Source organism: Methylobacterium terricola, from assembly GCF_006151805.1.
Classification (GTDB): domain Bacteria; phylum Pseudomonadota; class Alphaproteobacteria; order Rhizobiales; family Beijerinckiaceae; genus Methylobacterium; species Methylobacterium terricola.
On sequence record NZ_VDDA01000003.1, the window covers coordinates 563,666 to 621,194 of the forward strand.

A 57,529-nucleotide genomic window follows, 5' to 3' on the forward strand; every position below is an offset into this window, starting at 1 on the left:
ATCATATGTTTATTTGTAGTGCCTCGAAAAACTGTGACTGTTCATTCATGATATGGCTGAGAAATGATTTTATGAGATTTTCGAAACATTTTTTGCTTAACATAAGATGCTTGAACATCTGTGATCTGTGGCGTACCTTACGTCATGGTAGGGAAATTTTAAATTTTGTGATGTAATTGGTAGGAAATATTCCATATATTGGAGGTCAAACCAAATGTATAGCAATGGCTCATCTGGTTTTATAAATAAAATGCGGCTTTTGTTGTATATATTAGGTTGTTGTTTTTTTCTATCTCCCGCACAGGCCCAAATCAATTTGGCGTCCGGTTCAGGATCAGGCCCGCTCATCGTGTCGCATTCCGGCATGTGCGTGGCGGTGCCGGGAGCAACGACCACCCCTGCGGTGCAGCTCGTGCAGCAGCCCTGCACCGGCAGCCCGGCCCAGACGTGGCAGGCCAAGCCGTTCGGCAATGGCTTCACCCTGGTCAACCAAGCAACCGGGCAATGCATGGATTCGCAGATCTCCAATAACTGGGGATCAGGGGTCATCCAGTTCACCTGCAACAGCAGTGCCCAGCAGACCTGGTCCGCGCAATCCCAGAATGGCGGATACCGTCTCATCACTGCATATTCCAGCCTTTGCCTCGATGTCTACAATGCCAACACCACGAGCGGCACGAATCTGATTCAGTGGAATTGCAGTGGTTCGGCCAACCAGACGTTCAGCGGCACCGGCTTCAACACGTTCGACTTCAACGCGCGCAGCGGATCGGGGCCCATCGTCGCGTCGCATTCCGGCCTGTGCGTGACGGTGCCGGGCGGAACGACGAGCCCCGCGGCGCAGCTGCAGCAGCAGTCCTGCACCGGCAGCCCGGCCCAGATCTGGCAGGTCAAGCCGTTCGGCAATGGCTTCACCCTGGTCAACCAGGCGACCGGGCAGTGCATGGATTCCCAGCTCTCGAACAACCAGGGATCCGGGATCATCCAGTTCACCTGCAACAACAGTGCCCAGCAGACCTGGTCCGCTCAATCGCAGAACGGCGGCTCTCGCTTTACGTCTGCCTATTCCAATCTCTGCCTCGACGTCTACAATGCCAACAAGACGGGCGGCACGAACCTGATCCAGTGGACTTGCAGCGGCGCGGCCAACCAGACGTTCAATGCCGCTGGGGCGGGGAGCGGCACGGCCGGCGGTGGGACTGGCGGCTCCTCGGCGGCCGGCGGGACCGGCGGAAGCTCCGGGGGACCCACGCCGCCCGGCGAATTGCCGCCCGCGGCGAGCGGGTTGATCGTCGCCCAGCACTCCGCGATGTGCGTCGAGGTCCCGAACGCCCAGATGGCGGCGGGCGTGAAGATCGACCAGTGGCCCTGCGACGGCGGCGTCCACATGGAATGGAGCTTCGTTCCGTCCGAAGCCGGCTACCAGCTGCGCAACATCAAGACCAATCTCTGCCTGACCGTTGACAGCGCGTCCACGACGAACGGCGCCGGCATCGTCCAGCAGCCCTGCGGCACGGCAGGCGGTCTCTGGCGCATGCGCAAGGTCGGCGCCGTCTACGAACTCGTCGCGGTGCATTCGGGGCGCTGCCTCAACGTCAACAATGCGTCGTTCGACCAGGGCGGGGCGGTGCTCCAGTGGGATTGCCAGGCGGCGAGCAACGGCCTGTTCGCGCTGGTGCCCCCGGCCGCGCCCTCGGCCTGGACGCCCGTGACCACCCTCGGCCTCGTGCCGGTATCCGCCGCGCTGACACCCTCCGGCAAGGTCCTGATGTGGGCGGCCGAGCAGAAGACCAGCTTTGGCTCCGGCAACGGGACCTGGCTGACGACCTTCGACCCGAAAACCGGCGCTTCCAACGATACCTACGTCGCGAACACGAACCACGACATGTTCTGCCCGGGCACGAACCTCCTCTCCGACGGGCGGATGCTGATCACCGGCGGCATCACCGCGGGTGGGACCTCGATCTACGATCCGTCGACGAACCAATGGAGTTCCGGCCCGACCCTGAAGATCCCGCGCGGCTACAACGCCAACGTCACGCTCTCGACCGGTGAGGCGATGACCTATGGCGGCTCGTGGTCGGGCAATATCGGAGGCAAGAACGCCGAGGTCTGGTCGCCGGCCTCCGGCAGCTGGCGCGTGCTGTCGAACGTGTCGGGTGATGCCGCTGCCGAGCCGGGGGTCGACATGTACCGCGCCGACAATCACTTCTGGATGTTCGGCGTGTCGAACGGTTCCGTGTTCCATGCCGGGCCGAGCCGGCAGATGCACTGGATCGGCACGGGCGGGAACGGTACCCTGACGAGTGCCGGCAACCGCGGCGACGACGCCTTCGCCATCAACGGCACCGCGACGATGGTCGACGTCAACCGGATCTACAAGGCCGGCGGGGCGCCGCAATACCAGAACGTGCCGGCCAGCGTCGCGAGCTACACGATCGACATCGGCGGCGGGCCCGGATCGACCCCGACGGTCGCCGCCACGGCACCGTTGAACTTCGCCCGCGCCTTCCACAACAGCGTGGTGCTGCCGACCGGCGACGTCGTCACCATCGGCGGTCAGAGCTTCCCGATCCCGTTCACGGACACGACCCCGGTCTACTTCCCGGAACTGTGGTCGCCGAGCCGCAACACGGTCGTCCGCCTCGCACCGATGGCCGTTCCGCGGACCTATCACAGCGTCGCGATCCTGCTTCCCGACGCGCGGGTGCTGTCGGCCGGCGGCGGCCTGTGCGGCGGGTGCGACACCAACCATCCCAACCTGCAGATCCTGACGCCGCCCTACCTCTATGGGGCGAACGGCCAGCTCGCGAGCCGCCCGGCGATCACCAATGCGCCGACCTCGGCGGCCCTCGGCAGCACGATCACGGCGACCACCGACCGCGCCGTCGTGAGCTTCGCCCTGATACGGCTGAGTAGCACCACCCACACGGTGAACAACGATCAGCGCCGCATTCCCGTGAGGATCTCCGGAACGTTCGGCACGCAGTACCAGCTGGCGCTGCCGTCCGATCCGGGAATCCTGACGCCCGGATCCTGGATGCTGTTCGCGATGGATGCCACCGGCGTTCCCAGCGTCGCCGCGATGATCCGCATCCGCTGAGGACGCCCTGCTCGTCCCCTTGCGCCGGGCCGGACGGCCCGGCGCAGGACCGGACCCCGTTTCCTTCGAGGCCTGCGAGCCTCAACCAAGGACAGAAGCGATGCCGCAGACACCTTACCGAGCCGCGCAGGCACTCGCGGTCGCCCTCCTTGCCACCCTCGGCGCATCCCAGGCCGTGGGGCCGGCCCACGCGCAGGCGACCACCCCGTCCGGGTCGGGCACGGCCCCGTCCGCGGGCGCCGGATCCTGCACGATGACGCCCCGGGGCAGCCAGAAGCCGTTCTGCATGAACCGCGTCTCGCAGGCGGCCTGTGACGCCTACGCTCGGGAGCAGCGCGTCACCTACGCCTGGAAAGCCGGTACGGAATGCCCCTGACACGGGGCCTCCGGTGAGGCCGGGAATGGCGCGACGGACGTGAGCATGGCGGTCGCGCCGTCGGCGCCTCCGCCCCGGCATTCCCTCGCCCGGTGCGTCCGGGCGGGTCCTTGCCTCCCGCGCACCGACATCGATCCCGTTCCCGACTGCTTGCCCCGACTGCTTGCCCGGCAGTGATGATCTCCGGCTCTGATCATCGCTCCCGCTGCGACAACCGCCGGATTTAGGCATTCATTCACCATCCTGAGTTCAGGTGATACCGGCAAAGCCCGTATCCGCCCGGGCCTCCGCCGTTGGTCCTCCGAATTCCAGCCAGGCCCGCCATGGTTCTGCATCGTCCGGCGCTTGCCGCCTTCCTCGTCGGCCTCACCTGCGTCGGGCCGTCCGTCCGCGCCCAGGACACGGTCGGCCGGGAGGCGGGGGCCCAAGCCCCCACGGTTCAGGCCTCGACCGCCCAGGCGGCCCCGCCCGCGGGGCCGCCCGGCGGCGGCAGCCTGCTCGCCGGCCATTTCCGCCTCACCGCCCCGGACGGCACCCCGGTCGATACCGACGATCTCGCGGGCAAGCCCTACGCGCTGTTCTTCGGCTTCACCCACTGCCCGGATATCTGCCCGACGACCCTCGCCGAGTTGTCGCTGGCGCTCTCGCACCTCCCGGCACGCGCACTGCCGGTCTTCTTCGTCTCGGTCGATCCCGAGCGCGACACGCCCGAGGTGCTCGGACGCTACATGCAGAGCTTCGACCCGGGCATCGTCGGCCTCTCGGGGCCGCGCCGCGCCATCGACGAGGCGATCCGCGGCTTCGGCATCGTCGCGCGACGCACCGAGCTGACCGGCGGCGGCTACGCCTACGGTCACACAGCCACCCTCTTCCTCATCGACGGCGACGGCCTGATCGTCGACCGGCTCAGCCCCGGCATCGGCCCGGACGTGCTCGCGGCGCGGCTCGCCGCCCTCGCCGGGTCGCCGGTCGTGCCGGGCCGGTGAGCGCGGCACGGCCGACCGGTACCGCGGGCTTCTCGCTCGTCGAGATGCTCGTCGTGCTCGCCGTGCTGGCCCTGGCGGCGACGCTGGGCGGTCCGACCCTGCATCGGGTTCTGCCCGGGCAGCGGCTCGACGCGGCCGTCGACGCGGTCGCGACGGAACTCGCACTCCTGCGAGCCGAGGCCGTGCGCACCGGCCGGACCACTCGCCTCGTCTACGATCCCGAGGCCAGCACATTCCTGTCCTCGCGCCGCGCCGCCCGCCCGATCGTCGTGGCGCCCCTGCGCGCCGGCATCGACATCCCCCCGGAGGCGCGATCGGCCCCAGGCGAGATCCGCTTCCTGCCGAGCGGCGCGACGACGGGGGCCCGGATCGTGCTCGCGGGCGAGGCCGGCGCCCGGGCCATGACCGTGAGCCGGGTCACCGGGGCCGTGCGGCGCGAGGAGGCGGGACGGTGACGCGGACGTCGTCCGGAGCGCGTGACCGGGAGGCGGGCTTCACGCTCGTCGAGATCCTGGTCGCCTTCGCCGTCGTGTCGCTGATGAGCCTGATGGTGATCCGGCTCTCGGGCGAGATGACCTGGGGCGGGCGCCGGATCGCAGCGGCCGAGCTGCGGCTCGACGAAGCCGAGGGGATCGTGCTCCTGCGGGCGGCCGCCGGCACCCTGCGGGCGGGAACCGAGCGGGGCCGCTTCAGCGACGGGCAGGCCTGGACGCTCTGCGTCGTCGATGCCGGGCCAGTCCTCGGCTGGCGCGACCTGCCGCCGCTCTGGCGCGTACGCCTGACCCTGGACGGGCCGGACGGCAGCCTCATCTATGCGACCCTCGTCGCCGGAGGGCTCGGTGGCAGCTGAGGCGCAGGCCGGCGCACCGGTCGGGGCGGGAGATCCGGAGGCGGGCTTCTCGCTGATCGAGGTCCTGGTCTCGCTCGCGCTCTGCGCCCTCGTCGCGCTTCTGCTGGTGCAGACCCTCCAGGCGACCGGGCTCACCAGCCGCACCGCCCGCCGGCTCGCCGCACAGGAGGAGGTGCAGCTCGTGCGCGATCACCTGCGCCGGGCTCTCGCCGACCGCGCCGGACGGCGTGCGGACGGACGCTACGCGCCCTTCCTCGGCCTGTCGGACCGTCTCGTGGTCACGGTGCAGGCGAACCGGGACATCGCCCGCGGCTCCGAGCAGCGGCTCGCCCTCGCGACGGAGCCGGCCGGCGGTGGTCTCGCTCTGGTGGAGACGAGCGGTCCCGCCGCGGCGCCGGGCCGGCCGGACCGGCTTCTCGACCGCGTGGCGAGCCTGAGCCTACGCTATTTCGGGTCGCAGGGCGCAGATCCGAGGCCCGGCTGGGCCTCGACCTGGACGCGCCGCGACCGCCCGCCCGCGCTCGTCGAGGTCACGGTCGCCTTCCCGCCCGCGGATCCCCGGGTCTGGCCGCCCCTCGTCCTGCCGCTCGGGAGCGGCTCGTGAGCAGGCAGCCTGCTGCGATGCGGGAAAGCGGCGAGGCCGGCTTCGTCCTGCCCTCCGTGCTGGCGATCCTGCTCGTGGTCGCGGCCGTGGCGGCGACGGCGGTCAAGGCGGTGCAGACCCACGGCATGGCGACGGCCAGTCGCGCAGCGAGCCTGCGGCTGCAAGGTCTCGCCGACGGTGCGGTGCGCCTCGTAGCGGTGTCGCTCGTCGTGCAACACATCCGCCGCATGCCCGGTCTCGGCTTGCCGGAGAACGGTGCGCCTGTCGCCTGCCCGCTGCCGGGCGGTGGCACCCTCTCCGTCGCGGTGCAGGACCAGGCCGGCCTCGTCGATCTCAACGCGGCCCCGCGGGACCTGCTGGATGACGCTTTCCGGGCCCTCGGGATCCCCGGCCGGGACGCTGCGGCCATCGCCGCCGAGGTCGTGGATGCCCGCGACCCCGACGATGTCCCTGAGCCGAACGGGGCCGAGGCGGCGCAATACCGGGCGCGCGGGATCCCCACGGGCCCGCGCAACGCCCCCTTCGCCACCGTCGACGAGATCGAGGACCTGCCGTCGATGACCGAGGCCTACGCGGCGCTGCTGCGCCCGGCCGTCACGGTGCACAATCTCGGCGGCGGGATCGATGTCTCGGTCTCCCCCGGACGGGCCTTCGCCCGCGGCGTTCTGGCCCAAAGCCTCCAGCACCACGCGGCCACCTCCCCGCACAGGGCCTACGCGGTCACCGTGATCGCCTCGGACCCAAGCGGGGCGCAGGCCGGGCGCAGCGCCATCCTGTCGGTCAATGCCCCGGGAATTGGTACTGGCCTGGTCGCGTGGCGGTTCGCGACGGAGACGATGCCCGCAGCGACACCTCATCCGGCCTGTGACGCGATGTTGGCGACGCTCGCTCCTGAATGAGCAGGGTTGGGGTCAAACCCCAATCGGCCTGACTGCAAGGCAGGGCTGTGGAGGGCCGGGAGCGGCGGTTCAGCACCGACCCAGGGCAACGGATCGTACCCCCCCGTGGTGGTGACAGGGAGCGGGGGCGCCGACCGAGGCGAAGACCGCCGCGAGGTCGCTCCCGCCGTAGTCTGCGCACGGCGCCGGTAGATGCCACGGACGCACTCCCTTGCACCTGCGTCACAGGCGACACGAAAATGCGCCGACTATCGCACCATCCCTCGCGGATCGAACAATCATCACATCCGATCTGACCCTGATACCGCCGCGCCGTCGAACGGATCCGTTCGACGGCGCTGGCTAAGCCCGAACGGGCGTCGGCGCCGATGCGCCGGACGCCTTAGCATCGCCGTGTCGATGCCAAGGCGCGAGGGTATGACTGGCAACGACTTGGCGGCTGGCGAGAATGGCTTTGGCCTCGGCCGACATATCCGCTGCTTGGTCGGCGGCAAGCCGATGACTGTTCCGAGGCAACGGGTCGGCATCACGCTCAACGGCGTCGATCCCACAGAGCCTCGTTCACGAGGTGGGCGGGCTTGCGGCCGTCAAGGACGTCGACCACCTGCGATGCAATCTCGACGGCCGTGCGCGACAGCGCCTCCCTCGTCGCTCCGCCCGTATGAGGCGACAGGACGATACCGGGACAGCGCGTGTAGGGATGGTCGGCGGGGAGCGGCTCGGGGTCGAACACGTCCATGGCGGCGCCGAGCAGGTGGCCGGTCTCCACGGCTTCGATCAGCGCATCCGCGTCCACCAGAGCGCCGCGTGCCGTGTTGACCAGGATGGCGCCTTGCCTGAGCCGGCCCAATCGCTCGCGATCGAATTGATGGTGGGTGTCCGGGGTGAGCCGCTGATGGAGGGACAGCACGTCGACCCGGTCCAGCAGCGCGTCGAGGGTATCGGTGGGCTCGAATCCGGCCGCGATGATGTGCTCCCGCGGCACGCTCGGACTGTGGACCAGCACCGTCATGCCAAATCCGAGCTTTGCGATCTCGGCGACCCGGCGGCCGATACGGCCGAACCCCACGATCCCGAGCGTCTTGCCGTTTATCTCGACGAAGTCGCCCACGTACCGATAGGCGAAACGCCCCTCCCGCACAGCGGCGTCACCGTCCCGCACGCGCTTTGCTACGCCGAGGATTTGGGCGATCGCATGCTCGGCGACCGATTGCACGTTCGCACCGGGAGTGTTGACGATCGGAAGGCCGATCGCATCGGCGTGCCGGACGTCGACGCGATCGTACCCGGTGCCGTGGATGCCCACCACCTTCAAGCCGCGCGCGGCGTCCATGGCGGCCCGGTCAAGGCCCGCATTGCGGGTGATGACCGCCGACGCATCGCCGATCTCGGCTGACACGACGGCCATATCGGACGATGACGCCACGCGCACGTCCAGGCCGGCAGACCGAAGGATGTCGATACCGTCCTGATGAATCGGTTGGATCAGGAAGCACTGCACGGGAAGTATTGCCTTTCGAGATTCGCATGCCCGAATTCGGCGATGCGGTGCTGACGATCTTGGGGTCGATCAGACCGTCTGATCTTTCACGAACCCTGCGCTGGCAAGCTCGCTCGCGGGCCGAAGCCAGGGACAGCCCAGGATCCACGCCGGATACGGACCGGGGCGAGCGATGCAGGTCCCTCCAGCGTTCCGCTCATCCTCGGCGATCATGCGGAGGACCCGTACGGATGACGGGACCTCCGGCGACCACCGATAGACATCGTTCAGGCTGCGCGGGTCGTCTCGATCCGGGCGCGCGACCGCTCCCGTCGCGGCGCGGCGTCGTGATCGCGCTCGGCGATCAGGTGCGCGACCACCGTGGCTGCGTCGCAGAGATCCTCGAGGCGCATGTCTTCCTGCGGGTTGTGGCTGCCATTCTGGTTTCGGACGAACACCATCGTGCTCGGAACGCCACGGTTCGCCAGAACGGCCGTATCGTGTCCGGCTCCGCTGATCATGGTGCGGTGGCGGATGCCGAGGCGATCGGCATGCGACGCCAGATCCTCGTTGAGGAGCCGGCTCATGACGGCGGGGGTGCTGCCGGTCCGCTCACCCAGGCAGAAGCGAACGCCGCGGGCCGCCTCGATCCGGGTGACGAGCCGAGCCAGTTCCACTTCGACGGCCGCCAGAACGTCGGCCTCGACGCTTCGTACGTCGATGCAGAAGCGGACCTCGCCCGGCACTTTGGCGAAGGCGTGCATCGCCGGGTCCGTCGAGACTTCGCCGAAGGTGATGGTCGCCTGTCGACCATCCGCGTCCAGCATGCCCCAGAAGGCATCGAGCCCGCCGATCAGGTCCGCCAGAGCAAAGACGGCATCGGCTCTGTCGGATCGTCCCACCGCTCCCGAATGGGCGTAGCTCCCGAAGCAGGCCGCGCTTCTGTACCGGAAGCTCCCGCTGATGCCGGTGACGAAGCCGACGGGGATCTCCGCCCGGTCCAGCAACGGACCCTGCTCGATGTGCATCTCCACGAAGCCGTGGAGCGATGCTTCGCGCAACAACGACTCGCCGCGCTCGACCCTGCCCGGCTCGAGCCCGCACCTCGTCATGTGCTCGCGCAGGCTCACCCCGTCATCGGACCGGGGCATGTCGAGCACCTCCGGGGGGAGGAGGCCGAAAGCGGCCCTGCTGCCGATGTACGAGGCCGGAAACCAGGTACTCTCCTCAGCCCGGAAGGCCGCCACCACGACCGACCGCCGAGGCGTGAGGCCGACCCGCCTCAGGCCCGCGACGGCCGCCAGCCCACCGATCACGCCGGCGGCACCATCGAAGTTGCCGCCATGCGGAACCGTGTCGACGTGCGATCCGATCATCCAGGCCGGCAAGTGCGGGTCCAGCCCCGCCAAGGTCAGGAAAAGATTGCCGGCCGCATCCTGTTGCGACGACAGGCCGAGCGCCAAGCCGGTCTCGCGCATGAGCGCATGCGCCTTCTGCTCCCCTTCGCCGTAGGCCGCCCGGGTCACCCCCGGATCGTCACGGCTGAACATCAGCAGCTGCGAGAACAGGTGTTCGCACAGCCGCCGATCCGCTCGAAGGACGCTATCGTCGCTCACTCTGAAATGATCCTCGTATGGGGGCCACCGGGACCGAACGGGAGGTATGTCACCGATCGTCAGTCCCGAGCCGAGATCCTGAAGCTGTCCTTCCGTTGCGCAGCGCCTTGCGGAAACGACACGGCCTAGGACCAGCAGACTGTGCGGAATACAGGCATTTGCCGCCTGATCGTGCATGCGAGCAAAAAAATGCCGCTTGAACTCCACTGGTATACCAGGGTACGGAGGTCTCGCGCCAGTGGCTCGCGGCAAAAAAACCTGCCTCCGGTCTGGCCGCCAGCGAAGCGCCGCCCGCACAGGACCACTGCGACGGTCGCCAGATGAGATCAATGCAGCAGCCGGAAGCTCGCTGTCGTTCGAGCGGGAGAGGATCGTGACGCAGGCCGCACATTGCGACACCGGCGCATCTGCTCAGCCGATGCTCTCGGTCAACGGGCTGAGAAAAAGCTACGGACAGCTCGAGGTACTGAAGGGGATCTCGCTGAGTGTTCGCGAGGGCGAGGTCATCTCCGTCATCGGCGCGAGCGGCTCGGGCAAGAGCACGTTCCTGCGCTGTCTCAACCTGATGGAGACACCGAGCGCCGGCCATCTCGAGTTCGAGAACTTCTCGCTCGATTTCGAGTCCGGGGCGCGTCGCCAGCCGACATCGCGCCAGCTTTGCGAACTTCGCACCCGGATCGGGATGGTCTTCCAGAGCTACAATCTCTGGCCGCACAAGACCGTCCTGGAGAATGTCATCGAGGCGCCGATCCACGTGCGCAAGATGAGCCGCAGAGAGGCGATCGAGCAGGCGGAAGGGCTGCTCGGCCGCATCGGTCTCTACGAGAAGCGGGGCTCCTACCCGTCGAAGCTGTCGGGCGGCCAGCAGCAACGCGTGGCGATCGCGCGGGCCCTCGCGATGTCGCCCAAGGTGATGCTGTTCGACGAGGTGACCTCCGCGCTCGATCCGGAGCTCGTCGGTGAGGTGCTCTCGCTCATGAGCTCGCTCGCGGCCGAGGGCATGACGATGCTGATCGTGACGCACGAGATGGCCTTCGCGCGCGATGTCGGCACACGGACCTTGTTCTTCGACCAGGGCGTGGTGGCCGAGGACGGCCCTCCGGCCGAGATCATCGGCAACCCTCGCAGCGACAGGCTGCGGCAATTCCTGAGACGCGTCGTCCACGACCCTGCGCAGCTCGGGCCATCAGCCTGACCGCATAGGCATTCATCTCAGGGAAGACGCGGCGAGCACGGCGATGTTTGTGAATTTTTGGGAAGATGTTGTCGAATACGGACCTGGGTTCCTGGCTGCGACCGTGGTCGTATTGGGTGTCACCATCGCCAGCATCCTCGTGAGCTGGGTCTGCGGTTTGCTGGGTGCGCTGGGAAAGCAGTCCCGCTTCGCGCCGATCCGCGGCGTCGCCAGCTTCTACGTCTGGTTCATCCGGGGCACGCCGACGCTGGTCCAGGTCTTCATCGTCTATTTCGGCATGCCGCAGATCGGCATCAAGCTCTCGCCCGTCGTGGCCGGCATCATCGCCCTCGGGGTGAGCAGCGGCGCCTACGTGGCGGAGACGATCCGGGCCGGATTGAGCGCGATCCCGAAGGGCCAGTTCGAATCCTCGCTCGCCCTCGGCATGACCCGCCAAGGCATGATGATCCGGATCATTCTGCCTCAGGTTCTCCGCATCATCCTGCCGTCGCTGACGAACGAGGCGATCTCGGCCGTCAAGAACACCTCGCTCCTGTCGACGATCACGGTCGTCGAGCTGACGCTGTTCGCACAGCTCATGATCGCCACGACTTTCAGGCCGTTCGATTTCTATATCGCAGCTGCCTTGATATACCTCGTCATTACATCCGTTCTGTCGCAGCTTTCGGCCTTCTTCGAGCGTCGATACGCCCGATTCTCATAAGTCGGGCCGCCCTCTCGTCCCGGACCGGGCCGTGAGGATGGACGATGTCCCCCGGTTATCCATCATGGAGGTGAACATGGAACGCAGACAGTTTCTCCTCGGGACGCTCTCGGCGGTCGCCGCGGCGTCCCCCTTCGTGGCGAAGGCGGCCTCTCTCGAACTCCTGCAGCCGGGCAAGCTGCTCGTCGCCACGGAGGGAACGTTCGCACCCTTCAGCATGCGCACGCCCAGCGGTCAATTGGACGGATTGGAGATGCGGGTGGCGGGCGAGATCGCGCGCCGGCTCGGGCTCCAATACGAGCCGGTGATCGTCAAGTTCGATTCTCTGCTGATCGGGCTGATGGCCGATCAGTACGACATGACGAGCGCGTCCATGGACATCACGGAGGCACGCCAGAAGCAGGTCGCGTTCGCGGACGGCTGGCTCGAATCCGGCGCCCGCGTCATCACGCGCAAGGATACCGGCATCGCGACCCCGGCCGATCTGAAGGGCCGCAACGTGGGCGCGGTCGCCGCCTCCTCCTTCGGCAAGCTCGCCGAGGAGCACGGGGGCAACCTGAAGAGCTACAAGGCCGCGGCCGACGCGATGCAGGATCTGGCCGGCGGCAATCTCGACGCCGTGATCAACGATGCCGTGGCCGGCAACTACGCGATCCGCACGCGCAAGCTGCCGTTCGTGATGCTCGACGCGCCCCTGAGCGTCATCCAGAAGGGCATGGCGATCAAGAAGGGCAAGCCGAACCTGCACGCCGCGGTCAACAAGGCGCTGGGGGACATGATCGCGGATGGGACCTACGAGAAGCTCCTCACGCCTTTGATCGGCTACTCGCCCGCTCCGAAGAATCCGATCCGCACCTCGGCCGTCTGATGTGAAATCCGGACGACTCCTTCCGGATTTCACATCGCAAGCCCGCGCGGCGCTTGAGCGAAGCCGATTGCCGCACCGCGAAGCGATCGACCGGAAATCGTATGAGCCGATGAGGGAGGGCGGCATCGGCCGCCGACCTCGCTGACCGTGCGACGCCAGGCTGGTCGGGACGTGGGTCCCGATCGAGCGCGCCTTGCCGGTTCCAGAGCCCTGCCGCCATCGGCCGAGAGGCCGTGCGGCGGAGCCGACGGAGTGGCACAACCGTACCGTTCGTCTCCCGACCGGAAGCTCGACCATGCGACACCTGGACGATTGGCTGTCTGAGCACCTCCCCGACCTGGTCGCGATCCGCCAGGACCTCCACGCGCATCCCGAGCTCGGGCTGGAGGAGGTCAGGACCTCCCGGCTGGTCGCCGATCGGCTTCGGGGCTGGGGCGTCGAGGTCTGCGACGGCATCGGCGGGACGGGCGTGGTCGGCACGATCCGGGGGCGGCGGCCCGGGCGCGGCGCGATCGGGCTGCGCGCCGACATGGATGCCCTGGCGATCCACGAGCAGACGGGACTGCCCTATGCCTCACGCCATCCGGGCCTCATGCATGCCTGCGGTCACGACGGGCATACGACCATGCTGCTGGGTGCGGCGCGCTACCTGGCGGCCGTCCCCGAGTTCGAGGGCACGGTCCACCTCATCTTCCAGCCCGCGGAGGAGGGACGCCGCGGGGCTCTCGCGATGGTCCGCGACGGGCTCTTCGAGCGCTTCCCCTGCGATGCGATCTACGGCCTCCACAACACGCCGGGCATGGGAGTCGGCGTCTTCGGCACCCAGGCCGGCCCGATCATGGCCGCGTCGGACATGTTCACCGTGGTCTTTCGTGGGGTCGGCGGACATGGAGGGATCGGCCCGCATATGTCCACCGACATCACCTACGCGCAGGCCCACTTCATCCTCGGCTTGCAGGGCATCGTCGGACGCAACGTCGCGCCGATCGACACGGCCGTCCTGAGCGTCGGCTCCATTCACGCCGGGTCGCCGGACGCGCCGAACGTGATCCCGGCGGAACTGACCATCCGTGGAACGGCGCGCTCCTACACGGAGGGCGTCAGGGATCTGCTCGAGGCGCGCATCGGCGAGCTCGCCCGGTGGACGGCGCGCAGCTGGGGCTGTCGGGCCGAGACGACCTACGACCGCGGGCCCGGCGCCGTCGTGAACGCGACCGGACCGACCGCGGCGGCGCTCACGGCCGCCGAGGCCGTCGTGGGCGCGCGGAACGTTCTTCGTTCGATCGAGCCGACCACCGGCGGGGAGGACTTCGCGGACATGATGGCCGTCCGTCCCGGCTCGTTCATGCGGATCGGCAACGGCGTCGCGGACGACGGCAGCTTCGCGGGCCTGCATACGCCCGTCTACGATTTCAACGACGCCGTGATCCCCCTCGGGATCAAGTACTGGGTGTCGGTCGTCGGGGCGGAGCTCGGGCGCCCGGCCTGAACCGCGTGCGACGTCCCGGTGCTCGCGCCGGCCACGGCGCCTGCACGGACAAGCCTGTCTTGCTGCCTCTCGGGTGTGCCGGTATGCCAATGATCTACCAGAGGTGTCGCCCCACCGGCTGCGACCCCGCGGTCGGGCAGGCGTCGAAGATCGCCACGATGAACGAAACTCCGCTCCAGCCGGTCCTCGCGACATCCGACAGCCGCTTGGCGCAGCACGCGTACGAGCAGGTGTTGGGCCTCATCATGTCCCGGCAGATCGCGCCCGGCACGCTCCTGCAGGAGCGGCGCCTGGCCGAGTATCTCAAGATGTCGCGGACGCCCCTCCGCGACGCCTTGCTCATGCTCGAAGCGGAGGGTCTGCTGGTGCGCCAGGGCTCCCGCGGCCTTCAGGTGAAGGCCATGAACATCGGCGACTTCATCGACAACCTGTCCATCCGCATCCTCCTCGAACCCGAGGCCACGCGGGCCGCAACGCCGCACGTGAGCAAGGACGTCTGCGCAGAGGTGACGGCGCGCCTCGAGACGCTGGTCTCGCGCGCGTGCCAGGGCGAGGTTCCCGATCGCGCGGAGGTGCGCGAGATCGACGAGCGGCTGCACTCGATGATCCTCGACGCGGCCGCCAACAGCCAAATGACGGCGATCATCCGGACCTTGAGGCGCCAAACTCAGATCTTCGATCTGCGCAGCCTGCCTGAACGGTTCGAAAGCACCTGTCGCGAGCATCTGGCGATCACGGCGGCGATCGGCGGCGGTCAGGCGGACGAGGCGGCGAGTGCCATGCGGCGCCATCTCGAGAGCGTCAAGCAGAGCATCGTCACCCGGCTCGGATAGGGCAGGGCTGCCCGGGTCGGCGGTCTTCCCAGGTCGGCGGTCTTCCCAGGTCGCCTGCGTTTCGCCCACCGAACCAACCGGAGGAACAATGAGAATCGACCTCAACGCCGATCTGGGCGAGGGCTTCGGTCCTTGGACGATGGGTGACGACGCGGCGATGATGGACATCATCACGACGGCGAACGTCGCCTGCGGCTTTCACGCCGGCGACCCCGTGATCATGCGCAACACCGTCGGCGTCGCGCGGGAGAAGGGCGTTCGTGTCGGGGCCCATCCCGGCTTCTCCGACCTGGCGGGCTTCGGCCGGCGCCGCATTTCCGGCATCAGCGTGAACGAACTGGAAGCGATCGTCGCGTACCAGATCGGCGCGATGCAATCGGTCGCGACCCTGGCGGGACATCCCATCACGCACGTCAAGACGCATGGGGCCCTCGGGAACATGTGCGCCGACGACGATGCGTGGGCCTTGGGCGTCGCCCGGGCGATCAAGGCGGCGGATCCGACCTTGCTGTTCATGATCATGCCCGGCACGGCGACGGAGCGCGCAGCCGACAGAACAGGCCTCGCGAGCCTGCGCGAGATCTACGCGGATCGCACCTACGATGACAGCTTCAACCTGACCGATCGCTCGAAACCCGGCGCGGTGATCCACGACGCCGCGCTCGCGACGGAGCATGTCCTGCGCATGCTCAACGAGGGCGCGATCATCTCCACGTCCGGCAAACGGCTCGATGTCGGGATCGACTCGATCTGCGTGCACGGCGACAATCCCGCGGCTGTCGTGATGGCCAGGACATTGCGGTCGAGCTTGGAGAGCCAGGGAGTGACCGTCGCCGCCTACGAGCCGTCCTGAGGCGCGCGTGCCAGGGTGAGCCGACCCCGCCGTCATCGCTGCGACGCGCTCTCGTGAGCGGCGGCACGGGTGCGCGGCCCAGCCTGGCGAGGCTCGCGACATCGCCGCCGCGTCGAGGCCGGCGCAGTGAGCGAAGCGGGTGACCGGGAGGTGTGACGGATGCTTGATCGTGCGCATCGGCCCGTCACCTCAGCGATCGGCCTCCGTGAGGGCCTGTTGAAAGCGGTCGACGAGCGCCTTGGCGGGCCCGGCCCTGCTCAAGAGGCCGATCGTTCTCCTGAAGCGGCCCTGCCCGACCGGGGTGATCTGCAAGCCGCCGATGTTGAGCGTCGCAATTCCCCAATCGGGCAGGAGCGTCACACCCAGCCCGCGGGAGACGAGGATCACGATGGCTTCAGGTGCATCGAGTTCGAAAAGCTCGCTGACGAGAATGTTTCGGCTGGACAGGAACGACTCGACGATCTGGCCTGTCCACGCTTTACGGTCCATGCGTATGAATGGCGCGTCTTCCAGGATCGTCTTCACATCGGTGCTGGCAGTCGTGGCTCGCGTCACCAGTGCGAGCGGCTCATCTCGCACATGCCGCCAATCCAGGCTCTTGGGCAGCTGGAAAGGCGGCTGAACCACGAGGGCGCAATCGATCTCGTTGTTCTCCAGCAGCCGGAAGAGACCTGCCGAGGTGCCCGGAATGACCGTCAGATCGATGTCCGGGAAGCTTCTTGCCAAGGTCTGGAGAGCGGCCGGGATCACGGTCGTGAGAGCCGTGGAGATGGACCCGACGCGCAGCCGGCCGGCCGGACGCCCGCCTTGCGCCAGGTGACGCATCTCGTCGGCCTGCGACACGATCCGCCGGGCCGTCTCCAGGATCGCTTGACCCGCGCTCGTCAGAACGATGCGCTGGCCCCGCCTTTCGACGAGCTTGGCGGACAGATCGGCCTCGAGGGATCTGATCTGCTCGGCGATCGAGGTATGGGCCAGCCCGAGCTCGCGGGCCGCTGCCGCGATGGAGCCATGCTCGGACACCAGGCAGAGGGCTCTCAGGTAGCGCGTATTCATCCCTGCCTCGTACGCGATTCTGCGGCATGCAGGAATCTCCTTCGTCCGAAGTCGATAACTCCTGAATTTCCTTTCGGTCGCGAGGGCCCTATCCCGGCCCGGCGATCCAGGAGGTGAGGCGATGAAACTCGAAGCCAGCGCGTCAGGCGTCTATCCCATTGCCCCCACGCCCTTCCACGCGGACGGCCGCGTCGACGTCCAGTCGATCGATCGCCTCTGCGACTTCTACGTCGAGAGCGGATGCACCGGGATGACGGTGCTCGGGGTGCTGGGTGAAGCACCCAAGCTCGACGCCCAGGAGGCGCTCGACGTCGCGTTCCGCTTCATCAAGCGTGCTCCTTCCCTGCCGACGATCGTCGGCGTCTCCGCGCCCGGCTTCGCGGCCATGCGCTCCCTGGCGCGCGCGGCGATGGATGCCGGTGCCGCGGGCGTGATGATCGCGCCTCCGAACACGTTGCGGACCGACGACCAGATCGTCAGCTATTACAGTCAGGCCGCGGACGCCATCGGAGCCGACGTTCCGTTCTGCATCCAGGACTACCCACTGAATTTTTCCGTCGTGATGACGCCGCTCGTGCTGAAGCGCATCATCACCGACAACCCGTCCTGCGTGATGCTGAAGCACGAGGATTGGCCTGGCCTCGAGAAGATCTCGACGCTTCGCAAGTGGCAAGCCGCGGGAGAGCTGCGCCACGTCTCGATCCTGTGCGGCAACAACGGTCTCTTCCTCGACTTCGAGATGGAGCGCGGGGCGGACGGCGCCATGACGGGCTACGCCTTCGCCGACATGCTCGTCGATACGGTGCGCCTGTCGAAAGCCGGCCGCCGCGACGAGGCCCACGACCTGTTCGACGCCCACCTCCCGCTGCTGCGCTACGAACAGCAGCCCGGCCTCGGCTTGAATGCCCGCAAGTACATCCTGATGCGTCGCGGCCTCTTGTCGTCCCACGCCCTCCGGGCGCCCGGCGGCAGCCTGTCGGCGGCGGCCGTCGAGGAAATCGAGTACCTGCTGGCGCGCGTGGCACGGTTCGACAAGCGTGCCGCCTGCCCGCCGCTGGCGGACAAGGCGCGATCCGCTTGATCGGTCCGTCCGAAGCGCCCCGAAACCTCGACAGGGTGACCATCTTCGTATGAGCCCACGACCCACGACGAGCCCGCGATTCCTGGATGCCGGCGAGGCGGCCCTCGTCGTCGAGTTCGGGTCGGTGGTCGACCCCGCGGTGAGCGACCGGGTGCTCTGCCTCGACGAGATCCTGGCCGCGTCGCAGATCAACGGCATACGCGAACTGGTTCCGACCTATCGCTCGCTGATGATCCACTACGACCCGCTGAGGATCAGGCGCGAGGCGTTGGTCGCGGCGGTCGAGGACACATTGACGGCCGCGCCGGCGCACCGGCGCGCGTCGACGCATTGGATCGTCCCCTGCTGCTACGAGGAGCCGCACGGGGAGGATCTGGCGGAGCTGGCAGCGATCGCCGGGTTGCCGCCGGCCGATGTGGCGGCGCTGCATTCGGGGGCGACCTACCGCGTCTACATGTACGGGTTCGCACCGGGCTTCACCTATCTCGGCGGCCTGCCGGAGGCGATCGCCGTCTCGCGCCGCAGCACGCCCCGCCCGCCGCACGAGCCGAAGGCCGTGACCGTGGGGGGAGGGCTCAGCGCCATCGGCACCTTCTCCATGCCGACGGGCTGGTATGTCGTCGGGCGGACGCCCGAGAAGTTCTACGCTCCCGAGCGGTCGCGAGCGTTCCTGCTCGAACCCGGCGACACCCTCCGTTTCGAGCCGATCGACAGCACGACGTTCGAGGGCCTGCACGCCCGGGCCGAAGCGGGCGAGGTGGTGGCGAGGACGGAGGAGCCGTGACGCCCAAGCTCAAGATCCTCGCGGCCGGTCCCGGTTGCACCGTGCAGGACGAGGGCCGGCATGGGCTGCTGCGGTACGGCGTGACGGGCGCGGGCCCCATGGACCCGTTCGCGCACGCCGTCGCGAACCGCGCCCTCGGCAATCCGAGGGGGGCGGCCGCGATCGAGGTGTCGCTCGGCGGCCTCGAACTCACCGCGGAGAACGATCCGATCACGGTCGCGCTGGCCGGAGGGGCGTTCGCGATCTCCCTCGACGGCCAGGATCTCCCGCCGGCCGTCGTCGTGACCGTCCAGCCGGAATCGACGCTCAAGATCCGCGGAGGGCCGGGGGGAGCCTGGTGCTACCTGGCCGTTCCCGGCGGCCTCGATGTCCCGCTGATGCTCGGTTCGGCCTCGACCCATACCCGGACCGGCATCGGTGGCATCGACGGACGTGCCCTGCGGGCCGGAGACCGGATCGCGGCGCCTGCCTCCGGCCGGCCCGTGGTGGCGGCAGGGCGGATCGACGTCCCGGCCCTCGACCGGCCCGCTGACACCATCCGGGTGATCATGGGGCCCCAGGCGGACTCCTTCTCGGCCGACCAGATCGAACGCTTCCTGGCAGGACCTTGGACCGTGTCGACCCGTGGCGACCGCATGGCCTGCTTCCTCCAGGGGCCGACGCTGACGCATGCCCGCGGCTACAACATCGTGTCCGACGGCATCGCCATGGGGGCGATCCAGGTGCCCGGCGAGGGGCAGCCGATCGTGCTGATGGCCGACCGTCAGTCGACCGGCGGCTATCCGAAGATCGCGACGATCATCGGCGCCGATCTGGGTCGATTGGCGCAGGCGCGTCCCGGAACGTCATTCCGGTTCCGCCGCGTCGAACACGCCGAGGCCGTCGACGCCCGGCAGGCGGAGCACGATCTCCTCGCCGGTCCGATCGCCGTCGAGCCCGTCATCCGGACGACCTTCCCGTCCGAGTTCCTGCTGGGCCTCAACCTGATCGACGGCTGCGTCGACGGCCTGGCAGACGCCTGATCAACACGAAGGAGATGACATGGATCTCGGGATTTCCGGCAGGACCGCGCTGGTGCTCGGCGGCGGCGGCGGGCTCGGCAGCGCCATCGCGCTCGGCTTGGCCCGCGAAGGCGTCAAGGTCGCGGTCGCGGACATCGATCAAGCGGCGCTCGACCGCGCGTGCGATGCGGTGAAGGCCGCCGGCAGCGAGACCCTGGCGATTCAGTGGGACCTGGCGGATCTCTCCGTCATCGAGGCCAACGTCGCCCGCATCGAGGCGAGCCTCGGCCCCGTCGACATCCTGGTCAACAACACCGGCGGTCCGCCGCCCACCCCCGCCTCCGGCCAGTCGTCCGACCTCTGGGCGAAGCATTTCCAGGCCATGGTCCTGTCGGTGATCGCGCTCACCGATCGCGTCCTGCCCGGCATGCGCGAGCGCAAGTGGGGCCGCATCATCACGAGCACCTCGTCCGGCGTCGTGTCCCCGATCCCGAATCTCGGCATCTCGAACGCCCTGCGACTGTCGCTCGTGGGCTGGTCGAAGACGCTGGCGCGCGAGGTCGGCAGCCACGGCATCACCTCGAACATCATCCTTCCCGGCCGCATCGCCACCGACCGGATCCGGTTCCTGGACGAGCAGAAGGCCAAGCGCGAGGGCCGCAGCGTCGACGCCGTCACCCAGGAAAGCACGGGCTCCATCCCGCTCGGCCGCTACGGTCGCCCGGACGAATATGCCGATGCCGTCGCGTTCCTCGCGAGCGAGCGGGCCGCCTATCTCACCGGAAGCGTCATTCGCGTCGATGGCGGATTGATCGCCAGCATCTGATGTGAGGGCCGGTTGCCGTGAGGGCACGGCCCCTCGGCGAGCGACCGAACGTCCGCCCACGGGACGGCGCAACGCCTCTCCAGCACGTAGCTCTGCGCCCCATCCGCAACCGCAGGATGGGCGACGGCCGGCGGCACCTTGCAGGCCGCCGGCCTAGTTTTTGTGCACCGAGCCTCGAGCCAAGAGCTGAAGACCCCGCGGGTTCGGATCGAAGGCAATCACGCGAAAGCGTCGCGGCAGATGCAGGATATCCTGCGGGGATGCGTGCGTCCGATCGTGCATCGCGTCAGCGGCTTCACAACTGCTCCGCGATCGTCAGTTTGAGTTGATCGATGAAGGCTCGGACCAGCCGTTTCGGAGCACGCGCCTTCTGGTAGATCGCGTAGGCGTCGACGCTCACGCTGGGTCGCAACGGCCGGACGTCGATCTTGTACCGGCTGCCATGGATGCTCGTGAACGAGTCGACGAAGGCGACTCCAAGCCCGGCTTCAGCGAGCAGGCACGCCGTGTACGAGTATTGAACTTCGATAGAGCCCGCCGAGGGAGGCTCGTTGAAGAATTCCCGACGAAGTAGAGAGCCAAATCTGGTGTCCGGCTCATAGCAGATGAGCGGATATGGCTTGGTCGTATCCTCGGAAACTTCGTGATTTGCTCCGATAGGGTGCCCGGGCTGGAAGGCGCAGACCATCTGTCCGGTCCCGATGAGCTCGAATTCCAGGCCGGGTCGGACGTAGGGCTCGAGTGAAACCCCGAGATCGGCGCGTCCACTCTCGACACCGTCGATCACGCCCTCGGTTCGATGGACATCGAACGAGATGTTGACGTCCGGGCGCGTGCTCTTGAAGCTTTTGAGCGCAGACGGGACGACGGCGTTCGCGATCGGGGGCGTCGCCAGCAGGCGCAAGGATCCGACGCGGGTATCGCGGACATTTGCCAGTCTCTTCGAGAAAGACAGCATCATCTTGAAGATCGGCTCGCTGTCCCTGTAGATCTCCATCGCTTCCTGTGTCGGGACCAGTCGATTGCCGCTGCGCTCGAACAGCGTGAATCCGAGCTGGCTCTCCATGTGCTTGATGGCATTGCTGATCGTTGGCTGGGACAGTCCAAGACTTTGCGCGACAGATACTGTGGTTTGACAGCGTATCAACTCGCGAAAAATTTGGAGCTGCCGTAGGTTGAGCATTTTTTCCGCACATGCCTGAAATTTAGCCGACTATAGCCGGGGGCTATAGAAACGCAAGTTTCTTTATAGTGGGGTGGTTGCGCGAACTCGGATCGCGGCTCAATCCTCGTCAGAGACATCACGGAGAGTTGCGATGAGAAGCATGCTGGCGGCCGCCGGATTCATGATGCTGGCCGCACACGCTGCGGTGGCCCAGGCCCCTTTGAGAACCGCCGTCGACGGGACCTTCGCGCCGCATGCGATGCCCAAGCTGTCGGGCGGGATCGAAGGGTTCAACGTCGATCTGGCGGATGCCCTGGGCAAGAAGCTGGGACGGCCGGTCACGGTCGATACGGCGCAGTTTTCCGGCCTCATCCCGGCCCTTCAGGCCGGCACGTACGACTTCCTCGTCGCGCCCGTCACGGTGAACAAGGATCGTGCCGAGAACCTCCTGTTCACCGAGGGCTACCTGAACACCGACTTCCAGTTTGTGACGAAGAAGGGCGCTCCTCCCATCGCGAAGCTCGAGGATCTTCGCGGCAAGACCATCTCGGTGAACAAGGGCTCTGCGTATGACAGCTGGGCCCGCGAGATGGCGGACAAGATCGGCTGGAAGGTCGAGTCGTACGGGACCCAGACCGACGCCGTCCAGGCCGTGCTCGCGAACCGGGCCTTCGCCAACGTCGCCGGCAACACCGTCGTGCAATGGGCGGCGAAGAACAACCCTCAGATCCAGCTGTCGCTGCTGCATCCGACCGGCCTCGTCTGGGCGATCGCCCTGCGGAAGGACTCGGTCGAGCTGCGCAAGGATCTCGACCAGGCGATCGAGTGCCTGAAGTCGGACGGCACCATCGCGGCGCTTCACGAGAAGTGGTTCGGCGTCAAGCCGTCGGCCGGCGCCGTGGCCGTCACGGTCGACCCCGGTTACGGCGTTCCCGGCATGCCGAACTACGATCCGGCTCCCCACGCCGCCGCGTGCCGAGGCTGAGATGCAGAGCGCCGCGTCGTTCCTCCCGAGCCGCGCTCCGGGTGCCGCAGCCGAGATTCAGAGCGTCGAGCCCCTCCTGCGAATTCGCGACGTGTCCAAGAAATTTGGCAGTCTCGAAGTCCTGAAGAGCATCAATGTCGACGTTTCTCCCGGAGAACTCGTCTTCCTGATCGGGCCGTCCGGATCAGGCAAGAGCACGCTGCTGCGTTGCTGCAACCGCTTGGAAGAGGCGACGAGCGGCTCGATCCGGTTCGACGGATCGGAAGTGCTGGACCCCAAGCTCGACGTCAACGCCCTGAGACGGCGCATCGGGATGGTGTTCCAGTCCTTCAATCTCTACCCGCACATGACGGCGCTGTCGAACGTGACGCTCGCCTTGCGCAAGGTGCTGGGAAAGTCGGGACCGGAATCGAAGACGATCGCGATGGCGGCGCTCGAGCGTGTGGGTCTGGCGCACAAGGCGTCCGCCTATCCCGCCGAGCTCTCCGGAGGGCAGCAGCAGCGCGTCGCGATCGCGCGCGGGTTGGCGCTGGAGCCGAAGATGATGCTCTTCGACGAGCCGACCTCCGCGCTCGATCCGGAGCTGGTGGGCAGCGTGCTGGCGACGATGCGCAGCATGCGGGAAGCCGGGATGACCATGCTGGTCGTGAGCCACGAGATGCGGTTTGCCCGCGAAGCGGCCGACCGGGTGGTCTTCATGGAGGGAGGGGTCGTCGTCGAGCAGGGGCCTCCGGCGCAGATCTTTGGACCGGACGCCCAGCCTCGGACGCGCGCGTTCGTCTCGAACGAAGATCGCTGAAGGACCGCCGATGAATCATTTCATCGATACCTTCTTCAACGCCCAGCAGATCCTCGCGACGTGGCCTGCCATCCTCAAGGGCGTGGTGGTCACGCTGGAGATCGCGGCGCTCGTCGTCGTCACGGGGATCACGGCGGGGATCGGTCTCGCCGTCCTTCGATGGCTCTTCGGCCGGTGGATCAAATGGCCGCTGCTGGTCTTCGTCGACGTCGCCCGCGCGGTCCCGCCGCTCGTCCTCGTGCTGCTCGCCTATTTCGGGCTGCCGAGCCTCGGCGTCGATATCTCGGGGTTCGCCGTCATATGGCTCGTGCTGTCGGCCGTGCTGACCGCCTTCGTCGAGGAGATCGTCTGGGCCGGGCTCATCTCCGTCAAGAAGGGGCAACGCGAGGCTGCGCGATCGACCGGCCTCACCGAGGTTCAGGCTCTGCTGTACGTCGTGCTTCCTCAGGCGCTGCGGCTCGCCGTTCCGCCGCTGACGAACAGGACCATCGCGATCACCAAGAACACGGCCCTGGGGACGGTCATCGGCGTTCCCGAGATCATCAACCAGGCCACCACGGCCGTGTCGTTCTCGGGCAATGCGACCCCGCTCATGATGGGAGCGTTCGCCTATCTCGTCCTCTTCATCCCGATCATCGGCTTCGGCCGGTGGGTCGAGGGGCGGTTTGCCTGGAGGCGTCACTGATGGACATCCTCTTCCAGCAATTCTTCAACCTCGACATCATGTCGAAGGCCCTGCCCCTGATCCTGGAGGGCCTCAAGACCACGCTGTTGATTTGCCTGGTGGTCATCCCCCTCGGCATTCTCGGCGGGATCCTGGTGGCGGTCGGCAGCATGGCCAAGAGTGCCGTCGCGCGCCGTGCGCTGGCGCTCGCGGTCGACCTCATGCGCGCTCTTCCGCCTCTCGTCCTCCTGATCCTGATCTATTCCGGCTTGCCGTTCCTCGGGCTCCGGTTGTCGCCGCTCGCCGCCGTCTCGATCGCGTTCTTCCTCAACAACGCGGCGTATTACGGTGAGGTCATCCGGGCCGGGATCGAGAGCGTCCCCAACGGGCAGTGGGAGGCCGCGAGATCGACCGGACTCCGCGCCGATCAGACCTTCGTCTGGGTCGTCCTTCCGCAGGCGTTGCGAAATGTCCTGCCGGACCTGATCTCCAACACGGTCGAGGTCGTCAAGCTGACATCTCTCGCGAGCGTCGTCTCGTTGCAGGAAATGCTGTACTCGGCCGATATGGCGAGGTCCCTGACGTTCAACAATTCGCCCGTCGTCCTCGCGGCCATCATCTACTTCGTCATGCTCTGGCCCGTCGTGCGGATCGTGAGCCGCCTGGAAAATGCGTCGGCGAAATGACCGTCACGGTCCCATGCGGCGCGCCGGGTCGACGAGGCGCAAACGGGAGCAGCCGATGAAGGGAGGCCGGTAGGCGGCGTTCCTCGCCCGCGCCCGGTCAAGCGAGGACCGTCCCCGCGTCGCCAACCTTCGTCCGCGCGGTGACGACGGGACATGTCGACACCGCGCCGTTCGCAACGACGGGTCGGAGCGCTCCGGCCGCTACCTGGAACTCATGATGTCATCCACTCGATCATCGATCCCCCGGGCGGCTCCCGCCGAGTCGGACCTCGTCGCCGCCATCCAGGCGCAGCGAGGGCTTGTCGAGGATTTCTTCAACACCCTCGCCCTGGCCACCAAGGGAAACCCCGGCATCACGCGCGACACCTACGGTCCCGGTGAGGCCTTCGCCCATCGCCTGTTGGCCGAGCACGGTGTGGCACGCGGCCTCCTGGTGGAGCAGGACCTGGCGGCGAACACCTACGTCACGTTGCCGGGTCGCGATCGGACGGCGCCGCGCCTGATCATCGGCTCGCATCTCGACAGCGTCCCTCACGGCGGGAACTACGACGGGGCCGCCGGGGTGGTGGCGGGCCTCGTCGCCATCGAGGCCTTGTGCCGACTGGGCGTCACGCCGTGCTGCGACGTCACCGTGATGGGCATCCGGGCGGAGGAGAGCGTCTGGTTCCAGGTCTCCTACATCGGAAGCCGCTCGGCGCTCGGCACCCTTCCGGCCGCGGCACTCGAGGCGCGGCGGATCGACGGCGACCGGACGCTCGCCGGTCACATCGCGGATGCGGGCGGCGATCCCGACGCGATCCGACGCGGTGCCCGCCATCTCGATCCGGCCACCATCCGGGCATTCCTCGAGGTTCACATCGAGCAGGCCGCCACCCTCGTCGAATCCGGTGTTCCCGTCGCCGTCTGCACCGGTGTGCCGGGCAACTTCCGCTACCCCGACGCGCGCGTCGCGGGCCGGCACGATCACGTCGGCACGCCGCGCCGCTTCAGGCGCGATGCCTCGATGGCCGCGGTCGAGCTCGCCGCTTGGCTCGACGCGATGTGGGAGCGCGAGGAGGCCGCCGGCATCCCCATGGCCGTCACCTTCGGTCGTTTTCACACCGATCCGACGATGCACGGGCTCACCACCGTGCCCGGCAGCTTCTGCTTCAGCCTCGATGTGCGCGCATACGATCCCGACGTGCTTGCGCGGCTCGAGACGGCCATGCTGGCCCGGATCGGCGAGATCGAGGCGCGCCGGAACGTGCGCTTCGCGTTGGGTACGCGGGCGAGCGCGGCCGTCGGGCCGGTCGATCCCGCCATCTCGTCCGCCTTCACGGCTGGTGCCGGGCGCCTCGGGATCCGCACGATCCCGCTCGGCAGCCCGGCGTCGCACGACGCCGCGGCCTTCGCGGCGGCCGGCGTGCCGATCGCGATGCTGTTCGTCCGCAACGAGCACGGCAGCCACAATCCGGACGAGGCGATGGAGACCGACGACTTCCTGGCGGCCTGCACGATCCTCGCGGACTGGATCTGCCGCGAGGTCGGCTGACCGCGCGCCGCGTCCATCCGCGAACCCGCTCCAATCGAAGAGAGTTACGATGCCCCGTCGTCGCAGGATCCTGGTGATCAATCCGAACTCCAACGCGGTCGTCACCGAGGGTCTCCGCCAAGCCCTGCTGCCGCTGTCCTTCGCGGAGGGGCCGGAGATCGTGTGCGAGAGCCTCCCCGACGGCCCCCCTGGAATCGAGACGCAGGCTCACGTCGACGGCGTCGCCCTTCCGCTGCGCCGCCGGATCGAGGCCGCCGACGACGCCGATGCGTTCGTGATCGCGTGCTACTCGGATCCCGGATTGCACGTGGCGCGCGAGGGAACGGCCAAGCCCGTGTTCGGCATCGCCGAATGCGGCGTGCTGACCGCGCTGACCCGCGCCGACCGGTTCGGCGTGATCGCGATCAAGTCCGCCTCGATCCCGCGCCACATCCGGTATCTGCGCCAGATGGGTCTGCTCGAGCGCCTCGCCGGGGAACGCCCGCTCGAGATGTCGGTCGCGGAGAGCGCGTCCGGCGAGGGGACGTTGGCCCGGATGATCGAGGTCGGCACCCAGCTCAAGGAGCGGGACGGCGCCGGTGTCATCGTGATGGGCTGCGCCGGCATGGCCCGCCACCGCCGTCTCCTGGAGGACGCGCTCGGCGTGCCGGTGATCGACCCCACTCAAGCCGCCGTCGCCATGGCCGTCGGCACCGTTTCGGTCGCCTGACGAGGAGGGAATGACGATGTCCAACTACGATCTTGTGATTCGCGGCGGGACCGTCGGGACCGCGACCGCCGCCTTCCCGGCCGACGTGGCCGTCAAGGACGGGCGGATCGCGGCGGTCGGCCTCGGGTTGCCGGCTGGTGCGCGCGAGATCGACGCCACCGGCAAGTTCGTCCTGCCCGGCGGCATCGACACGCATGCCCATGTCGAGCAGGTCTCCGCCAACGGCCTGACGAATGCCGACACCTTCGAGAGCGCCACGACCTCGGCCGCCTTCGGCGGCAATACCACGCTGATCGCGTTCGCCGCGCAGCACCGGGGGCTCGATCTCCGCAAGGTCGTCGACGACTACGCAGCACTGGGTCGGCGCGGCGCTCTGATCGACTATGCGTTCCACCTGATCGTCGCCAATCCCGACCGCAAGACCATCGAGACCGATCTGCCGGCCCTGATTCGCGAGGGGCACGCGTCGATCAAGGTCTTCATGACCTACGACCTCATCAAGGTCGACGACGAGCCGCTGCTCGACCTGCTTCTCACCGCGCGGCAGAACCGTGCCCTGGTCTGCGTCCACGCCGAGAACCACGGCATGATCTCCTGGATGGGGAAACGGCTGGTCGAGAAGGGGTATACGGCACCGAAGTACCACGCGATCAGCCATCCGCGCGGATCGGAGGCGGAAGCCATCAACCGGCTGATCGCGGCGGCCGAGCTGCTCGATCAGCCGATCATGGTCTTTCACGTCTCGACTGCGGAGGGAGCCGCCGTCGTCCGCAAGGCCCGCGGGCGCGGGTTGAAGGTCTTCGCCGAGACCTGCCCGCAATACCTGTTCATGACGAAGGCCGATCTCGACCGGCCGGGCGTGGAAGGGGCGAAGTGGATGTGCTCCCCCCCGACGCGCGAGGTGGCCGACCAGGACGCGCTCTGGCAGGCGCTGGCGCTCGGAGACCTTCAGACCGTCACCTCCGACCATGCCCCCTACCGTCTCGACGAGACCGGAAAGCTCGCGGCCGGTCCCAATCCGAACTTCAAGCAGATCGCGAACGGCATGCCCGGGCTCGAGACGCGCCTGCCGCTCCTCTTCGACGCGCTCGTGTCGCGCGGTCGGCCGGAATTCAACGGGCGGGGCATCGAGAGCTTCGTCCAGCTGACCGCCACGGCGCCGGCGGCCATCTACAACCTGCCGGGAAAGGGCGCTCTGCTGCCGGGCTACGACGCCGACATCGCGATCTGGGATCCGGCTCGGACCGTCACGATCAGCGACGACATCATGCATGATCGCACCGGGTTCACCCCCTTCGCCGGCACGGTCGTTCGAGGCTGGCCGGAGCGGGTCCTTCGTCGCGGCGAGGACGTCGTCGCCGACGGAATGTGCAAGGCTGCCCCGGGATCCGGCCGGTGGCTCGGCCGCACGGGCGGCTGGGCGGCAGAGCCGACCGGCAAGCTCGTCGCCGACATGGACCCCCGCAGAAACTTCGGTGCCGAGCTGTTGTGAGAGCCTCCGCCGATCGCGAGGCCGAGAGCACCTCACGATCGCGCCGCAATCGCGAATCCCTCCAGGTTGCCGATGTCGCCGCATCGTCTGCGGCGAACCGGTATCCACGTCGTCGGAGCGATGCTCTGGTCGCTGGCCCGGGATGATTTGGCGAGATTGATCTTGATCGAGATCAGTCTCGCGCGACGAGTAGATCGCCGCCTCGTCAAACGTAAGATTTGTATGGCGCGGCAATGATTGCGCACGGGGGTGGCCGACGCCGAATCGGATGCGTCGTCCTGTGTCTGTCGTTGCGGCCCTGATTTCAAGGGAGACAATCTGTGGGCGATTTGATCGCGATGCTCGTCGACATCGTCGGCGAGCGGAATGTCCTTCTCGGGGAGGAGCAGGCTCCGTTTCTGACCGATTGGCTCGGCAAGTACCGGGGTAGCGCCCTCGCCGTGGTGCGGCCGGGATCCGTCGACGAGGTTTCCGCCGTCATGGCCCTCTGCGCCGAGCGGGATGTCCCGGTCGTTCCGCAAGGGGGCAACACCAGCCTCTCGGGCGGCGCGACCCCGGACCGGACGGGCGAGGCCGTGCTGCTGTCCCTGGCTCGGATGAACCGCGTGAGGGCCGTCGACACCATCGGCAACACCATCACGGTCGATTCCGGCGTGGTCCTGGCCCGCGTTCACGAGGCCGCCAGCGCCGCCGACCGCTTCTTTCCGCTCAGTCTTGGCGCGGAGGGGAGTTGCACGATCGGCGGCAACCTGGCTGCCAATGCGGGGGGCGTCGCCGTCCTGCGCTACGGGACGATGCGCGAGCTGACGCTCGGGCTGGAAGTCGTGCTGTCCGACGGGCGGGTGTGGGACGGATTGACGGCTCTCCGGAAGGACAACACCGGCTATGCCTTGCGCGACCTGTTCATCGGGTCGGAAGGCACCCTCGGCGTCATCACCGGCGCCGTGTTGAAGCTGTTCCCGGCGCCCCGTGCACGTGCGACCGCCTTCGTCGCGGTCCAGGACGTCGATGCCGCTCTCGCCCTCCTTTCGACCGTGAGAGCGAGATGCGGCGACCGCCTGACGGCGTTCGAGTACATGACGGGAGACACTCTCGCCCTGATCCTCAAGCACGTGTCGGGCGCGCGTCTTCCGCTTGCCTCCCTGCCGCCCGCAGCCGTGCTGATGGAGCTGTCCGACACGGACGACGAGGCGGCGTTGATCGGGCGCCTGGAAGACGTCCTGGCCAGCACGATCGAGTCGGGCCTCGTGCTGGACGGTGCCATCGCGCAGGACGGCACGCAATCCAAGGCCTTCTGGCGGATCCGGGAAGGTGTCTCCGAGGCACTCGTCCGGGAGGGGATGGCCGCGAAACACGACGTTTCGGTGCCGACCGCTGCCTTGAGCGAGTTCGTGGCCCTGGCCGATGCCGGGGTGAAGGCTGCACTGCCGGGAGTGCGCCCGATCGTGTTCGGGCATCTCGGAGACGGCAACCTCCATTACAACCTGCTGCCTCCCGTCGGCCTCGATCAGGGGCAGTGGACGGCTGAGATGCCGGCCCTGACCCGGCTGGTCCATGACGAAACGCGCCGCCAGCGCGGCTCGATCAGCGCCGAGCACGGCATCGGCCAACTTCGCGTCTCCGAGATGGGACGCTGCAAGTCCCCGATCGAACTCGACCTCATGGCTTCGATCAAGGCCTTGCTCGATCCGCGCGGACGACTGAATCCCGGCAAATTATTGCCGGACACAATTGCAAGAGGAGCAAACTGATGTCGCTTTTGACCGAGGACGCCAAGGGCGTCTACGTGATCGCGGTGACGCCGTTCAAGGATAACGGCGAGCTGGATCTGCCCAGCACCGACCGCATGGTGGATTTCTACCTCGAGAAGGGGGCGTCCGGGCTGACCATCCTCGGCATGATGGGAGAGGCGCCGAAGCTGACGGCGGACGAATCGCGCACCTTCGTCCGCCGGGTCCTGGCGCGCGTCGCCGGCCGCGTGCCGACCGTCGTCGGGGTCTCCGCCCCGGGGTTTGCCGCGATGGGAGAGCTGAGCGCGAGCGTCATGGGCGACGGAGCGTCCGGTGTGATGGTGGCGCCACCGTCGACGGTACGGACGGACGATCAGATCATCTCTTACTACCGCATGGTCGCAGACACGCTCGGGCCGAACACCCCGTTCGTCCTGCAAGATTTCCCTCTCTCGACCACGGTGCAGATTTCACCCCAGGTCATCCTGAAGATCGTAGAAAATCAGTCCACGTGCGTGATGCTGAAGCACGAGGATTGGCCGGGTCTCGCGAAGATCACAGCCCTGCGCAAGGCGAGCGGAGCCGGATCCCGCCGCATCTCGATCCTGGCCGGGAATGGCGGTCTCTTCCTGCCGGAAGAGCTCGGGCGAGGCGCCGACGGCGCGATGACCGGGTTCGGCTATCCCGAGATGATGGTCGACGTCTGCAAGACTTTCGCGGCCGGCGATGCAGAAAGGGCGCGGGACATCTTCGATGCGTATCTGCCTCTGGCGCGCTATGAGCAGCAGCCAGGCCACGGGTTGGCGATCAGGAAGCATATTTTGGCCAAGCGGGGCGCGATCGCATCGGCTGCCGCACGGAAGCCGGCATCCGCATTGTCAAACGCCGACATCGCTGAGATCGAATCGCTGATCTCACGCCAGGAGCGCCGCCTGAAAGAAATCAATTAGAATTTAGATATCACTATGAGTTAGTCAGACGGCTGGCTCAAGACGATATTTCTGCTGAACAGGATGTGTGCGGGCGAGTCTGGTCGCAAGCGCAAGCCCCTGGTCGTGCCAAGATGAGGCAGGATCAGGGGCTGATTGATTTGCCGGGGTCGCCGAACTGCCTCGTCCGGCGAAATTGCCCACGACTATCGTTCGGCACGCGCGTTTTCCATCCTCCCTGCACTTGGGAGCAGGGCTTTGATCGGGCGGTGATGGTGGCGGGCCGGGCGGCGTAGGAGGTGTCCTTGGTTCGGGGTGCCGCGGGCGCGACGACGGGGCGAAGGTCCGCCTCGCCCTGTGCCGCCCCCATCGCCCGATCGCCGTTGGTCACCTCGCACTGGACCCCTGCCGGCGGCAGGACGCGCGCGCAGGCGCGGTTGGATGCGTGCATCGTGCCCGGGAAGGCCGCGAAGGTCAGGATGTGGTCGCGGGCCCGGCGCATCCGGGCTTGGAGCGCCTGGGCCGGATCGCAGGTCGATGCACCACCGCGTCCTCGCAGCGGACCGCCCCAAGGGTGCTGTCGGCGCCCTCGGCGCGCCGCAGCAGGTTCATGAGCCCGCCCGGGCTCAGCCTCGGCCCGAGCAGGTCCGACTGCCTGCAACCGTTCGTAGGACAGGGCGTGGAAGGTCGTCAGATCCGTCGCCGCCGCGTGCCGCCGCGGCCCGAACGGCGTCGTCCCCGCCACCGCCGGAAGCGGAGCGGCGACCGGGCCCGGCGGGTCGCAGCGCCGCTCTCCCCGAGCAGGCCGTCCAGGACCGCGCTGGCCGAGCGGATCACGCCCCGCGCAGCCAATAGCGGCCGGATCTGATCCTTGGCGTCCCATGGGCCGGTCAGCCAGAAATCGAGCCTCGCTTCAAGCGCAGCCGTCGGCATGGCAACCTCCTCTCTTTCGCTGTTCGACAGAGGCCAGAACTTGCGACTGCAACGCGAGAGGGACACAGGACGTGCAAATAAATTGCCTTGGGGAACTAAAATGCCGATAAATTATCCGATATTTTGGAATTTCGATGTCGCAACGCGAGAAATATCATGGGCATCGACCGAGTCGCGGATGACGTCGCCGGCTCCCACAGACATACTGCGCCCATCGTTATCAGAACCTTTTGTCGAAATAGAAGCGGGACTCGTTGTTCCGCTCAGCGATTTGGCAACCCAGGCATCTCAGCAGGGCGCGTTCGTCTCCGGACGAATTGCATCGTGGACCGACGGTTCAGAGTGGATGGACTGCGAGATCTATGGGTATGCCATCGATGGCGAACATGTCTCAGGCGCCATCTTCCGTCATCCGCAGGCAAGGCGTGAACGATCCGCGGATCTGACACAAGTCCTCATCGAAGGAATCGAAGCCCTTCCCGAGGCGTTCGTGCTTTACGACCAGGAAGACCGGCTTGTCATCTGCAACGAGCAATATCGCAGGTTGTATCCGGGCGTCGCCGACATGATGCGGCCCGGAACGTATTTCCCGGAACTGGTTCGCGAAAGCCTGGCCAGGGGCGTGTTTCAGATCGAAGAAAGACAGCAGGTTTGGGAAGAGCGACGACTGTCCTTCCATCGGACCGGCATCGGCTTCTTCGAGCAGCATCTCGCCGACGGGCGCTGGATCCAGGTCAGCGAGCGGCGCACGGCCTCCGGAGGCACCACCAGCATCCGGGCCGACATCACGGTGCTCAAGGAGCGCGAGCGGGAGTTGCGGGCGGCCCGCGCCGCGGCAGAGGCCGAGACCGCGTCGCGGACCGCCTTCATCGCGAAGGTCGGCCACGAGCTGCGCAATCCGCTCAACGTCGTGTTCGGCATCGCGCAACTGCTCGCCGGGCAGGCCTTGCCGAAGCCGCATGCCGCGATGATCGGCAGCCTCGTCGGCGCGGCGCGGGTCATGCGGGATGTGCTCGACGACATCCTGGACATCGCGACCGTCGAGGCCGGGGCCGTCACCATCCGCCGGGAGACCACGGCCTGCCGGCCGTTCCTGCAGGAGATGGTCGAGATCGCCCGGACGACGGTGGCCCAGAGCGGGCTGACCCTGCGCGCGCGCATCGCCGGCAACCTCCCTGATGACTTCGTCACCGATCCGCGGCGCCTGCGGCAGATCCTCCTCAATCTCCTGAGCAACGCCGTCAAGTACACCGAGCGGGGAAGCATCGCGATCAGCGCCTCGGTTCGCGCCACCTCGCAGGCGGACGCCGTCCTCCGTATCGCCGTGACCGATTCGGGGTCCGGCATCCCGGCGGAGATCCGGGACCGGCTGTTCGCGCCCTATGCGCGGCAGCGCGAGCACGTGGCCTCCGGCATCGAGGGCTTCGGCCTCGGCCTCTCGATCAGCGCGGAATTGGCCCGGGCGATCGGCGCGCGCCTCGGCGTCGAGCCGGGCCCCCGGGGCGGGACGCGGGCCTGGGTCGAGGTCCCGCTGCGGCACGATCAGGGCGCTCCGCACCCGCGCGGCACCGACCGGATGACCGCCGCGAAGGCCCCGGTCCTCGACGTCCTGGTCGTCGATGACGAGCCCACGAACCTGCTCGTCGCGGAAGCCCTGCTGCGGCGCCTGGGGCACCGGGTGACGACCGCCCTCGGCGGTGCGGCGTGTCTGCGCGCGCTGTCGGAGAAGCGTTTCGACGTCGCGCTCCTCGACATCGCCATGGGCGAGATGTCGGGCCTCGACGTCGCGCGCTGGATCGCGGCCCGGGACGGGACGGGCATCGCCCTCGTCGCCATGACCGGCAACGTCATGCCGGCGGACGTCAAGTCCTACCTGGCCGCCGGCTTCGCCGGCTTCGTCGAGAAGCCGGTGGATCTCAAGGAGCTGAGCGAGGTTCTCGCCACCCTGATGGTCGATCGCGGCGGCGGGCGCATCCTCCGGCCGGAGGAGCGGGTCCGGTTTCCCCGCGCGGAGGCGGTCAGCGCCTTCGACCGGACCTCCCTCGACCGGATGGTGGCCGATATCGGCCACGCGAGCGTGGCGGCGATCGTCGCGGCGGGCATCGCCACGTTCCGGCAGACCGCCGACGCCCTGGCCTCCGGCGCGGATGGGGATCTCGCGGGTCTCTTCCACAAGGTCCGGGCGATCGCGGGGCTGTTCGGCCTCGACGACCTCGCCGCCGGGACGGCGCAGCGCGACGAGGCGGGCTCGCTGCCCCCGACCCCGCGCCAGCGCAAGGCCCTGCGCGGCAGCCTGTCCCGGGCGATCGCCCAGATGGAGCGCTATGCCCTCGACCTCGAGGTCACGACACGCCCGCCGGGCTGAGCCGGGGATTTCACGGAGACGAGCTTGTAGCCGGAGCCGTGCACGGTCCTCAGGAGCGCAGCGTCCAGACCGAGCTGCGTCAGCTTGCGGCGCAGCCGCGAGATCCGGATGTCGACCGCCCGTTCGGATTCGGGCGCCTCGCCGCCGGCGCAGGCATCGATCATCTGGGCCCGGGTCAGCACGCAATCCGGGTTGCGCGCCATGAGCTTCAGCAGGGAGAATTCGTTCGCGCTGAGGTCCAGGCACGCCCCGGACGGGGCGATCAGCCGATGGCCCGCCACGTCGAGCTCGCCGCCTGCGCAGGCGAGCCGCATGCCGCCCGCCCTTCCGTACCGCGCCCGGTGACGCAGAATGTTGTTGAGGCGCAGCACCAGCTCGCGCGGCTCGAACGGCTTCGTCACGAAGTCGTCCGCCCCGATCTCGAGCGCCGCGAGCTTGTCCTCGTGCCCGTGACGGCCGGTGGCGACGATGATCGGGATCGCCGAGCGGGCGCGCAGCATCCGCGTGAGGGCGATCCCGTCCTCGTCGGGCAGGTTGAGGTCGAGGATGATCGCATCGAAGCCCCCTCGCTCCAGGCTGCGCAATCCCGCCTGGGCCGAGCCGGCCCGCTCGGTCGCGTAGCCCGCAGTGCCGAGATAGGCGGCGAGCAGGAGGGCGAAGGCATCCTCGTCCTCGATCAGCAGAACCTTCGCCATCCTGGTCCCCCGTCCCCGCCTTCGCCCCGGCGGGAGCCGGAGAGTGAAACATCCATGAAACAACTGCAACACAACGATGAAGCGAACGCCGCTTAACGTAGGGTCCCGTAGCCGGACCGAGGCCAGCGCCTGCCCGGACCCGCCGACCGCGTGGAGACCAAGCCTTGACAGATCGCAATGCATCGCTCGCGCGACGTGGCTTCCTCGCGGGGGCGTCAGCCCTCGGGCTCGCCTCCCTCCTGCCCGCGAGCGCCCGGGCGCAGGGCGGCGACCTCGTCGTCTCGAACTGGGGCGGCGACTGGAACGACCGCATCGTCAAAGGCTTCGAGGCTCCGGCCTTCGCCGGGTCTCCCCTGCGCATCGTCCACGACCTCGCGCCGGTGCCCGAGCGCAAGACGAAGCTCCTGGCCGAGCGGCGCCTGCCCCGCGGCAGCATCGACGTGACCTGGCTCAGCGACGCCGATGCCTACGAGATGAACGCCCAGGGCGTGCTCGATACCCTCGACATGGCGCGCATCCCCAACGCCGCGCACATCGTCGAGAAGTTCCGTCTGCCGTATCTCGTGCCCTGCATCTATGGCGGGGTCGTCATCCTCTACAATCCGGCCAAGATTCCCGAACCCCCGACCAGCTTCGCCGACCTCTGGAACCCGAAATACGCCGGTCGGGTCGGCGTGATGGACCAGCTGCACTTCAACTACATCTACGCCGCCGCGCTCTCGCACGGCGGGACGATGAGCGACGTCGGCAAGGCGTTCCCGGCCCTGCTCGATCTCAAGAAGGCGGTGAAGCCGCGCCTGTACCCGTCGCATCAGGCGCTCGCGGCGGCGTTCCAGTCGGAGGAGATCTGGATCTCCGCCAATTACAGCGCCCGCGCCGTGCAGTGGCAGAAGGAGGGGCTGCCGGTCCGCTGGTCCTACCCCAAGGAAGGGGCGGTCTTCATCTCGTTCGGCGCCGGCATCCCGAAGCGGGCGCGCAACGTCGAGGGCGCCTACGCCTACCTCAACGCCATGCTCGAACCCAAGCCGATGGGGGCGATCTCGCTCGCGACCTCCTACTCGGTCGTGACCGACGACGCCGAGATGGCGCCGCAGGACCGCCGCCTTCTCGAGTTCACACCCGAGCAGGTCGCGGCGCTCAACTTCGTCGACTACGCCTACGCGGCCAAGAACGACCCGAAATGGGTCGAGTGGTGGAACAAGGAGTTCAAGGCGTGAGCCGGGTCTCCGCCGCTCCCGCGCAGCCCCCTGCGGGCGGGCGGACGCGGGCCGGCTGGCTCCTCCTGCCGAGCCTCGCCCTGGTCCTCGTCGGGCTCCTCCTGCCGCTGGTGCTCCTCGCCCGCTACAGCGTCGCCCAGTTCGAGCCTGCCGAGACCGCGATCAGCGGTCTCACCCTGGAGAACTACGCGCGCTTCTTCGGTGACCCGTTCTACCTCTGGATCCTCGCCCGCACCCTGACGGTGGCGCTGAGCTGCACCGCGATCTGCCTGCTGCTCGGGCTCCCGGCGGCCTACGTCATCAGCCGGGTCACGCGGCCCGGCCTCAAGACGGTCCTGATCCTGGCGACCGTGATCCCGCTCCTGATGGGCAACGCGGTGCGCGCGGCCGGCTGGATGATGCTGCTGGCCGACCGCGGCCTCGTGAACTCGGTTCTGGTCTTCGGCGGCATCCTGAGCGACCCGGTGCGGATCCTCTACACCGGAACGGCGGTGGTGATCGGCCTCATCGCGGTGCTGCTGCCGTTCATGATCATCTCGCTCCAGAGCGTCTTCGACGGCATCGGCGAGGTCTACGAGGAGGCGGCGCTCAGCATGGGCGCCAATCCCTGGGTGACGTTCTTCCGGGTGACCGTGCCGCTGGCGATGCCGGGCATCTTCTCCGGCTGCCTGCTCTGCTTCGTGCTCGCCGTCAACGCCTACGCCACCCCGGTCCTGATCGGCGGGCCTTCGTTCCAGATGATGGGACCGAAAGTCTACGAGCAGGCGATCAAGGTCTACAACTGGCCGTTCGCGGCGAGCCTGGCCTTCATCCTCATGGGCGTCACCCTGGTGCTGACCCTGCTGTCCAGCCTGACGCTGCAGAAGCGCTACGGAGCGTTGTGACCATGCGCCCCGCCTTCCTGTCCCCGCAGCGCTCGTTCAAGCCGGCGATGACCGCAGGCTGCGCCGCGGCCTTCGCCATGGTGCTCGCCCCCCTGGTGGCGATCATCTGGGTGAGCTTCTTCGACAACAAGATCATCAGCTTCCCGCCGAAGGGCTACACCCTGGCCTGGTATGCCGCGGCCTGGGACATGCCGCGGTTCCGCGACGGGTTCGTGACCAGCCTGGAGCTCGGCGCCGTCGCCACCCTGGTGAGCCTCCTCGTCGGGGTGCCGGCCTCGCTGGTGCTGGCCCGGGGCCGGTTCAGGGGCCGCGAGGTCGTCCAGTCGCTGCTCATGGCGCCGCTGATCGTGCCCGGCATCGTGGCGGGCGCGGCCTTCTACATGCTGCTGATCGAGTTCGAGGTCCTCACCGGCATCCAGATCGCCACGACCTTCACGGGCCTCGCCATCGCCCACAGCCTGATCGCGCTGCCCTGGACGATCCGGCTGGTCACCGCCTCGCTGCTCGGCGTCGACTCTCAGCTCGCGGAGGCGGCGCTGACGATGGGGGCCCGCCCCCTCACGGTGTTCCGGCGCGTCACCTGGCCGGTGATCCGGCCGGGGGTGGTGGCGGGGGCCCTGTTCTCGTTCGTGATCTCGTTCGTCGATCTCGAGAAGTCGCTGTTCCTGGTCGGTCCCGGCACCACCACGCTGCCGATCGTGATCGTGAACTACCTGGAATGGAGCGTCGATCCGACCATCGCCGCGGTCGCGACCGTGCAGATCCTCCTGATCGCAGCCGGCCTCGTCGTCACCAACCGCTATTTCAGGCTCACCCGCGCCTTCTGAGGGACCGTCGATGTCGCAGATCACCCTCTCCCACGTCAGCAAGCGCTACGGCGCGCTGACCTCCGTCGACGACGTGTCCCTGGAGATCCGGCAGGGCGAGTTCGCGGCCTTCCTGGGTCCGTCGGGCTGCGGCAAGACCACGACCTTGCGCATGATCGCGGGGCTGACCCTCGCGAGCGAGGGCACGATCCGGTTCGGCAGCCGCGACGTCACCCACCTGCCGCCGTTCCTGCGCAATGCCGGCCTCGTCTTCCAGGGCTACGCCTTGTTCCCGCACATGAGCGTCGCGCAGAACGTCGCGTTCGGGCTCGAGATGCGCAAGGTCGAGCGCGCGCAGGCGCAGGCCCGGGTGATGCAGGCCCTCGCCCTGGTCAAGCTCGACCACCTCGCCGACCGGCTGCCGCGCCAGCTCTCCGGCGGCCAGCAGCAGCGGGTCGCGCTGGCGCGGGCGATCGTCTACGAGCCGGAGGTGCTGCTCCTCGACGAGCCGCTCTCGGCGCTCGACGCCAAGCTGCGCAACGAGGTCCGGAACGACCTCCGGCGTCTCCAGTCGACGCTCGGCCTCACGACCATCTTCGTCACGCACGACCAGGACGAGGCGCTCAGTGTCGCCGACCGCATCGTGGTGATGTCCGCCGGCAAGGTCGAGCAGATCGGGACGCCGCGCGAGATCTACCAGCGGCCTGCCACGCGCTTCGTCGCGGAGTTCATCGGGTCGACCAACCTGTTCCCGGGCCGGATCGAGGCGGGGGGGCGTTTCGTGACCGCCGGCGGCGAGAGCTTCGCCATGCCGCGCGAGGGCCGGCGCGACGGCGCCTCGACCTTCGCCGTCCGGCCCGAGCAGATCCGCCTGACGAAGGGGGCGACGGGGGAGGGGGACGGCTTCGGCGTGCCGGCGACGGTGAGCGGCATCGTCTATCGCGGGGCCCTCACCGAGATCGTCGTCCAGACCGCCTCCGGCGCACCCCTCGTGGCCCACCTGCAGAATGACGGCCGCGACGGCGAGGTCCGGCTCGAGCCCGGCGACGTCGTGGTCGCCTCCTGGCCGGCGGGCGCCGCGATGCTGTTCTGACCCCCCGGGATCGGAGAGGACCCGCCCGCCGCAGGCGATCGGGGCACCGTCCCCCCTCCACCTCGGCAGGGATGTCCGGGGAGGATGCCGGTACGGGTTTCCTCCTCAAGCCGCAGGCTACCGCCTGTCCGTATGTGTTCACGCTGGGTTTTGACCGCGACTCAGCCTTCTGCGCTCCTGCGGGGCGAGGGGTGAAAGCCAGTCAGCTCCAGCCGCCAGGACGGGGCCAGCTGCCGAGACCGATGCGCATCACATGGGTCAAGGCCGCAGCCCCGCGGGCGCGGAGAGGGCTTCATCCCCCTCGTCGGGGATGAAGCCGGCGCAGGCGAGAGCCGGAGCGAGGGGGAGGCGCAGCAGGCTCCTCCGGAGATACGACCTCGACCGTGCCTGACGGGCTTCCCGATCACCCGACAGGGGGGAGGGGGCTTGTTCCGATTCCAAAGGCCTCGCCCCGCCCACGGGGAGGAGGGGGAACCTGCGCCGGTCCCGTCGGACGAGGGTCCACCGGCAACTCTCCGGTGGGCTGGAAGGGGGATCCCGCGGTTGAACGGACGGCGATTCGCTCCGGGCGGACGCGCACTCCGCAGGGCGGGGCTCGACACGGTCGTCGGCCCTTTGCGCCCGCGAGACGAGCGCGGAGCGCACGAGGCGTGAGCGATCCGGGCCGCGGGCCCACCGAAGACAGCGATGCGCGCATGCGGAAGCCGGCCTTGCGGGCACAGCCCCGATCGGCGCGCCCAGGAGGAGAACGCGGATCATGACGGAACGGCATCCCGGCTACTGCACGCTGTGCCGCTCGCGCTGCGGCTCGGTCACGCTGGTCGAGAACGGCCGCATGGTCGGCGTCGAGCCGCGCCCCGGCCACCCGACCGGCGGCGCCCTCTGCGCCAAGGGCCGCGCCGCGCCGGAACTCGTCCACAGCCCCCGGCGGCTGACCCGTCCCTTGCGCCGCGTCGGCCCGAAGGACGGGGACGCGCCGCGATGGCGCGAGATCGGCTGGGACGAGGCCCTCGACGAGATCGCCGGCCGGCTGCTGGAGATCCGGGCGGAATCCGGCGCCGAGGCGGTCGCCTTCGCGCTGACGACGTTCAGCGGCACGCCGATCGTCGACAGCTACGACTGGGTCGAGCGGTTCGTCCGCGGCTTCGGCAGCCCGAACCTGATCTACGCCGTCGAGGTCTGCGGCTGGCACAAGGACTACGCCCACGCCCTGACCTTCGGCCGCGGCCTCGGCGTGCCCGAATACGACAAGGCCGACCTGATCGTCCTGTGGGGCCACAACCCGGCCCGAACCTGGCTGGCGCAGGCGAGCCGCATCGCCGAGGCCCGCCGCCGCGGCGCCAGGGTCGTGGTCATCGATCCGAAGCCCGACGGCTCGGGCCAGCAGGCCGACCTGTGGCTCGGCCTGCGGCCCGGCTCCGACGCCGCCCTGGCCATGGGGGCGATCCACCATCTGATCACGGCGAAGCGCTACGACGACGCCTTCGTGCGCGGCTGGACCGACGCCCCGATCCTGGTGGACGAGGCGACCGGGGCTCCGCTCCGGGAGAGCGATCTCGTCCCCGGCGGCGATCCGGACAGCTACCTCGTCCAGCACGCCGACGGCACTCTCCGGCCCTACGACACGCGGCGGCCCCTCGCCGACCCGGCGAGCCTGCGCCTCGACGCCCGCACGGCCCTGGCCCGACCGGACGGAAGCGCCGTCGCCGCCGCCACCGTCTTCGCCCTTCTGGCGGAGCGGGCACGGCCTTATTCCGTCGAGCGGGTCGCGGCCCTGACCTGGCTCGACCCCGCGGCGATCGCGGCCTTCTACCGGATGCTCGAAGGCGGGCCGCGGCTCGCCTACTACACCTGGACGGGGGTCGGGCAGCACACCAACGCGACGATGACCGAGCGGGCGATCGCCTGCCTCGCGGCCCTCGTCGGCTCCTGCGACGACGAGGGCGGCAACATCTGGACGGTGCCGCCGCCCGCGAACGCGATCAACGACCTGTCGCTGCTGCCGGAGGGCCAGAAGGAGAAGGCCCTGGGCCTGGCCGAGCTGCCCCTCGGCCCCCCGGCGCGGGGCTGGATCACCATGCGCGACTTCGCCCGGGCGGTGCAGGAGCGCGAGCCCTACCCGGTTCGGGCGCTGATGAGCTTCGGCACCAACCTCGCGGTGTCGCAGATCGACACGCCGCGCAACCTCGCCGCCCTGCGCGCCCTCGAGTTCCACGTCCATGCCGACATGTTCATGAACCCGACCGCGGAATGCGCCGACATCGTCCTGCCGGTGAGCATGCCGTGGGAGCGGGACGCGCTGCGGATCGGGTTCGAGATCACCCAGGCGGCGGCCGAGACGATCGAGTTCCGGCGCCGGATGCTGCCCCCGCACGGGGAGTGCCGGGCCGACTACGACATCGTGACGGCGCTCGCGACCCGGATGGGAATGGGCGACATGTTCTTCGGCGGCGACGTCGAGGCGGGCTGGAACCACCAGCTCGCGCCGCTCGGCATCACGGTCGACGACTTGCGGGCGCGTCCCCACGGGCTGCGCGTTCCGCAAGCCTTCGCGTACCGGAAATACGCCGCCCCGGCGGTGGACGGCACGGTGGCGGGGTTCGCGACGCCGAGCCGGCGGGTCGAGCTCCGCTCCGAGAGCCTGCGCGCCCACGGCCACGACCCGCTGCCCGACTTCGTCGAGCCGGCGGACGGGCCGGCGATGCCCGGCAGCCTGCCGCTGGTGCTCACCACCGCCAAGAGCGGCTGGTACGTCCACACCTCCCACCGGCACGTCGCCTCGCTGCGCCGCAAGGCCCCCGATCCGGTGGTCGAGATCAGCCCGGCCCTCGCCGCCGCCCGGGGCCTCACCCCCGGGGACTGGGCCCGGATCCGCACGGCGACCGGGACGGTGCGGCTGCGGGTGCGCCTGAACCCGGCGCTCGACGCCCGCGCGGTGATCGCCGAGTTCGGCTGGTGGGAGGCCTGCGAGCCCCTCGGGCGCGACGGCGCGCCGGCCACCGGTCCCGGGACGTCGAACATCAACGCCGTCCTGTCCGATGCCCGGCGCGACCCGGTCTCGGGGTCGGTGCCGCTGCGGGCGGTGACCTGTGACATCGAGCCGGAGGAGGGTGGGCCGAGCCGGACCTGGGCGGGCACCCGGCCGTTCCGCGTCACCGCGATCCGGCCTGAGGGGGCCGACACCGTGGCGCTGTCCCTGGCGGCGGCGGACGGCGCCGCCCTCCCGGACTTCCTGCCCGGCCAGCACGTCGTCCTGCGCCTGCCTGGGCACGAGGCGGCCCGGGCCTACTCGCTCACCGGGACCGCCCGGGATCCGCGCGACTTGTCCATCGCCGTGCGCTGGGACGCAGGCCTGCCGCGCGGGAGCGCCGCATCGCTGTCGCGACGGATCCAGGAGCTGCGCCCCGGCGACGCCGTGCTGCTGGAGGCGCCCTCGGGCCTCTTCACCATCCCGGTCCGCAGCACCCGCCCGATCCTCCTCCTGGCGAACGGGATCGGGATCACGCCGTTCGCCGGCTACCTCGAGAGCGTGGCGGCGGCCCAGCCCCGGCCATCGCACCCGATCCACCTGCTGCATGGCTGCCGCAGCGGCCGGGAGCACCCCCTGGCCGGGCGGCTCGACGCCCTCGCCCTCGCGCTACCGACGCTCACCCGCCTCACCGCCTATTCGCGGCCGAGCGAGGAGGACCGGCGCGCCGGGCGCTTCCAGCAGGAAGGACGGCTCGACCTCGCCGCCATCGCCGAGCTGATCCCGCACCGGCCCCTGGCCTATCTCTGCGGCTCGCCGGCCTTTACCGCCGCGATGACGGCGGCGCTCGTCGGCCTCGGCGTGCCGCGCTTCGACATTTTCGCCGAGTCGTTCTCCGCCGCGACGACGATCCCGGAGGACCTGGCGCCCCGCACCGTCACGGTGGCCGGGGCCGCACGCTCCTTCGTCTGGACGCCGGCCGCCGGATCCCTCCTCGATGCCGCGCTGGCGGCCGGGATCGCGCTGCCGAGCGGATGCCGGGTCGGGCAATGCGAGAGCTGCGTCGTCCGGGTGGTCGAGGGCCGCTGCGCCCATCTCGTGCCGTTCGAGGACGAGGCGGACCAGTGTCTCACCTGCCAGGCGGTGCCCGTCACCGACCTCGTCCTGGCACCCTGACGCCCGTCCCGGTGAGGAGCCTCGCCGCCGACATGCCCGTCAGCGTCGGCGACCGCCTGCGGTCGCCGCGCCGATGCCCGCCATCACGAAGCGCAGGAGCCACGGAGCCAGGCGCGACCAGCGCATCGTCAGGGGCCGGTCGGACCGAGACGATCGCCCGGTCCCTTGCGCCCGAGGCCCGGCATCGGCACCGGCACGACGGGAGCGGGGCTGAGGCCACACGCCGTCGCCTGCGGCCCGCCGGGCTCGACGCGGACGACCTGAACTCCATCCCGGACAGGCTCGTGGGCGGTGGGCACGCCGACGATGCCCGCGCCGATGACGGCCGCGTGACGGGGCATGGAAGCGCTCGGAACGTGTGCGGCCGAGCCGGATTCCCCGAGATCTCCCGTGGCCGCGGTTCGCGCGCCAGACCGTCGGGACGGCGGCGATGCGTCGAGCGGGCACCGGGACTCCGCGGGCGACGACGGGGGTGGCGTACGGTTTCCGATTGATCGCCTCGTGATGCGGAACCCGGCCTCGCTCGGGCGCCGGACGCCCGTGCGGGCCTGCCTTCGCCGTCGAACGGATCCGTTCGAAGGCGCGGCGGTATCAGACCGCCGCTTTGTGGAAATGGCTGAGGAAGGCCTTCGTGGCCGCCTGCTGCGGATCCTCGATCACCTGCCGTGCCGGCCCTTCCTCGACGACGAAGCCGTCGCGCATGAACACGCACGTATCGGCGACGTCGCGCGCGAACGCGATTTCGTGCGTCACCAGGACCATCGTCATGCCCTCCGACGCCAGTTGCCGGACGACCTGCAGGACTTCCCCGACGAGTTCGGGATCGAGCGCCGAGGTCGCCTCGTCGAACAGCATGACCTCCGGCTTCATGGCCAGCGCCCGGGCGATGGCGACCCGCTGCTTCTGGCCGCCGGACAGCCGGTCCGGGTAGGCGTCGGCCTTCTCCCTCAGGCCGACCTTGTCCAGGAGCTGGAGCGCCAGGTCCCGTGTCTCCTCCTTGCCCCGGCCGAGCACCGTGACCGGCCCCTCCATGACGTTCCGGACGACGGACATGTGGGGGAACAGGTTGAAGTTCTGGAAGACCATGCCGACCTTCGACCGGAAGGCGGCGAGATCCCTGTCCTTCGGCATCTTGTGAGCCTTGTCGAAGCGCATCTCATGCGTCCCGATCCGGATCGTTCCTTCGCTCGGGATGGTGAGGAGGTTGAGACAGCGCAGAAGGGTCGACTTGCCGGATCCGCTCGGGCCGATCAGCGACACGACCCCGCCTCGGGGGACTCTCATGGAGATGTCCTTGAGCACGGACAAATCTCCGAACGATTTCTTGACGTGCTCGACCTCGATCATCGCGATCTCCGAAGCGTCTCGTGCGGCGGGTGTTCCATGGTGTCTTGCCCCGGCACTCACCGCGCGAGCCTCCTCTCGAGGCCATGGGCCAAGGTCGTCAGAGGGAACAGGATGATGAAATAGATGACCGCAATCATCGTGTAGACTTCGAGGGGCTTGTACGTCGCCGAGGTGATCAGCTGTCCCTGATAGAGAAGATCGGGGACGGCGAGCACGGACAGGAGCGAGGTGTTTTTCAGCTGCAGGACGACCTGGTTGACGAGGGGCGGGATCATCCGCTTGAGCGCCTGCGGCAGGACGATGCGCTTGAGCAGCGCGCCCTGACGCATGCCCAGGGCTCGTGCGGCATCCCACTGGCCGATATCAATGGATGCGATGCCGCCGCGGATGATCTCCGCAAAGAACGACGCGCCGTAGAGCGTCAGGGCGATGAACGCCGCGGTCGCCGGCTTGAGCTCGACGCCGATCAGGATCGGAAGCGCGTAGTAGATCCAGACCAGCTGCACGAGCACGGGCGTGCACCGGAAGATCTCGATGAAGGCCATGAGCGGGATGGTGACCGCCTTCGCATTCGCCAGGCGCGCGATGGCGATCAGCCCGCCGACGGCCAGACCGGAAATCGCCGTGAGGATGGTGAAACCGATCGTATACAAGGCGCCGATGGCAATCAGACTCTTGTATTGATATAAAAACGAAAAATCCCACTCGTAAGCCATCATCTCCTCCGGCCCGCTGCGCTAGTATCTCGTTTGCAAAAGGCCCGTGTAAAACCAGCGGCCCAAGGTAATGATATCGAAGACGGGAATGTCGAACCGATCGGCGACGGCCTTCGAGAATGGCGGAAGGTTGGTGCATTCCATCAGGATGGCACCGATATCCCCCCGCGCCGTCAGGCGGCCGGCAGCCTCCAGGACGTCGCGCGCCAGGGCCTCCGCATCGTAAGCCGCGCCCCGTTCGATCAGGCCGCGCAAGGCCCCGCTCTCCGGCAGGCCCACGACCGGCGTGGACGGATCGGCCCCCACCTCGACGAAATGCGCCGGCGTGAGCGCCTCGGCGTCGTAGGTCACGACGCCGGTCCGCTTGCCGTCCGGAAGGCAGCGGTCGATCAGGGGAAGCTGCATCAGGCTTGACGTGGCCAGGGGCAGCGGCATCCGGGCAGCCAGGGAGCGCTGTCGCGCCGCCAGGAAGCCGCACGACGTGATGATGCCGACGGCTCCGCGAGCCCGCAAGGCTTGTCCAGCCTGGACGAAAGCGTCGCCCAAGTCGGAATCCTGCCCCCCGACGACCCGCCGCGCGGTGGCGCCGCGCACGATCTCGAACAGGACCGGGAAAGGCCAGCTCGACGCATGCCCGACGTCACCGGGCGGTCGCTCGAACGTGGTGTCGAGCATGATGATGCCCAACGGTGAGGCCAAGGGTCGGGCGGGGTCGGGGGGCATGCGTCGTGTCCTCGGGTCGAGCCCCGCGGGCCCGGCCCGGACGGAGGGTCCCGGACCGCGGCGATGATCGGCTGACCGCGGCCGCTCTCGCCGCGGCGTTTTCGTCAGAAGGTAATCTCGGCCGGGATCTCGTCGGATTTGACTCCCACCAGCTCCAGGCTGGACGTGATCCAGCCCTTCATCGAGCCGAGCCCACGGTTGTATTCGAGCCAGTTGTCGACGAAGGTCCGGAACCGCGGATCAGACTCGGCCCGCACGCCGGCACAGGTCGGCTGCGCGCTCGACGGCGTCGGGACGATGATCTTGCCCACCTTCGGGTTCTTCTTCACCGTCACCAGCGACAGCATCGCGACCTGGATGACGCAATCGGCCCGGTTGGACTGGACGGACAGCATGGCGTCGTCCGGGGTCTTCAGCGCCAGCAGCGTGGCGTTCGGGATCGTGCGCCGGGCGAAGAGGTCGTGGGTCGACCCGATGTCGACGGCGACGCGGATATCGGGCTTGTTGAGGTCGGCCCAGGTCTTCGGCTCGAAGCCCGGCTTGGCGATGATGGTGAAGGTGTTCAGCATGATCGGCCGCGTGAACTCGACCGTGAGCGCGCGCGAGGGGGTCGGCGACAGGCCGAACATGATGTCGATCTTGTTGGCCTGGAGATCGAGCACCGAATTGCCCCAGGTGGTCTCGGCGATCTCGACCTCGGCGTCCATCACCTTGGCGAGGTCTTGCGCCATGCTGATGCAGAACCCGGACCACTCGCCGGACGCGATGTCCTTCTTGTAGTACGGCTCGGTGCCGACGATGCCGGCGATCCGCAGCTTCTTGGTGCGCCGGATGCGCTGGAAGGTGTTCTCGGCCGCAGGACCCGTCTGAGCCTGGGCGCTGCCGACCGGGGAAAGGGCCGCGGCGAGCGTGCCGGCGCCGAGAAGCGATGCGATGTCCCTGCGTGATACCATGACGGTGGCCCTCTCCTGATAGCTTGGCGGTTCCTTAGTACCTCAGACCGCGTGGCGGGAGTCCTGTTTGTAGACGGCCTTCGCGACTTCGGATCCGCGCGACGCGGTCGTGAGGCGCCATCCGGCCTTGGTCGACAGGATTTCCGCGCATGGGGCATCCTCCTGGCGGGCAAAGCGCTTCCGCGGAAGCTTGCCCCAGAGGAAGAGCTCGACGATCGCCACGCCGCCGGCCGCCGTGGCGAGCCGGATCTCGGGTCGGCGGCCCGACGCCCATGAGGCAGGCCGGCGCCGTCTCGCATCTGATGTCGAGCGACGCCTAGGCCGGCCGTGACCGGGCCGGACGCCGCGACCAGGCTCGGCGAACGCCACGGGACGCTCGACGACATCATGCGGCGCGAGGTCGAGGTCAGGCCCGATGGGCGCTACGATCCGGTTCGCTGAGCCGCACGCCGGGCGGCGGCGGAGGCCGCAGCCTGCTCCACCAGCCAGTCGACCAGCGCCCCCACGGTGGGATCGCGGCGACGTCCGAGCGGGATTGCGACGTAGTAGGCCCCGGAGGTCGGGATCGGCGGGGCGTCGAAGGTGACGAGGCTGCCATCGCAGAGCTCCTGCTCGACCAGGAACGACGGCAGCAGCGCGACCCCGAGCCCCGCTCTCGCCGCCTCGCTCGTCATCGCGAACTGGTCGAAGAGCGGCCCGCGGAACGGATAGGGGTGCGTGAGGCCCGCCGCGGCGAGCCAGTCGCGCCAGAGGCCGGGCCGGCTCGCCTGCTGGAGCAGGGTCGCACGCACGATGTCGGCCGGGCCGGACAGCGCGTGGCGCCGGATATAGTCGGGAGTCGCCACGGCCACGACCGCCTCGTCGCAGAGATAGACGCATTCGGCCTGGGCCCAGTTGGGCTCCCCGAAATGGATGGCCGCGTCGACCGAACGCGCCACGAGGTCGAACGGCTCCGGCGCCGTGACGACGTTCACGGTGATCTCCGGATGCCGCGACAGGAACGCGGGCAGCCGCGGGATCAGCCACCGCACCGCGAAGGTCGGCAGGACGCCGAGCTTGAGTGTCGCGGCGCTGCCGGCCGAGGCCATCACCGCATGGGTGGCCGTCGCGTAGTCCCCGAGGATCTTGGTCGCCGACGGCAGGAAGGCGCGTCCCGCGACCGTCATGACGACCTTGCCCTTGACGCGCTCGAACAGCACGACGCCGAGCGTGTCCTCCAGCTGTCGGATCTGCTTGCTGATCGCGCTCTGGGTGAGCGAGAGCTCGTCGGCGGCCCGGGTGAAGCTGCCGTGGCGCCCGGCCGCCTCGAACGCGGTCAGCTCCTGGATCGACGGCATCATGGTGCGGGGGATCGCCATGGCCGATCATTCCATGGCGGAATGCCCTCGTGAAGAACCCTCCTTTGCGCAACGGCCGGCGGCGCCCGATGGTCCGCGCACGCCGTCCCCCGAGCGGGACCCGCTCGGCGAGGTCGAGCATGCCCGAGGTTGCCAGGACACCGATGACTTTCCGATCCCTCCCGAACGACGTCGCCGGATTGCTCGCCACGTTCGGCGTGTCGACGGCCGATCATTCCGCCGGGCAGCGCGTCGTGCGCTCGCCCGTGACCGGCGAGACCATCGCGCAGGTCCGCGAGATCGCCCCGTCCGACGCGACGGCCGCGATCGGCCGGGCCCACGAGGCGTTCCTGGCCTGGCGGCAGGTCCCGGCGCCGCGGCGCGGCGAGTTCGTGCGCCTTCTCGGCGAGGAGCTGCGGGCGAACAAGGAGACGCTCGGCCGTCTCGTCACCATCGAGGCCGGCAAGATCCTCTCGGAGGGCCTCGGCGAGGTCCAGGAGATGATCGACATCTGCGACTTCGCGGTCGGCTTGTCCCGTCAGCTCTACGGGCTGACCATGGGCTCCGAGCGCGCCGACCACCGCCTGATGGAGCAATGGCATCCGGTCGGGGTCGTGGGCGTGATCTCGGCGTTCAACTTCCCCGTCGCGGTCTGGTCGTGGAACGCGGCCCTCGCCTTCGTGTGCGGCGATTCGGTGGTCTGGAAGCCGTCGGAGAAGACGCCGCTCACCGCGCTCGCCGTCCAGGCCCTGACCGAGCGGGTGATCGCGCGCTTCCCCGAGGCGCCGGAAGGCCTGTCGGTCCTGCTGCTCGGCGGCCGCGAGGTCGGCGAGGCGCTGGTGGACGATCCGCGCGTCCCGGTCGTCTCGGCCACCGGCTCGACCGCGATGGGGCGGATCGTCGGCCAGCGTCTCGCGGCCCGGTTCGGCCGGGCGATCCTGGAGCTCGGCGGCAACAACGCCTCCATCGTGGCGCCGTCCGCCGATCTCGACCTGGCGCTCCGCGCCATCGCGTTCGGCGCCATGGGCACGGCCGGCCAGCGCTGCACCACGCTTCGCCGTCTCATCGTCCACGAGAGCGTGTACGACCGGCTCGTGTCCCGCCTGAAGCGGGTCTACGCCTCGGTCTCGATCGGCAACCCCCTCGACGGCGACGCGCTGGTCGGGCCGCTCATCGACGAGGCGGCCTTCACCGCCATGGACGAGGCGCTCGGCCAGGCGCGCGCCGCCGGCGGCACGGTGCATGGCGGCGAGCGCCTGACGGCCGGGGTGCCGGCGGGCGGCGTCTACGTGCGGCCCGCCCTCGTCGAGATGCCGGCGCAGGTCGGGCCGGTGGTGCACGAGACCTTCGCGCCGATCCTCTACGTCCTGAAATACTCCACGCTGGACGAGGCGATCGCGCTGCAGAACGGCGTGCCGCAGGGGCTGTCGTCCTCGATCTTCTCGACCGACATGCGCGAGACCGACCGCTTCACCTCGGCCCGCGGCTCCGATTGCGGCATCGCCAACGTCAACATGGGTTCGTCCGGTGCCGAGATCGGCGGCGCCTTCGGGGGCGAGAAGGAGACCGGCGGCGGCCGCGAATCCGGCTCCGACGCCTGGAAGGCCTACATGCGGCGCCAGACCAACGCCATCAACTACGGCCACGCGATGCCGCTGGCCCAGGGCGTGCGCTTCGACATCGCCGACGATGGCGACGATACGGGCTCGGCCGACGCATGAACGCGCCGGTCCAGACTGCGCCGGCCTTCCGGTCAGCCGCCCGCCTCGCCGCGATCGAGGTGTCCGAAATCCTCCAGATCACCTTCGAAGCGTCGGCCCGCAAGCGCGCGGGCCGGCCGGTGATCGTCCTCGGGGCCGGCGAGCCCGACTTCGACACGCCGGAGCCCGTGAAGGAGGCCGCCGCCCGCGCCATGCGGGAGGGGCGGACCAAGTACACGGTGCTGGACGGCTCGCCCGAGCTGAAGGCCGCCGTGCGAGAGAAGTTCCGGCGCGACAACGGCCTCGACTACACGCTCGACGAGATCACCTGCGGCTCGGGCGCCAAGCAGGTCCTCTCCAACGCCTTCATGGCGACGCTCGACCCCGGCGACGAGGTCGTGATCCCGGCGCCGTTCTGGACGAGCTACGCCGACATCGTGTCCATCTGCGGCGGCGTGCCGGTCGTCGTTCCCTGCCTGGAGGCGGACGGCTTCCGCTTGACCCCCGCCGCCCTCGACCGGGCCATCACGCCGCGCACGCGCTGGCTGTTGCTCAATTCCCCGTCGAACCCGACCGGGTCGGCCTACGCAGCGGAGGATCTCGCGGCGCTCGCCGACGTGCTCGACCGGCACCCGCAGGTCTGGCTCATGTCGGACGACATCTACGAGCACATCCTCTACGATGGCCGCCGTTTCGCGACGCCCGCCGCCGTCGCGCCGCGCCTCAAGGCGCGCACGCTCACGGTCAACGGCGTGTCGAAGGCCTATGCCATGACCGGCTGGCGGATCGGCTATGGCGGCGGCCCCCGGGCCCTGATCAAGGCGATGGCGGTGGTGCAGAGCCAGTCGACCTCCTGCCCGAGCGCGATCAGTCAGGCGGCGGCGGTCGAGGCGCTGACCGGCGACCAGCGCGTCGTGGCCGAGCGGTGCCGCGCCTTCCAGGATCGGCGCGACCTCGTGGTGGGCGCGCTCAACGCGATGCCGGGCGTCTCGTGCCGCAATCCCGAGGGGGCGTTCTATACCTTCGCGCGCTGTGCCGGCCTCCTGGGCAGGACCGCGCCCGGCGGGGCGACGATCGCGGATGACCGGGCGCTGTGCCGCTACCTGCTCGACTCCGTCGACGTGGCCGTCGTCCCGGGCTCGTGCTTCGGCCTGCCGGGCTATGTCCGGATCTCCTACGCGACGTCCGAGGCAGAGCTGCGCGAGGCCTGTGGGCGCATCGCCGCGGCCTGCGCGGTCCTCTCGTGACCGGGGGGACGATGAAGACCACCTGGGTCAAGCCGACATCCGGGCGGTCTCGGCGGCCATGGGTGGGGGCGGCAAGGTCTTCGGGCTCTGCAAGGGCAGCCGCCGCCCGGTCGTGCTCCGGGCCGTGGGCGAAATCCTCGACGGCCGGCTGACGCCCGAGGACCTCGACGCCACCGGCGCATGGCCCGGGGTCGTTCCGTCGGTCGCCGATCGCGCGGTTGCAAACCAGAACAGTCACAAGCTTGCACGACGTCGAATGCCGCAGGTGTCCTGCGGCATTCGGGGCATTCATCGACGTGGAGATCCGGAATGAACAGCGTCAAGACGATCGTCTCAGCCGATGCCGTGCGGACGACGTTCTCCCGTGCGATGTCGGACATGTATCGGGCCGAGGTGCCGCAATACGGCACCTTGATGGAGCTGGTGCGTGAGGTGAACTCCGAGACGCGCCGGGCCGACTCCGTCCTCGACGGTCGCCTCGTCGCCAACGACGAGATCGAGCGGCTCGACCTGGAGCGGCACGGCGCCATCCGCGTCGGCACGCCCGCCGAACTCGCCACGATGCGCCGGTTGTTCGCCGTGATGGGCATGGTGCCGGTCGCGTATTACGATCTCTCCGTCGCCGGCGTCCCGGTCCATTCGACGGCCTTCCGGCCGGTCGGAACCGAGGCGCTCCGCCGGAACCCGTTCCGCGTCTTCACGTCTCTCCTGCGCCTCGACCTCATCGCCGACGCGGCGCTTCGCGAGGAGGCGGCCGGTATTCTCGCGCGCCGCTCGATCTTCACGCCGCGCTGCCTCGACCTGATCGCGGTCGCCGAGCGCGACGGCGGGCTGGATGACCGAGAGGCCGACACCTTCGTTCGCGAGGCGCTGGAGACGTTCCGCTGGCACGGCGATGCGACCGTGACGGCCGAGGTCTATGCGCGCTTGCGCAAGGCCCATCCCCTCGTCGCCGACATCGTCTGCTTCAAGGGTCCGCATATCAATCACCTCACTCCTCGCACGCTCGACATCGATGCCGTGCAGGTCGGCATGCCGGTCAAGGGCATCACGCCGAAGGCCGTCATCGAGGGACCGCCGCGCCGACGGGTGCCGATCCTGCTCCGCCAGACGAGCTTCCGGGCATTGCAGGAGCCCGTCGCCTTCCCGTCGTCCGCAGGAACGTCCGAGGACGGCACTCACACGGCCCGCTTCGGCGAAATCGAGCAGCGTGGCGTCGCGCTCACGCCCAGGGGTCGCGCGTTGTACGACCGGCTCCTCGCTGAGGCCCGCGACCGCGTGCAGGTCAGCTCGGACGGGTCGAACGCCGAGGCCTACATGGCCGCGCTCGTCGAGGCGTTCCGGGCCTTCCCCGACGACGAAGACGCGCTGCGGACCGAGAGGCTCGCCTATTTCCGCTTCTCGCCGACCGGTCGCGCCGGCGCTCCGCCCGATGCCGACATCGACGCGCTGGTTCTGTCCGGCGCCGTCAAGGCGGAGCCCATCACCTACGAGGACTTTCTCCCGGTGAGTGCGGCCGGGATTTTTTCGTCCAATCTCGGCGACGAGGGTCAGGAGAACCATGCGGAACGCGCCGCCAGGGCGGCGTTCGAGCGGGATCTCGGGGCAAGCGTCTTCGACGAGGACGCACTGTATGCCGCGGCCGAGCGGGACTCGATCGAGGCAACCCGCGCGGCCCTGCTCCACCATGTGGTCGCTTAGACATCGTGTCCGCGTCGCGGCACTTGGCTCCACCATTCGTGAGCTTGCATGATGGTGGACGACAAGAACACCGTCGCAGATCGACGCCGTCCCGTAATGCCTTGAAGCGGTGACATTTGCCGAAAAACGCCGATGGGACGAGGCTCCGGGCCCTGTCGCATCCGTCGTTCACAGCCTCTGCCAAGGTATCGCTGTTGCTGTGGTCTGCGGTTGGCCGCCAGGTGTCCGGACGCGCGTGATCGATTATCGGTTGAGCAGCATCTCCACGATGGAGAAGGGCTCGGCACGGCGCGACGTCGCGGTGAGTCCGTGCCTCTCCCCGATCCGCGCCGGTCTGCGGGACCGATGAGCCGCCTCGTTCCGGTCGACGGGAAGGCGCCTGGATTGCAAGGAACCGGCATAGCCTACGGGTCGAGGAGGCGTGCGGCGGCCCGTTCGGGCTTGCCTTGCGCCGTCGAACGGATCCGTTCGACGGCGCGGCGGTATCACCTCATCCTGTCCGTGCGGGGGACCGCGCTATCGGCCTGGACGGCCCGATCGACCCCAGCCCCCCACCGGATCGACAGTCAGATCTGCACCAGCCTGATGTTGTTCGTGTTTCCGGTCGTGTGGAAGGGAATGCCCGCCGCGATCACGATATGATCGTTGGAATGTGCGAACTCCTCGGCTTGCGCGTGCTGCGCGGCCTTGGCGACCATCTCCTCGTAAGAGTTGACATCCTCCGTCTGCACACTGTGCGCCCCCCACAGCAGGCACAGCCGCCGCGCGGTCGCGAGGTTCGGTGTCAGCGCCAGGATCGGCGACGCGGGGCGTTTCCGCGCAACTCGCGCCGCAGTCGTGCCGCTCTCCGTGTAGGTCACGATCGCCTTGGCGTGCAGCGCTTCGGCCAGCGTCGCGGTCGCGGTCGCCACCGCGTGGGGCGGCGTCTCCTCCTCGCCCGGGTCGGAGGCCGCCACGATCGAGTGGTAGAGCTTGTGCCCCTCCACCGAGCGGATGATCCGATCCATCATCGACACCGCCTCGACCGGATATTTGCCGGTCGCCGACTCGGCCGAGAGCATCACCGCGTCGGCGCCGTCGTAGATCGCGGTCGCCACGTCGGACGCCTCCGCCCGGGTCGGGGCCGGCGCGCCGACCATCGAGTCGAGCATTTGCGTCGCCACGATCACCGGCTTCACCGCCAGCCGGCAGGCGCGGATGAGCTCCTTCTGGCGGCCGGGCACATCCTCGTGCGGGATCTCGACGCCAAGGTCGCCGCGGGCGACCATCACCGCATCTGACAGGCGGATGATGTCGCCGATCCGCTCCAGCGCCTGCGGCTTCTCGATCTTCGCCAGCAACCCGGCCCGGTCCCCGACCAGGGCACGGGCCTCGACCATGTCGGAAGGTTTCTGCACGAAGGACAGGGCCACCCAGTCGACGCCGAGTTCGAGGCCGAAGGCGAGATCCGCGCGGTCCTTCTGGGTCAGCGGCGAGAGATCGAGCAGGGTGCCGGGCAGGTTGACGCCCTTCCGGTTGGAGATGACGCCACCGGTCACCACCTCGGCGGTGATGGCGGCGGCCTCCAGGCCGGTGACCCGCACCCGCACGCGGCCGTCGTCGATCAGCAGGTCCTGCCCCGGCACGACGGCGGCGAAGATCTCCGGGTGATGCAGCGGGATGGCCTGCTTGTCGCCGTCCCGCCCTTCCAGCACGAAGCGCACGCTCTCGCCAGCCTCGAGATCGAGCCGGCCGTCCTTGACGGTGCCGATGCGGATCTTAGGGCCCTGCAGGTCCTGGAGGATGCCGATCGGGCGGCCGACCTCCGCCTCGAGCGCCCGGATGGCGGCATGGACGGTCGCATGGTCGGCGTGGGTGCCGTGGCTGAAGTTGAGGCGGAAGGTGTCGACGCCGGCCAGGAACAGGGCCTTCAGCCGATCGGGGGCCGAACTCGCGGGGCCCACGGTGGCGACGATCTTGGCGTGGCGGTGACGGCGCATGACGCATCCGGCCGCGAGGAACGGCCGCCTTCTGGTTGCGTGGCGAGGAGGGTCAGGCGATCAGGATCGCCCGGAAGTCGTTGACGTTGGTGAGCGTCGGGCCGGTGACGACGCCGTCGCCCAGAGCTTCGAAGAAGCCGTGCCCATCGTTGCGGTCGAGGCTCGCCGCGAGCGACAGGCCGAGCGCGGCGGCGCGGGCCGGGGTGTCGGGCCCCAGCACGGCGCCCGCGATCTCCTCGAGGCCGTCGACGCCGTCGGTATCCCCGGCGATGGCATGGATGCCGGGATGGCCGTCGAGCGCGGCCCCGAGCGCCAGCAGGAACTCGACGTTGCGGCCGCCGCGTCCGTCGCCGCGCACGGTCACGGTGGTCTCGCCGCCGGAGAGCAGCAGGCAGGGCTTCGGGATCGGCAGACCGTGAGCGGCGACGCTCCGGGCGATCCCGGCCATGACCTTGCCGACCTCGCGCGCCTCACCCTCGATCGCGTCGCCGAGGATGACGGGGGTGATGCCCTCGCGCCGGGCGAGCTCCGCTGCGGCCTCGAGCGCCATCAGCGGGGTCGCGACCATCCTCAGGTCGGAGGCGCCGAGCCGCGGATCGCCGGGCTTGACCGACTCACCCCGACCGGTCGCAAGGTGGAGGCGCACCGCCTCCGGGACCTCGATCCGGTGGCGTTCGAGGATCGCCAGCGCGTCGGCGCAGGTGGTGGGATCCGCCACGGTCGGGCCGGAGGCGATGTCGAGGGGGTCGTCGCCGGGCGTGTCGGAGATCAGCAGCGTCACCACCCGGGCCGGGTGGCAGGCAGCGGCGAGCCGCCCGCCCTTGATCGCCGACAGGTGGCGACGCACGCAGTTCATCTCGCCGATCGCCGCACCGGATTTCAGCAGGGCGCGGTTGACCGCCTGCTTGTCGGCCAGCGTCAGCCCCGGCGCCGGCAGGGACAGCAGGGCCGAACCGCCGCCGGAGATCAGGCAGAGCACGAGGTCGTCGGGCGTGAGCCCGGCGACGAGGTCGAGGATGCGCCGGGAGGCAATTTCGCCGGCGGCATCCGGGACCGGGTGGGACGCCTCGACCACCTCGATCCGGGTGGTCGGGGCGCCGTGCCCGTAGCGGGTGACGACGAGCCCGGAGAGCTCTCCCGGCCAGGCCGTCTCGACGGCGCGGGCCATCGACGCTGCGGCTTTCCCCGCCCCGACGACGATCGTGCGGCCGCGGGGCGGCTCCGGCAGGGCCTTCGCCAGGCTGACGGCGGGATCGGCCGCCGCCACGGCCGCCGCGAACAGCCGCCGCAGGAGATCTCCGGGCTCGGTCACGGCGTCCCCCTTACTCGTTGTCGCCCTGGATCGCCGCGATGACCGCGTCCGTCACCTGGCGGGTCGTCGCCTTGCCGCCGAGATCGGGGGTGTGCAGGCCCGGATCGGCGGTCACCCGCTCCACCGCCCGCATCAGCCGGTCGGCCGCCGGCTTCTCGCCGAGGTGCTCCAGCATCTGGCAGGCGGTCCAGAAGGTCGCGACCGGGTTGGCGATGCCCTTGCCGGTGATGTCGAAGGCCGAGCCATGGATCGGCTCGAACATCGACGGGAACTTGCGCTCCGGGTTGATGTTCGCGGTCGGCGCGATGCCGAGCGAGCCGGCGAGCGCCGCCGCGAGGTCCGACAGGATGTCGGCATGCAGGTTCGTCGCCACGATGGTGTCGAGGGTCTCGGGCTTGATCACCATGCGCATCGTCATGGCGTCGACCAGCATCTTGTCCCAGGTCACGTCCGGGAACTCTTGCGCGACCTCGGCGGCGATCTCGTCCCACATCACCATGGCGTGGCGCTGGGCGTTCGACTTCGTCACCACGGTGAGGAGCTTGCGCGGGCGGCTCTGCGCCAGCTTGAACGCGTAGCGGATGATGCGGCTGACGCCGGTGCGGGTCATCATCGAGACGTCGGTGGCGACCTCCTCCGGATGACCCTGGTGGACGCGCCCGCCGACGCCGGCATACTCGCCCTCCGAGTTCTCGCGCACGATCACCCAGTCGAGCTCGGGCCCCGAGACGTGGCGCAGCGGGCTGGTGATGCCGGGCAGGATCCGGGTCGGGCGGACGTTGGCGTACTGGTCGAAGGGCTGGCAGATCGCGAGCCGCAGGCCCCACAGGGTGATGTGGTCCGGCACGTCGGGTGCGCCGACGGCCCCGAAGTAGATCGCGTCGTGGTTCCGGATCTGCTCGCGGCCGTCGGCCGGCATCATCACGCCGTGCTTCTTGTAGTAGTCCGAGCCCCAGTCGAAGTGGTCGAATTGGAACCGGAACGTACCGGTCTTCTCGGCGAGCGCGTTGAGCACCTCGACGCCGGCGGCGATGACCTCGATGCCGATCCCGTCGGCCGGGATCGCGGCGATTCTGTAGGTCTT

51 protein-coding genes and 1 pseudogene (1 of these 52 only partly in view) are annotated in these 57,529 nt (G+C 68.8%); 35 read left to right on the plus strand and 17 right to left on the minus strand.

Annotated features, from left to right (window positions below; genetic code table 11):
- Positions 1-250: 250 nt before the first annotated feature.
- The 7 genes from FF100_RS09950 (at position 251) to FF100_RS09980 (ending at position 6,818) form a co-directional block, all read left to right on the plus strand.
- Entirely contained in the window at positions 251-3,103 is a 2,853-nt protein-coding gene (locus FF100_RS09950) for an RICIN domain-containing protein (protein WP_281287273.1), read from the plus strand.
- Positions 3,104-3,203: 100 nt separating this feature from the next.
- Positions 3,204-3,479, plus strand: a complete 276-nt coding sequence (locus tag FF100_RS09955; protein ID WP_139035549.1) for a hypothetical protein — start codon at positions 3,204-3,206, stop codon at positions 3,477-3,479.
- Between the two features lie 323 nt (positions 3,480-3,802).
- Complete coding sequence (locus FF100_RS09960; protein WP_139035550.1) at positions 3,803-4,465, plus strand: SCO family protein; 663 nt, start codon at positions 3,803-3,805, stop codon at positions 4,463-4,465.
- Positions 4,462-4,920: a GspH/FimT family pseudopilin gene (locus tag FF100_RS09965; protein ID WP_246101995.1), complete on the plus strand. Its 459-nt coding sequence runs from the start codon at positions 4,462-4,464 to the stop codon at positions 4,918-4,920. Before FF100_RS09960 ends, FF100_RS09965 begins: the two co-directional genes overlap by 4 nt.
- Positions 4,917-5,315, plus strand: coding sequence for a type II secretion system protein (locus FF100_RS09970; RefSeq protein WP_139035551.1), 399 nt, complete (start codon positions 4,917-4,919; stop codon positions 5,313-5,315). The genes FF100_RS09965 and FF100_RS09970 overlap by 4 nt, the downstream gene beginning before the upstream one ends.
- Entirely contained in the window at positions 5,305-5,919 is a 615-nt protein-coding gene (locus FF100_RS09975; protein WP_246101996.1) for a prepilin-type N-terminal cleavage/methylation domain-containing protein, read from the plus strand. The genes FF100_RS09970 and FF100_RS09975 overlap by 11 nt, the downstream gene beginning before the upstream one ends.
- Positions 5,916-6,818 (plus strand): type II secretion system minor pseudopilin, encoded by a 903-nt coding sequence (locus FF100_RS09980; protein ID WP_246101997.1) that lies wholly within the window; start codon positions 5,916-5,918, stop codon positions 6,816-6,818. Before FF100_RS09975 ends, FF100_RS09980 begins: the two co-directional genes overlap by 4 nt.
- 532 nt (positions 6,819-7,350) lie before the next feature.
- Here the strand turns inward: FF100_RS09980 and FF100_RS09985 are convergent.
- Together FF100_RS09985 and FF100_RS09990 are read right to left on the minus strand one after the other, a co-directional pair.
- Positions 7,351-8,319 carry a hydroxyacid dehydrogenase gene (locus FF100_RS09985; RefSeq protein WP_139035553.1) on the minus strand — a complete coding sequence of 323 codons (969 nt, stop codon included), beginning with the start codon at positions 8,317-8,319 and terminating at the stop codon, positions 7,351-7,353.
- Between the two features lie 266 nt (positions 8,320-8,585).
- A complete protein-coding gene (locus FF100_RS09990) occupies positions 8,586-9,914 on the minus strand; it encodes a Zn-dependent hydrolase (protein ID WP_246101998.1) in 1,329 nt (442 codons plus the stop codon).
- Between the two features lie 418 nt (positions 9,915-10,332).
- Here FF100_RS09990 and FF100_RS09995 point away from each other — a divergent pair, with 418 nt between their 5' ends.
- The 6 genes from FF100_RS09995 to FF100_RS10020 all read left to right on the plus strand — a co-directional run bounded on the left by FF100_RS09995 (position 10,333) and on the right by FF100_RS10020 (position 15,855).
- Complete coding sequence (locus FF100_RS09995; protein WP_139035650.1) at positions 10,333-11,109, plus strand: amino acid ABC transporter ATP-binding protein; 777 nt, start codon at positions 10,333-10,335, stop codon at positions 11,107-11,109.
- A 43-nt stretch (positions 11,110-11,152) separates the two neighbouring features.
- Positions 11,153-11,812: an amino acid ABC transporter permease gene (locus tag FF100_RS10000; protein ID WP_139035555.1), complete on the plus strand. Its 660-nt coding sequence runs from the start codon at positions 11,153-11,155 to the stop codon at positions 11,810-11,812.
- A 76-nt stretch (positions 11,813-11,888) separates the two neighbouring features.
- Positions 11,889-12,680, plus strand: coding sequence for a transporter substrate-binding domain-containing protein (locus tag FF100_RS10005; protein WP_139035651.1), 792 nt, complete (start codon positions 11,889-11,891; stop codon positions 12,678-12,680).
- Positions 12,681-12,975: 295 nt separating this feature from the next.
- Entirely contained in the window at positions 12,976-14,169 is a 1,194-nt protein-coding gene (locus tag FF100_RS10010) for an amidohydrolase (protein WP_139035652.1), read from the plus strand.
- 83 nt (positions 14,170-14,252) lie between these two features.
- Entirely contained in the window at positions 14,253-15,002 is a 750-nt protein-coding gene (locus FF100_RS10015) for a GntR family transcriptional regulator (RefSeq protein ID WP_139035556.1), read from the plus strand.
- Positions 15,003-15,090: 88 nt separating this feature from the next.
- Positions 15,091-15,855 carry a LamB/YcsF family protein gene (locus FF100_RS10020; protein ID WP_139035557.1) on the plus strand — a complete coding sequence of 255 codons (765 nt, stop codon included), beginning with the start codon at positions 15,091-15,093 and terminating at the stop codon, positions 15,853-15,855.
- A 189-nt stretch (positions 15,856-16,044) separates the two neighbouring features.
- Here FF100_RS10020 and FF100_RS10025 read toward each other — a convergent pair whose 3' ends face one another.
- A complete protein-coding gene (locus FF100_RS10025) occupies positions 16,045-16,911 on the minus strand; it encodes a LysR substrate-binding domain-containing protein (RefSeq protein WP_139035558.1) in 867 nt (288 codons plus the stop codon).
- 121 nt (positions 16,912-17,032) lie between these two features.
- Between FF100_RS10025 and FF100_RS10030 the strand changes: the two genes are divergently transcribed.
- Genes FF100_RS10030 through FF100_RS10045 form a run of 4 tightly spaced genes read left to right on the plus strand, consistent with a single transcriptional unit; the run spans position 17,033 to position 20,603 of the window.
- The gene (locus tag FF100_RS10030) at positions 17,033-17,992 is read left to right on the plus strand and encodes a dihydrodipicolinate synthase family protein (protein ID WP_139035559.1); all 960 of its coding nucleotides are present in this window, start codon (positions 17,033-17,035) and stop codon (positions 17,990-17,992) included.
- Positions 17,993-18,041: 49 nt separating this feature from the next.
- Positions 18,042-18,776: a 5-oxoprolinase subunit B family protein gene (locus FF100_RS10035; RefSeq protein WP_139035560.1), complete on the plus strand. Its 735-nt coding sequence runs from the start codon at positions 18,042-18,044 to the stop codon at positions 18,774-18,776.
- A complete protein-coding gene (locus tag FF100_RS10040) occupies positions 18,773-19,798 on the plus strand; it encodes a 5-oxoprolinase subunit C family protein (RefSeq protein WP_139035561.1) in 1,026 nt (341 codons plus the stop codon). The genes FF100_RS10035 and FF100_RS10040 overlap by 4 nt, the downstream gene beginning before the upstream one ends.
- A gap of 19 nt (positions 19,799-19,817) precedes the next feature.
- Entirely contained in the window at positions 19,818-20,603 is a 786-nt protein-coding gene (locus tag FF100_RS10045; RefSeq protein ID WP_139035562.1) for an SDR family oxidoreductase, read from the plus strand.
- A gap of 295 nt (positions 20,604-20,898) precedes the next feature.
- Here FF100_RS10045 and FF100_RS10050 read toward each other — a convergent pair whose 3' ends face one another.
- Positions 20,899-21,786, minus strand: a complete 888-nt coding sequence (locus tag FF100_RS10050) for a LysR family transcriptional regulator (protein WP_139035563.1) — start codon at positions 21,784-21,786, stop codon at positions 20,899-20,901.
- 142 nt (positions 21,787-21,928) lie between these two features.
- Here FF100_RS10050 and FF100_RS10055 point away from each other — a divergent pair, with 142 nt between their 5' ends.
- The 9 genes from FF100_RS10055 (at position 21,929) to FF100_RS10095 (ending at position 31,314) form a co-directional block, all read left to right on the plus strand.
- Positions 21,929-22,753 (plus strand): transporter substrate-binding domain-containing protein, encoded by an 825-nt coding sequence (locus FF100_RS10055; protein WP_205824817.1) that lies wholly within the window; start codon positions 21,929-21,931, stop codon positions 22,751-22,753.
- Position 22,754: 1 nt separating this feature from the next.
- Positions 22,755-23,552, plus strand: coding sequence for an amino acid ABC transporter ATP-binding protein (locus FF100_RS10060; protein WP_139035565.1), 798 nt, complete (start codon positions 22,755-22,757; stop codon positions 23,550-23,552).
- On the plus strand, positions 23,497-24,237 hold the full coding sequence (locus tag FF100_RS10065) for an amino acid ABC transporter permease (protein ID WP_205824819.1): 741 nt from the start codon (positions 23,497-23,499) through the stop codon (positions 24,235-24,237). Before FF100_RS10060 ends, FF100_RS10065 begins: the two co-directional genes overlap by 56 nt.
- Positions 24,237-24,902 carry an amino acid ABC transporter permease gene (locus FF100_RS10070; protein WP_139035566.1) on the plus strand — a complete coding sequence of 222 codons (666 nt, stop codon included), beginning with the start codon at positions 24,237-24,239 and terminating at the stop codon, positions 24,900-24,902. The genes FF100_RS10065 and FF100_RS10070 overlap by 1 nt, the downstream gene beginning before the upstream one ends.
- A gap of 217 nt (positions 24,903-25,119) precedes the next feature.
- Positions 25,120-26,433, plus strand: a complete 1,314-nt coding sequence (locus FF100_RS10075; protein ID WP_139035567.1) for a hydantoinase/carbamoylase family amidase — start codon at positions 25,120-25,122, stop codon at positions 26,431-26,433.
- 49 nt (positions 26,434-26,482) lie between these two features.
- Positions 26,483-27,142, plus strand: a complete 660-nt coding sequence (locus FF100_RS10080; protein ID WP_171070108.1) for an aspartate/glutamate racemase family protein — start codon at positions 26,483-26,485, stop codon at positions 27,140-27,142.
- 10 nt (positions 27,143-27,152) lie between these two features.
- The gene (hydA, locus tag FF100_RS10085; RefSeq protein ID WP_139035568.1) at positions 27,153-28,634 is read left to right on the plus strand and encodes a dihydropyrimidinase; all 1,482 of its coding nucleotides are present in this window, start codon (positions 27,153-27,155) and stop codon (positions 28,632-28,634) included.
- A gap of 320 nt (positions 28,635-28,954) precedes the next feature.
- Positions 28,955-30,385: an FAD-binding oxidoreductase gene (locus tag FF100_RS10090; RefSeq protein ID WP_246101999.1), complete on the plus strand. Its 1,431-nt coding sequence runs from the start codon at positions 28,955-28,957 to the stop codon at positions 30,383-30,385.
- Positions 30,385-31,314 carry a dihydrodipicolinate synthase family protein gene (locus FF100_RS10095; RefSeq protein ID WP_139035569.1) on the plus strand — a complete coding sequence of 310 codons (930 nt, stop codon included), beginning with the start codon at positions 30,385-30,387 and terminating at the stop codon, positions 31,312-31,314. Before FF100_RS10090 ends, FF100_RS10095 begins: the two co-directional genes overlap by 1 nt.
- A gap of 316 nt (positions 31,315-31,630) precedes the next feature.
- Here FF100_RS10095 and FF100_RS37770 read toward each other — a convergent pair.
- Together FF100_RS37770 and FF100_RS36990 are read right to left on the minus strand one after the other, a co-directional pair.
- A pseudogene (locus FF100_RS37770) lies at positions 31,631-32,059 on the minus strand (hypothetical protein); the annotation flags it as partial.
- The gene (locus tag FF100_RS36990; RefSeq protein ID WP_171070109.1) at positions 31,984-32,226 is read right to left on the minus strand and encodes a hypothetical protein; all 243 of its coding nucleotides are present in this window, start codon (positions 32,224-32,226) and stop codon (positions 31,984-31,986) included. The pseudogene FF100_RS37770 and the gene FF100_RS36990, both read right to left, overlap by 76 nt.
- A 100-nt stretch (positions 32,227-32,326) precedes the next feature.
- Here FF100_RS36990 and FF100_RS10105 point away from each other — a divergent pair, with 100 nt between their 5' ends.
- On the plus strand, positions 32,327-34,591 hold the full coding sequence (locus FF100_RS10105) for an ATP-binding protein (protein WP_171070110.1): 2,265 nt from the start codon (positions 32,327-32,329) through the stop codon (positions 34,589-34,591).
- Here the strand turns inward: FF100_RS10105 and FF100_RS10110 are convergent.
- Positions 34,549-35,286 (minus strand): response regulator transcription factor, encoded by a 738-nt coding sequence (locus FF100_RS10110; protein ID WP_171070111.1) that lies wholly within the window; start codon positions 35,284-35,286, stop codon positions 34,549-34,551. The two genes, FF100_RS10105 and FF100_RS10110, sit on opposite strands and share 43 nt — an antisense overlap.
- A gap of 164 nt (positions 35,287-35,450) precedes the next feature.
- Here FF100_RS10110 and FF100_RS10115 point away from each other — a divergent pair, with 164 nt between their 5' ends.
- The 5 genes from FF100_RS10115 (at position 35,451) to FF100_RS10135 (ending at position 43,430) form a co-directional block, all read left to right on the plus strand.
- Complete coding sequence (locus FF100_RS10115; protein ID WP_139035572.1) at positions 35,451-36,503, plus strand: ABC transporter substrate-binding protein; 1,053 nt, start codon at positions 35,451-35,453, stop codon at positions 36,501-36,503.
- Positions 36,500-37,387: an ABC transporter permease gene (locus FF100_RS10120; protein WP_246102000.1), complete on the plus strand. Its 888-nt coding sequence runs from the start codon at positions 36,500-36,502 to the stop codon at positions 37,385-37,387. Before FF100_RS10115 ends, FF100_RS10120 begins: the two co-directional genes overlap by 4 nt.
- 2 nt (positions 37,388-37,389) lie before the next feature.
- On the plus strand, positions 37,390-38,214 hold the full coding sequence (locus tag FF100_RS10125; RefSeq protein WP_139035574.1) for an ABC transporter permease: 825 nt from the start codon (positions 37,390-37,392) through the stop codon (positions 38,212-38,214).
- Positions 38,215-38,224: 10 nt separating this feature from the next.
- Positions 38,225-39,286 carry an ABC transporter ATP-binding protein gene (locus FF100_RS10130; protein WP_139035575.1) on the plus strand — a complete coding sequence of 354 codons (1,062 nt, stop codon included), beginning with the start codon at positions 38,225-38,227 and terminating at the stop codon, positions 39,284-39,286.
- Positions 39,287-40,043: 757 nt separating this feature from the next.
- On the plus strand, positions 40,044-43,430 hold the full coding sequence (locus FF100_RS10135) for a molybdopterin-dependent oxidoreductase (RefSeq protein ID WP_139035576.1): 3,387 nt from the start codon (positions 40,044-40,046) through the stop codon (positions 43,428-43,430).
- Positions 43,431-43,558: 128 nt separating this feature from the next.
- Here the strand turns inward: FF100_RS10135 and FF100_RS10140 are convergent, their stop codons facing one another.
- The 7 genes from FF100_RS10140 to FF100_RS10170 all read right to left on the minus strand — a co-directional run bounded on the left by FF100_RS10140 (position 43,559) and on the right by FF100_RS10170 (position 48,527).
- On the minus strand, positions 43,559-43,771 hold the full coding sequence (locus FF100_RS10140; protein ID WP_139035577.1) for a hypothetical protein: 213 nt from the start codon (positions 43,769-43,771) through the stop codon (positions 43,559-43,561).
- A 250-nt stretch (positions 43,772-44,021) separates the two neighbouring features.
- Entirely contained in the window at positions 44,022-44,777 is a 756-nt protein-coding gene (locus FF100_RS10145; protein WP_139035578.1) for an amino acid ABC transporter ATP-binding protein, read from the minus strand.
- A gap of 56 nt (positions 44,778-44,833) precedes the next feature.
- Positions 44,834-45,493, minus strand: a complete 660-nt coding sequence (locus FF100_RS10150; protein WP_139035579.1) for an amino acid ABC transporter permease — start codon at positions 45,491-45,493, stop codon at positions 44,834-44,836.
- Positions 45,494-45,514: 21 nt separating this feature from the next.
- On the minus strand, positions 45,515-46,216 hold the full coding sequence (locus tag FF100_RS10155) for an aspartate/glutamate racemase family protein (protein WP_139035580.1): 702 nt from the start codon (positions 46,214-46,216) through the stop codon (positions 45,515-45,517).
- A 104-nt stretch (positions 46,217-46,320) separates the two neighbouring features.
- The gene (locus FF100_RS10160; protein WP_139035581.1) at positions 46,321-47,169 is read right to left on the minus strand and encodes a transporter substrate-binding domain-containing protein; all 849 of its coding nucleotides are present in this window, start codon (positions 47,167-47,169) and stop codon (positions 46,321-46,323) included.
- A gap of 42 nt (positions 47,170-47,211) precedes the next feature.
- Positions 47,212-47,391, minus strand: a complete 180-nt coding sequence (locus FF100_RS10165; RefSeq protein ID WP_139035582.1) for a hypothetical protein — start codon at positions 47,389-47,391, stop codon at positions 47,212-47,214.
- A gap of 200 nt (positions 47,392-47,591) precedes the next feature.
- A complete protein-coding gene (locus FF100_RS10170; RefSeq protein WP_139035583.1) occupies positions 47,592-48,527 on the minus strand; it encodes a LysR family transcriptional regulator in 936 nt (311 codons plus the stop codon).
- A gap of 143 nt (positions 48,528-48,670) precedes the next feature.
- Here FF100_RS10170 and amaB point away from each other — a divergent pair, with 143 nt between their 5' ends.
- The 3 genes from amaB (at position 48,671) to hglS (ending at position 53,154) form a co-directional block, all read left to right on the plus strand.
- A complete protein-coding gene (gene amaB / locus FF100_RS10175) occupies positions 48,671-50,227 on the plus strand; it encodes an L-piperidine-6-carboxylate dehydrogenase (protein WP_139035584.1) in 1,557 nt (518 codons plus the stop codon).
- Positions 50,224-51,453, plus strand: a complete 1,230-nt coding sequence (locus FF100_RS10180; RefSeq protein ID WP_139035585.1) for a pyridoxal phosphate-dependent aminotransferase — start codon at positions 50,224-50,226, stop codon at positions 51,451-51,453. The genes amaB and FF100_RS10180 overlap by 4 nt, the downstream gene beginning before the upstream one ends.
- Positions 51,454-51,762: 309 nt before the next feature.
- Complete coding sequence (hglS, locus tag FF100_RS10185) at positions 51,763-53,154, plus strand: 2-oxoadipate dioxygenase/decarboxylase HglS (protein WP_139035656.1); 1,392 nt, start codon at positions 51,763-51,765, stop codon at positions 53,152-53,154.
- Positions 53,155-53,720: 566 nt separating this feature from the next.
- Here the strand turns inward: hglS and pyk are convergent.
- The 3 genes in view from pyk to FF100_RS10200 are tightly spaced (at most 52 nt apart) and all read right to left on the minus strand, a layout consistent with a single transcriptional unit that may run on beyond the window.
- Positions 53,721-55,133 (minus strand): pyruvate kinase, encoded by a 1,413-nt coding sequence (pyk, locus tag FF100_RS10190; RefSeq protein ID WP_139035586.1) that lies wholly within the window; start codon positions 55,131-55,133, stop codon positions 53,721-53,723.
- Between the two features lie 52 nt (positions 55,134-55,185).
- Positions 55,186-56,445, minus strand: coding sequence for a glycerate kinase type-2 family protein (locus FF100_RS10195; protein WP_139035587.1), 1,260 nt, complete (start codon positions 56,443-56,445; stop codon positions 55,186-55,188).
- Between the two features lie 10 nt (positions 56,446-56,455).
- Positions 56,456-57,529, minus strand: the 3' portion of a protein-coding gene (locus FF100_RS10200; RefSeq protein WP_139035588.1) for a tartrate dehydrogenase. The gene runs 6 nt beyond the window's last position; the window shows 1,074 of its 1,080 coding nt (coding positions 7-1,080); the start codon falls outside the window, past its right edge; its stop codon occupies positions 56,456-56,458.

What these genes read in the sequence shown, in the direction of transcription:
- FF100_RS10180 (WP_139035585.1), top strand. Translation starts at nt 50,224, where the DNA reads ATGAACGCGCCGGTCCAGACTGCGCCGGCCTTCCGGTCAGCCGCCCGC.
- FF100_RS10025 (WP_139035558.1), bottom strand. Translation starts at nt 16,911, where the DNA reads ATGAATACGCGCTACCTGAGAGCCCTCTGCCTGGTGTCCGAGCATGGC.
- FF100_RS10070 (WP_139035566.1), top strand. Translation starts at nt 24,237, where the DNA reads ATGGACATCCTCTTCCAGCAATTCTTCAACCTCGACATCATGTCGAAG.
- FF100_RS10075 (WP_139035567.1), top strand. Translation starts at nt 25,120, where the DNA reads ATGTCATCCACTCGATCATCGATCCCCCGGGCGGCTCCCGCCGAGTCG.
- FF100_RS10170 (WP_139035583.1), bottom strand. Translation starts at nt 48,527, where the DNA reads ATGGCGATCCCCCGCACCATGATGCCGTCGATCCAGGAGCTGACCGCG.
- FF100_RS10005 (WP_139035651.1), top strand. Translation starts at nt 11,889, where the DNA reads ATGGAACGCAGACAGTTTCTCCTCGGGACGCTCTCGGCGGTCGCCGCG.
- amaB (WP_139035584.1), top strand. Translation starts at nt 48,671, where the DNA reads ATGACTTTCCGATCCCTCCCGAACGACGTCGCCGGATTGCTCGCCACG.
- FF100_RS10160 (WP_139035581.1), bottom strand. Translation starts at nt 47,169, where the DNA reads ATGGTATCACGCAGGGACATCGCATCGCTTCTCGGCGCCGGCACGCTC.
- FF100_RS10030 (WP_139035559.1), top strand. Translation starts at nt 17,033, where the DNA reads ATGAAACTCGAAGCCAGCGCGTCAGGCGTCTATCCCATTGCCCCCACG.
- FF100_RS10145 (WP_139035578.1), bottom strand. Translation starts at nt 44,777, where the DNA reads ATGATCGAGGTCGAGCACGTCAAGAAATCGTTCGGAGATTTGTCCGTG.
- FF100_RS09955 (WP_139035549.1), top strand. Translation starts at nt 3,204, where the DNA reads ATGCCGCAGACACCTTACCGAGCCGCGCAGGCACTCGCGGTCGCCCTC.
- FF100_RS10110 (WP_171070111.1), bottom strand. Translation starts at nt 35,286, where the DNA reads ATGGCGAAGGTTCTGCTGATCGAGGACGAGGATGCCTTCGCCCTCCTG.
- FF100_RS10140 (WP_139035577.1), bottom strand. Translation starts at nt 43,771, where the DNA reads ATGCCCCGTCACGCGGCCGTCATCGGCGCGGGCATCGTCGGCGTGCCC.
- FF100_RS09950 (WP_281287273.1), top strand. Translation starts at nt 251, where the DNA reads ATGCGGCTTTTGTTGTATATATTAGGTTGTTGTTTTTTTCTATCTCCC.
- hglS (WP_139035656.1), top strand. Translation starts at nt 51,763, where the DNA reads ATGAACAGCGTCAAGACGATCGTCTCAGCCGATGCCGTGCGGACGACG.
- FF100_RS10060 (WP_139035565.1), top strand. Translation starts at nt 22,755, where the DNA reads ATGCAGAGCGCCGCGTCGTTCCTCCCGAGCCGCGCTCCGGGTGCCGCA.
- FF100_RS10015 (WP_139035556.1), top strand. Translation starts at nt 14,253, where the DNA reads ATGCCAATGATCTACCAGAGGTGTCGCCCCACCGGCTGCGACCCCGCG.
- FF100_RS10150 (WP_139035579.1), bottom strand. Translation starts at nt 45,493, where the DNA reads ATGGCTTACGAGTGGGATTTTTCGTTTTTATATCAATACAAGAGTCTG.
- FF100_RS10045 (WP_139035562.1), top strand. Translation starts at nt 19,818, where the DNA reads ATGGATCTCGGGATTTCCGGCAGGACCGCGCTGGTGCTCGGCGGCGGC.
- FF100_RS10125 (WP_139035574.1), top strand. Translation starts at nt 37,390, where the DNA reads ATGCGCCCCGCCTTCCTGTCCCCGCAGCGCTCGTTCAAGCCGGCGATG.
- FF100_RS36990 (WP_171070109.1), bottom strand. Translation starts at nt 32,226, where the DNA reads ATGCCGACGGCTGCGCTTGAAGCGAGGCTCGATTTCTGGCTGACCGGC.
- FF100_RS09995 (WP_139035650.1), top strand. Translation starts at nt 10,333, where the DNA reads ATGCTCTCGGTCAACGGGCTGAGAAAAAGCTACGGACAGCTCGAGGTA.
- hydA (WP_139035568.1), top strand. Translation starts at nt 27,153, where the DNA reads ATGACGATGTCCAACTACGATCTTGTGATTCGCGGCGGGACCGTCGGG.
- FF100_RS10000 (WP_139035555.1), top strand. Translation starts at nt 11,153, where the DNA reads ATGTTTGTGAATTTTTGGGAAGATGTTGTCGAATACGGACCTGGGTTC.
- FF100_RS10010 (WP_139035652.1), top strand. Translation starts at nt 12,976, where the DNA reads ATGCGACACCTGGACGATTGGCTGTCTGAGCACCTCCCCGACCTGGTC.
- FF100_RS10095 (WP_139035569.1), top strand. Translation starts at nt 30,385, where the DNA reads ATGTCGCTTTTGACCGAGGACGCCAAGGGCGTCTACGTGATCGCGGTG.
- FF100_RS10050 (WP_139035563.1), bottom strand. Translation starts at nt 21,786, where the DNA reads ATGCTCAACCTACGGCAGCTCCAAATTTTTCGCGAGTTGATACGCTGT.
- FF100_RS09960 (WP_139035550.1), top strand. Translation starts at nt 3,803, where the DNA reads ATGGTTCTGCATCGTCCGGCGCTTGCCGCCTTCCTCGTCGGCCTCACC.
- FF100_RS10055 (WP_205824817.1), top strand. Translation starts at nt 21,929, where the DNA reads ATGCTGGCGGCCGCCGGATTCATGATGCTGGCCGCACACGCTGCGGTG.
- FF100_RS10130 (WP_139035575.1), top strand. Translation starts at nt 38,225, where the DNA reads ATGTCGCAGATCACCCTCTCCCACGTCAGCAAGCGCTACGGCGCGCTG.
- pyk (WP_139035586.1), bottom strand. Translation starts at nt 55,133, where the DNA reads ATGCGCCGTCACCGCCACGCCAAGATCGTCGCCACCGTGGGCCCCGCG.
- FF100_RS10105 (WP_171070110.1), top strand. Translation starts at nt 32,327, where the DNA reads ATGCCGATAAATTATCCGATATTTTGGAATTTCGATGTCGCAACGCGA.
- FF100_RS10135 (WP_139035576.1), top strand. Translation starts at nt 40,044, where the DNA reads ATGACGGAACGGCATCCCGGCTACTGCACGCTGTGCCGCTCGCGCTGC.
- FF100_RS10080 (WP_171070108.1), top strand. Translation starts at nt 26,483, where the DNA reads ATGCCCCGTCGTCGCAGGATCCTGGTGATCAATCCGAACTCCAACGCG.
- FF100_RS10035 (WP_139035560.1), top strand. Translation starts at nt 18,042, where the DNA reads ATGAGCCCACGACCCACGACGAGCCCGCGATTCCTGGATGCCGGCGAG.
- FF100_RS10020 (WP_139035557.1), top strand. Translation starts at nt 15,091, where the DNA reads ATGAGAATCGACCTCAACGCCGATCTGGGCGAGGGCTTCGGTCCTTGG.
- FF100_RS10155 (WP_139035580.1), bottom strand. Translation starts at nt 46,216, where the DNA reads ATGCCCCCCGACCCCGCCCGACCCTTGGCCTCACCGTTGGGCATCATC.